The organism is Streptomyces sp. NPDC031132 (assembly GCF_055570595.1).
This window is the reverse complement of sequence record NZ_JBVIGX010000024.1, coordinates 1-56,599: the sequence shown is the minus strand read 5'-3', so window position 1 is coordinate 56,599 and position 56,599 is coordinate 1. Positions and strand designations below refer to the sequence as shown.

At 71.7% G+C, this 56,599-nt stretch carries 51 protein-coding genes (1 of these 51 cut by a window edge); 32 read left to right on the top strand and 19 right to left on the bottom strand.

Annotated features, from left to right (window positions below; all coding sequences use genetic code 11):
- The 6 genes from ACZ49B_RS28110 to ACZ49B_RS28085 all read left to right on the top strand — a co-directional run.
- A protein-coding gene (locus ACZ49B_RS28110; protein ID WP_468311202.1) for an arginase family protein crosses the window boundary here: on the top strand, positions 1-400 show its 3' end. Its footprint begins 500 nt before the window's first position; 400 of the gene's 900 nt are visible here — the last part of the coding sequence; its start codon lies beyond the left edge, outside the window; its stop codon occupies positions 398-400.
- A 107-nt stretch (positions 401-507) separates the two neighbouring features.
- Complete coding sequence (locus tag ACZ49B_RS28105; protein WP_468311200.1) at positions 508-2,475, top strand: DUF5107 domain-containing protein; 1,968 nt, start codon at positions 508-510, stop codon at positions 2,473-2,475.
- Between the two features lie 264 nt (positions 2,476-2,739).
- The gene (locus ACZ49B_RS28100) at positions 2,740-3,057 is read left to right on the top strand and encodes a hypothetical protein (RefSeq protein WP_468311198.1); all 318 of its coding nucleotides are present in this window, start codon (positions 2,740-2,742) and stop codon (positions 3,055-3,057) included.
- A gap of 40 nt (positions 3,058-3,097) precedes the next feature.
- Complete coding sequence (locus ACZ49B_RS28095) at positions 3,098-3,298, top strand: hypothetical protein (RefSeq protein ID WP_468311196.1); 201 nt, start codon at positions 3,098-3,100, stop codon at positions 3,296-3,298.
- 225 nt (positions 3,299-3,523) lie between these two features.
- Entirely contained in the window at positions 3,524-4,564 is a 1,041-nt protein-coding gene (locus ACZ49B_RS28090) for an Rv2578c family radical SAM protein (RefSeq protein ID WP_468311194.1), read from the top strand.
- Between the two features lie 112 nt (positions 4,565-4,676).
- Entirely contained in the window at positions 4,677-6,278 is a 1,602-nt protein-coding gene (locus ACZ49B_RS28085) for an alpha/beta hydrolase (RefSeq protein WP_468311192.1), read from the top strand.
- 76 nt (positions 6,279-6,354) lie between these two features.
- Here ACZ49B_RS28085 and ACZ49B_RS28080 read toward each other — a convergent pair whose 3' ends face one another.
- Together ACZ49B_RS28080 and ACZ49B_RS28075 are read right to left on the bottom strand one after the other, a co-directional pair.
- Positions 6,355-6,771, bottom strand: coding sequence for a RidA family protein (locus tag ACZ49B_RS28080; RefSeq protein ID WP_468311190.1), 417 nt, complete (start codon positions 6,769-6,771; stop codon positions 6,355-6,357).
- 13 nt (positions 6,772-6,784) lie between these two features.
- Positions 6,785-7,324: an adenylosuccinate lyase gene (locus ACZ49B_RS28075; protein ID WP_468311283.1), complete on the bottom strand. Its 540-nt coding sequence runs from the start codon at positions 7,322-7,324 to the stop codon at positions 6,785-6,787.
- Between the two features lie 425 nt (positions 7,325-7,749).
- Here ACZ49B_RS28075 and ACZ49B_RS28070 point away from each other — a divergent pair, with 425 nt between their 5' ends.
- The 11 genes from ACZ49B_RS28070 to ACZ49B_RS28020 all read left to right on the top strand — a co-directional run bounded on the left by ACZ49B_RS28070 (position 7,750) and on the right by ACZ49B_RS28020 (position 21,018).
- The gene (locus ACZ49B_RS28070) at positions 7,750-9,552 is read left to right on the top strand and encodes a 3-hydroxyacyl-CoA dehydrogenase family protein (RefSeq protein WP_468311189.1); all 1,803 of its coding nucleotides are present in this window, start codon (positions 7,750-7,752) and stop codon (positions 9,550-9,552) included.
- A 175-nt stretch (positions 9,553-9,727) separates the two neighbouring features.
- The gene (locus tag ACZ49B_RS28065) at positions 9,728-10,549 is read left to right on the top strand and encodes a TetR family transcriptional regulator (RefSeq protein ID WP_468311187.1); all 822 of its coding nucleotides are present in this window, start codon (positions 9,728-9,730) and stop codon (positions 10,547-10,549) included.
- A 416-nt stretch (positions 10,550-10,965) separates the two neighbouring features.
- Positions 10,966-12,303 (top strand): crotonyl-CoA carboxylase/reductase, encoded by a 1,338-nt coding sequence (gene ccrA, locus ACZ49B_RS28060; protein WP_468311185.1) that lies wholly within the window; start codon positions 10,966-10,968, stop codon positions 12,301-12,303.
- 49 nt (positions 12,304-12,352) lie between these two features.
- Complete coding sequence (locus ACZ49B_RS28055) at positions 12,353-14,404, top strand: protein meaA (RefSeq protein WP_468311183.1); 2,052 nt, start codon at positions 12,353-12,355, stop codon at positions 14,402-14,404.
- Positions 14,401-15,375, top strand: a complete 975-nt coding sequence (locus ACZ49B_RS28050; RefSeq protein WP_030292956.1) for an HpcH/HpaI aldolase/citrate lyase family protein — start codon at positions 14,401-14,403, stop codon at positions 15,373-15,375. Before ACZ49B_RS28055 ends, ACZ49B_RS28050 begins: the two co-directional genes overlap by 4 nt.
- A 5-nt stretch (positions 15,376-15,380) precedes the next feature.
- The gene (locus ACZ49B_RS28045) at positions 15,381-15,893 is read left to right on the top strand and encodes a MaoC family dehydratase (protein WP_030155134.1); all 513 of its coding nucleotides are present in this window, start codon (positions 15,381-15,383) and stop codon (positions 15,891-15,893) included.
- Between the two features lie 2 nt (positions 15,894-15,895).
- Positions 15,896-17,101: an acyl-CoA dehydrogenase family protein gene (locus tag ACZ49B_RS28040; protein WP_030868030.1), complete on the top strand. Its 1,206-nt coding sequence runs from the start codon at positions 15,896-15,898 to the stop codon at positions 17,099-17,101.
- Between the two features lie 186 nt (positions 17,102-17,287).
- On the top strand, positions 17,288-17,944 hold the full coding sequence (locus tag ACZ49B_RS28035; protein ID WP_030292960.1) for a phosphatidylserine decarboxylase: 657 nt from the start codon (positions 17,288-17,290) through the stop codon (positions 17,942-17,944).
- Between the two features lie 73 nt (positions 17,945-18,017).
- Complete coding sequence (gene pssA / locus ACZ49B_RS28030) at positions 18,018-18,803, top strand: CDP-diacylglycerol--serine O-phosphatidyltransferase (RefSeq protein ID WP_468311281.1); 786 nt, start codon at positions 18,018-18,020, stop codon at positions 18,801-18,803.
- Between the two features lie 184 nt (positions 18,804-18,987).
- Positions 18,988-20,469, top strand: coding sequence for an AlkA N-terminal domain-containing protein (locus tag ACZ49B_RS28025; protein ID WP_468311180.1), 1,482 nt, complete (start codon positions 18,988-18,990; stop codon positions 20,467-20,469).
- A 15-nt stretch (positions 20,470-20,484) separates the two neighbouring features.
- A complete protein-coding gene (locus ACZ49B_RS28020) occupies positions 20,485-21,018 on the top strand; it encodes a methylated-DNA--[protein]-cysteine S-methyltransferase (RefSeq protein ID WP_468311178.1) in 534 nt (177 codons plus the stop codon).
- Positions 21,019-21,049: 31 nt separating this feature from the next.
- Here ACZ49B_RS28020 and ACZ49B_RS28015 read toward each other — a convergent pair whose 3' ends face one another.
- Together ACZ49B_RS28015 and ACZ49B_RS28010 are read right to left on the bottom strand one after the other, a co-directional pair.
- Entirely contained in the window at positions 21,050-21,478 is a 429-nt protein-coding gene (locus ACZ49B_RS28015; protein WP_468311176.1) for a hypothetical protein, read from the bottom strand.
- A 35-nt stretch (positions 21,479-21,513) separates the two neighbouring features.
- The gene (locus ACZ49B_RS28010; RefSeq protein WP_468311174.1) at positions 21,514-22,014 is read right to left on the bottom strand and encodes an NUDIX domain-containing protein; all 501 of its coding nucleotides are present in this window, start codon (positions 22,012-22,014) and stop codon (positions 21,514-21,516) included.
- Positions 22,015-22,359: 345 nt separating this feature from the next.
- Between ACZ49B_RS28010 and ACZ49B_RS28005 the strand changes: the two genes are divergently transcribed.
- Positions 22,360-23,508, top strand: a complete 1,149-nt coding sequence (locus ACZ49B_RS28005) for a glycerate kinase (RefSeq protein ID WP_468311172.1) — start codon at positions 22,360-22,362, stop codon at positions 23,506-23,508.
- A 197-nt stretch (positions 23,509-23,705) separates the two neighbouring features.
- Here the strand turns inward: ACZ49B_RS28005 and ACZ49B_RS28000 are convergent, their stop codons facing one another.
- Positions 23,706-24,608, bottom strand: a complete 903-nt coding sequence (locus ACZ49B_RS28000) for a GntR family transcriptional regulator (RefSeq protein ID WP_468311170.1) — start codon at positions 24,606-24,608, stop codon at positions 23,706-23,708.
- Positions 24,609-24,746: 138 nt separating this feature from the next.
- Here ACZ49B_RS28000 and ACZ49B_RS27995 point away from each other — a divergent pair, with 138 nt between their 5' ends.
- On the top strand, positions 24,747-25,898 hold the full coding sequence (locus ACZ49B_RS27995; RefSeq protein ID WP_468311168.1) for an FAD-dependent monooxygenase: 1,152 nt from the start codon (positions 24,747-24,749) through the stop codon (positions 25,896-25,898).
- A 64-nt stretch (positions 25,899-25,962) separates the two neighbouring features.
- On the top strand, positions 25,963-26,466 hold the full coding sequence (locus ACZ49B_RS27990; protein ID WP_468311166.1) for a GNAT family N-acetyltransferase: 504 nt from the start codon (positions 25,963-25,965) through the stop codon (positions 26,464-26,466).
- On the opposite strand, the gene ACZ49B_RS27985 is transcribed toward ACZ49B_RS27990, so the two are convergent.
- On the bottom strand, positions 26,421-27,032 hold the full coding sequence (locus ACZ49B_RS27985; RefSeq protein ID WP_468311164.1) for a cysteine hydrolase family protein: 612 nt from the start codon (positions 27,030-27,032) through the stop codon (positions 26,421-26,423). The genes ACZ49B_RS27990 and ACZ49B_RS27985 overlap by 46 nt on opposite strands.
- Before the next feature lie 82 nt (positions 27,033-27,114).
- Between ACZ49B_RS27985 and ACZ49B_RS27980 the strand changes: the two genes are divergently transcribed.
- A complete protein-coding gene (locus ACZ49B_RS27980) occupies positions 27,115-28,092 on the top strand; it encodes a GlxA family transcriptional regulator (RefSeq protein WP_468311162.1) in 978 nt (325 codons plus the stop codon).
- Positions 28,093-28,110: 18 nt separating this feature from the next.
- Positions 28,111-30,909 (top strand): SpoIIE family protein phosphatase, encoded by a 2,799-nt coding sequence (locus ACZ49B_RS27975; protein WP_468311160.1) that lies wholly within the window; start codon positions 28,111-28,113, stop codon positions 30,907-30,909.
- A 43-nt stretch (positions 30,910-30,952) separates the two neighbouring features.
- Here the strand turns inward: ACZ49B_RS27975 and ACZ49B_RS27970 are convergent, their stop codons facing one another.
- Positions 30,953-33,019: a SpoIIE family protein phosphatase gene (locus tag ACZ49B_RS27970; RefSeq protein WP_468311159.1), complete on the bottom strand. Its 2,067-nt coding sequence runs from the start codon at positions 33,017-33,019 to the stop codon at positions 30,953-30,955.
- Positions 33,020-33,233: 214 nt separating this feature from the next.
- Between ACZ49B_RS27970 and ACZ49B_RS27965 the strand changes: the two genes are divergently transcribed.
- From ACZ49B_RS27965 to ACZ49B_RS27955, 3 genes are read left to right on the top strand one after another with little or no spacing between them, the layout of a single operon-like run.
- A complete protein-coding gene (locus ACZ49B_RS27965) occupies positions 33,234-33,581 on the top strand; it encodes a hypothetical protein (protein ID WP_468311157.1) in 348 nt (115 codons plus the stop codon).
- 60 nt (positions 33,582-33,641) lie between these two features.
- Positions 33,642-35,336, top strand: a complete 1,695-nt coding sequence (locus ACZ49B_RS27960; RefSeq protein ID WP_468311155.1) for a serine-threonine protein kinase — start codon at positions 33,642-33,644, stop codon at positions 35,334-35,336.
- Positions 35,333-35,734: a hypothetical protein gene (locus ACZ49B_RS27955; protein ID WP_468311153.1), complete on the top strand. Its 402-nt coding sequence runs from the start codon at positions 35,333-35,335 to the stop codon at positions 35,732-35,734. Before ACZ49B_RS27960 ends, ACZ49B_RS27955 begins: the two co-directional genes overlap by 4 nt.
- A 12-nt stretch (positions 35,735-35,746) precedes the next feature.
- Here ACZ49B_RS27955 and recQ read toward each other — a convergent pair whose 3' ends face one another.
- From recQ to ACZ49B_RS27930, 5 genes are all read right to left on the bottom strand, one after another.
- Positions 35,747-37,741 carry a DNA helicase RecQ gene (recQ, locus tag ACZ49B_RS27950; RefSeq protein WP_468311151.1) on the bottom strand — a complete coding sequence of 665 codons (1,995 nt, stop codon included), beginning with the start codon at positions 37,739-37,741 and terminating at the stop codon, positions 35,747-35,749.
- 56 nt (positions 37,742-37,797) lie between these two features.
- On the bottom strand, positions 37,798-38,310 hold the full coding sequence (locus ACZ49B_RS27945; protein ID WP_468311149.1) for an O-acetyl-ADP-ribose deacetylase: 513 nt from the start codon (positions 38,308-38,310) through the stop codon (positions 37,798-37,800).
- Positions 38,310-39,731: a phytoene desaturase family protein gene (locus ACZ49B_RS27940; protein ID WP_468311147.1), complete on the bottom strand. Its 1,422-nt coding sequence runs from the start codon at positions 39,729-39,731 to the stop codon at positions 38,310-38,312. The genes ACZ49B_RS27945 and ACZ49B_RS27940 overlap by 1 nt, the downstream gene beginning before the upstream one ends.
- A gap of 87 nt (positions 39,732-39,818) precedes the next feature.
- Complete coding sequence (locus tag ACZ49B_RS27935; protein ID WP_468311145.1) at positions 39,819-40,643, bottom strand: inositol monophosphatase family protein; 825 nt, start codon at positions 40,641-40,643, stop codon at positions 39,819-39,821.
- Positions 40,644-40,745: 102 nt separating this feature from the next.
- Positions 40,746-42,245 carry an NCS1 family nucleobase:cation symporter-1 gene (locus ACZ49B_RS27930; protein WP_468311143.1) on the bottom strand — a complete coding sequence of 500 codons (1,500 nt, stop codon included), beginning with the start codon at positions 42,243-42,245 and terminating at the stop codon, positions 40,746-40,748.
- Positions 42,246-42,565: 320 nt separating this feature from the next.
- On the opposite strand from ACZ49B_RS27930, the gene ACZ49B_RS27925 reads away from it, so the two are divergent.
- Positions 42,566-43,321 carry an SDR family oxidoreductase gene (locus tag ACZ49B_RS27925; RefSeq protein WP_468311141.1) on the top strand — a complete coding sequence of 252 codons (756 nt, stop codon included), beginning with the start codon at positions 42,566-42,568 and terminating at the stop codon, positions 43,319-43,321.
- A 103-nt stretch (positions 43,322-43,424) separates the two neighbouring features.
- Here the strand turns inward: ACZ49B_RS27925 and ACZ49B_RS27920 are convergent, their stop codons facing one another.
- From ACZ49B_RS27920 to ACZ49B_RS27895, 6 genes are all read right to left on the bottom strand, one after another.
- Complete coding sequence (locus tag ACZ49B_RS27920) at positions 43,425-44,321, bottom strand: branched-chain amino acid aminotransferase (protein ID WP_468311139.1); 897 nt, start codon at positions 44,319-44,321, stop codon at positions 43,425-43,427.
- Positions 44,318-45,601: an ATP-grasp domain-containing protein gene (locus ACZ49B_RS27915; protein WP_468311137.1), complete on the bottom strand. Its 1,284-nt coding sequence runs from the start codon at positions 45,599-45,601 to the stop codon at positions 44,318-44,320. The genes ACZ49B_RS27920 and ACZ49B_RS27915 overlap by 4 nt, the downstream gene beginning before the upstream one ends.
- Positions 45,598-46,569: a DMT family transporter gene (locus ACZ49B_RS27910; RefSeq protein ID WP_468311135.1), complete on the bottom strand. Its 972-nt coding sequence runs from the start codon at positions 46,567-46,569 to the stop codon at positions 45,598-45,600. The genes ACZ49B_RS27915 and ACZ49B_RS27910 overlap by 4 nt, the downstream gene beginning before the upstream one ends.
- Positions 46,570-46,578: 9 nt before the next feature.
- Positions 46,579-47,883 (bottom strand): DUF6421 family protein, encoded by a 1,305-nt coding sequence (locus ACZ49B_RS27905; protein WP_468311133.1) that lies wholly within the window; start codon positions 47,881-47,883, stop codon positions 46,579-46,581.
- Complete coding sequence (locus ACZ49B_RS27900; RefSeq protein WP_468311131.1) at positions 47,880-48,470, bottom strand: type 2 periplasmic-binding domain-containing protein; 591 nt, start codon at positions 48,468-48,470, stop codon at positions 47,880-47,882. The genes ACZ49B_RS27905 and ACZ49B_RS27900 overlap by 4 nt, the downstream gene beginning before the upstream one ends.
- Before the next feature lie 190 nt (positions 48,471-48,660).
- Positions 48,661-49,608, bottom strand: a complete 948-nt coding sequence (locus ACZ49B_RS27895; protein ID WP_468311129.1) for a DMT family transporter — start codon at positions 49,606-49,608, stop codon at positions 48,661-48,663.
- Positions 49,609-49,726: 118 nt separating this feature from the next.
- Here ACZ49B_RS27895 and ACZ49B_RS27890 point away from each other — a divergent pair, with 118 nt between their 5' ends.
- Positions 49,727-50,560: an AraC family transcriptional regulator gene (locus ACZ49B_RS27890; RefSeq protein ID WP_468311128.1), complete on the top strand. Its 834-nt coding sequence runs from the start codon at positions 49,727-49,729 to the stop codon at positions 50,558-50,560.
- Positions 50,561-50,577: 17 nt separating this feature from the next.
- Here the strand turns inward: ACZ49B_RS27890 and ACZ49B_RS27885 are convergent, their stop codons facing one another.
- On the bottom strand, positions 50,578-51,828 hold the full coding sequence (locus tag ACZ49B_RS27885) for a cation:proton antiporter (RefSeq protein WP_468311126.1): 1,251 nt from the start codon (positions 51,826-51,828) through the stop codon (positions 50,578-50,580).
- Positions 51,829-52,210: 382 nt separating this feature from the next.
- On the opposite strand from ACZ49B_RS27885, the gene ACZ49B_RS27880 reads away from it, so the two are divergent.
- From ACZ49B_RS27880 to ACZ49B_RS27860, 5 genes are all read left to right on the top strand, one after another.
- Complete coding sequence (locus tag ACZ49B_RS27880; protein ID WP_468311279.1) at positions 52,211-53,827, top strand: amino acid adenylation domain-containing protein; 1,617 nt, start codon at positions 52,211-52,213, stop codon at positions 53,825-53,827.
- Positions 53,820-54,089, top strand: a complete 270-nt coding sequence (locus tag ACZ49B_RS27875) for a phosphopantetheine-binding protein (protein WP_468311124.1) — start codon at positions 53,820-53,822, stop codon at positions 54,087-54,089. The genes ACZ49B_RS27880 and ACZ49B_RS27875 overlap by 8 nt, the downstream gene beginning before the upstream one ends.
- 5 nt (positions 54,090-54,094) lie before the next feature.
- Positions 54,095-55,048, top strand: a complete 954-nt coding sequence (locus ACZ49B_RS27870; RefSeq protein WP_468311122.1) for a chlorinating enzyme — start codon at positions 54,095-54,097, stop codon at positions 55,046-55,048.
- A 70-nt stretch (positions 55,049-55,118) separates the two neighbouring features.
- Positions 55,119-55,832 (top strand): thioesterase II family protein, encoded by a 714-nt coding sequence (locus ACZ49B_RS27865; protein ID WP_468311120.1) that lies wholly within the window; start codon positions 55,119-55,121, stop codon positions 55,830-55,832.
- Positions 55,832-56,470: a 4'-phosphopantetheinyl transferase gene (locus ACZ49B_RS27860; RefSeq protein ID WP_468311118.1), complete on the top strand. Its 639-nt coding sequence runs from the start codon at positions 55,832-55,834 to the stop codon at positions 56,468-56,470. The genes ACZ49B_RS27865 and ACZ49B_RS27860 overlap by 1 nt, the downstream gene beginning before the upstream one ends.
- Positions 56,471-56,599 lie beyond the last annotated feature (129 nt).

Sequence of the window (56,599 nt, the reverse complement as noted above, 5' to 3'; positions counted from 1 at the left end):
CCTCCGGGACGAGGACGTACGGCTCTTCGGGCTGCGCGACGGTGACGCGGACCTGCCGGAGCTGCGCGCGGCGGGGATCTCCGCGGCCACCGTCGGGGACGTCCGGGCACGCGGCGCCGCCCCGGTGGCGCGCGCCGCGCTGGACGGGCTGCACCCGCCGGACACCGCCGGGTTCTGGGTCCATCTGGACGCCGACGTACTGGACCCGGGCGTGATGCCGGCCGTCGACAGCCCCGACCCCGGCGGACTGCTGCCCGGTGAACTGGCCGAGCTGCTCGCCGTGTTGGTGGGCTCGCCGCGGTGCGTCGGCCTCAACGTCACGATCTACGACCCCGACCTGGACCCGGACCTGCGGGCGGGCGCTCTGCTCGCCGATCTGGTCGTGGGGGCGTTCGCGTAGTCCGGGTCGTTCGCGTAGCGCTCCGGCCAGGGCTTTGCGTAATCCTGACCGGTGGTGATCCGCGGAACCCCTGTGCACCGGCCGCCGTGGCGTGTTCCATTTCCTGCATGGCCACCACCGTCCGCCGCGCCGTACTGACCCTGCCCGCAGCCCCCTTGGGGCCCGAGAACCCGCTGCCCGTCCTGCGCGCCCCCGCCGACGCGCACGCACTCGACGAGCGCTCGCGCGAGGGGCTCCCGCGCGACATGGCCCGGCAGATCGGGTACGAGCCGTTGCGCTCGCTGCTGCCCGTGCGGCTGCTGGACGGGTACCAGCGGCGCAGGCAGGAACGCGAGTTCGAGGCCGTGGTCATCGAGAACGCGCACCTGCGGGTGACCGTGCTGCCCGGCCTCGGGGGCCGGGTCCATTCGCTCGTACACGTGCCCACCGGCCGCGAACTGCTGTACCGCAACCCGGTGTTCCAGCCCGCGAACTTCGCCCTCAACGGCGCCTGGTTCTCGGGCGGCATCGAGTGGAACATCGGCGCGACCGGCCACACCACCCTCTCCTGCGCCCCGCTGCACGCCGCGCTCGTACCGGCGCCCGACGGGGGTGTGATGGTCCGGCTGTGGGAGTGGGAGCGGCTGCGCGACCTGCCGTTCCAGGTGGACCTGTGGCTGCCCGGGGACTCGGAGTTCCTGTACGTCGGCGTCCGGGTCCGCAACCCGCACGAGCGGCCCGCCCCCGTGTACTGGTGGTCCAACATCGCCGTCCCGGAGGGCCCCGGCACACGGGTGCTGGCCCCCGCCGACGAGGCCTGGCACTTCGGGTACGAGCGGGCCCTGCGGCGGATCCCCGTACCGCAGTGGGAGGGCGAGGACCGCACGTACCCGCTGCGCAGCACGTACCCGGCCGACTTCTTCTACGAGGTCCAGGACGGGGCCCGGCCCTGGATCGCCTCGCTGGACGCGGAGGGGCACGGGCTCGTCCAGACGTCCACGGCCCGGCTGCGCGGACGCAAGCTGTTCGTCTGGGGCGCGGGGGAAGGCGGCCGGCGCTGGCAGGAGTGGCTGACCGAGCCCGGCACCGGCGGCTACGCCGAGATCCAGGCCGGCCTCGCCCGGACCCAGCTGGAGCACGTACGGCTCGAGGCGGGAGCGGAGTTCAGCTGGCTGGAGGCGTACGGGCCGCTGGCCGCGGACCCGGCCGCGGTGCACGGACCCGACTGGGCGGCGGCCCGGTCCGCCGCGGAGAAGGCCCTGGCGACGGCCCTCCCCCGCGAGCGGGTCGAGGAGGCGTACGAGGCGTGGCGCGGGTCCGCCGACACCGAACCGGGGGAGCGGCTGGCCGCGGGCTCGGGATGGGGCGCGCTGGAGGTGCTGTGCGGCGGGCACAAGCTGCCCGGCACCCCGTTCGAGGAGGCGGGGCTCGGCGAGGCGCAGGCGCCGTGGCTGGAGCTGTGGCGCACCGGGGTCTTCCCCGCCGCGCGGCGGGTGGCGCCGCCGGGGCCCAGCCTGGTGGCCCCGCACTGGCGGGACATGCTGGAGACTGCCCCGGCGGATCCGCTGACCGAGTACCACTTGGGTGTGGCCCAGTGGCATGCGGGCGATGTGGCCCAGGCGGTGCGCAGCTGGGAGCGCGGCCTGGCGCTGGCGCCGTCGCGGTGGCCGCTGCTGCGCTGCCTGGCGGTGGCGGACGCGCTGGCCGGCGACCCGGCGCGGGCGGCGCAGCGGTTCGCCGAGGCCTTCGAGGACTTGGCCGAGGAGAGCCGGGGCGGCGAGCCGTGGACGGCCGCGGAGTCCGCGCTGGGACGGGAGGCGATGACGGCGCTGCTGGCGGCGGGTCGCCTGCCGGCGGCGCGGTCGGTGTGGGACCGGCTGCGGCCGGCGCTCCGCGAGGAGGGCCGCTTCCGCCTGCTGGCCGCCCGGCTGCTGGCGGCGGAGGGGCATGTGGGCGCGGCTCGCCGGGTGTTCGAGGAGGGCTTCGAACTGCCCGACCTCCGCGAGGGCGACGAGATCCTCTCGGAGGTCTGGACCCGCATGACGGACCGCCCGCTCCCCCCGTCGTACGACTTCCGCATGCGCCCGCCGACGTAGGCCGCCGCGCAGTTTCCGAGAGGTGAGCCAATTCCGGCCGCCTTTCCGACGTTTCGGCTCTGGATATCCGGGGGTCGCATACCTCGCTCACCGGGCGGAAACAAGCGATCAACAATAGGCATTTTGTTCGACCGGTCGAGCAGGGTAAAAACTTCGTCTCCACATGACCGCACCTAGGCGGCGCACTCGGGCATCGGGTAACTTCCCACCGAAAGCCGATGATCGGTCAACCGTATGATCCTGCCTAGCAGAAGAAGACGACTCATGAGTCCAGATGTAATGCGGGGAAGGCTCGCCGAGCTTGTCGCCGAGGTCGAGACACTCAAAGTCTTCGTTGCCGCCGTCGAGCGCGGAGATCACGACGACGAAGTCCGCATCGCCTCGGCTGCCGCCAAGCTCCTTCCCCCCGCCCCGGAGCCCAAGGGCATGTTCAGGCGCAGCAAGCCGGCCCCTCCGGACACGCGCGCCGACCAGGTGAGGAGCCTGCAGCGAAATTCACTCATCCTGCAAGCACTCAACCGCATGAACAAAGAACTGTTTCCTGAAATCCAAGAGCTTCAATTCAAGCTCGCGACTCAGTGACCGGTGTCCACTGACATGCTCGAACGAAAGGGTGCTTCACATGAACTCTCATGAGGCGAAGCAGGTGGCGGAGGAGCTGTTGAAAAATGCACCGGCCGGCGCCGAGGTCACCTTCAACGACGACTTCGACGCCACCCCGCACAGCAACAAGAACCGCCCCGACAAGGGAGAGCACGTCGACGGCTGGAAGGCCGTGAAGCGAGCGGACGGCACCATCAAGGTCGACAAGAAATGGGCGTAGACCTGAGCTCGTCCACGCGTGCGTGACGTCAATGCCGTCCACAGGAGCCTCCGACCTGCTGGACGGCATTGGTTTTCGCCAGGGGAATTTCGGATCACTCCGGTCGGCGAACCGCCGCGGCCGGGGCCTCCACCGGCCCTCGGTGGTGACCGATCGGGTCACGGGCCGCACGATCATGGGAACGTTTGTTCTATTCTCGGGGTGAGAACACCGAGGGAGGCGCTCATGCGCTGGGACAATCTGACCGACGGATCCGGGACCGCGGCGAACGCGGGGGCGCTCTTCGGGGCCGGCTCCGTCGTCACGCGGACCTTCGACACTCCCGAGTTCCGCGGGATCACGTTCCACGAGGTCCGCGCCCGCTCGGTCCTCAACCGGGTGCCCGGGGCCTCGCGGATGCCGTTCGAGTGGACGGTCAACCCGTACCGCGGGTGCAGCCACGCCTGCGTGTACTGCTTCGCCCGCAAGACCCACAGCTACCTCGACCTCGACACCGGCCTCGGCTTCGACTCGCAGATCGTGGTCAAGACCAACGCCCCCGAGGTGCTGCGCCGCGAGCTCGCTTCGAGCCGGTGGACCGGCGCGCACATCGCCATGGGCACCAACGTCGACTGCTACCAGCGCGCCGAGGGACGCTACCGGCTGATGCCCGGGATCATCGGGGCACTGACCGAGCGGGCCAACCCCTTCTCCATCCTGACCAAGGGGACGCTGATCCTGCGCGACCTCCCCCTCCTGCAGCGGGCCGCCGAGGTCGCCGACGTCGGCATCTCCGTCTCCGTCGGCTTCACCGACACCGCCCTGTGGCGGACCGTCGAACCCGGCACGCCCTCCCCCGCCGCCCGGCTGGCCGCCGTACGGGCCCTCACCGACGCCGGGATCGAGTGCGGGGTGCTGATGGCCCCGGTGATCCCCTTCCTCGGGGACTCCCCCGAGCAGCTGCGGGCCACCGTGCGGGCCGTCGCCGAGTCCGGGGCGACGTCCGTGACACCCCTCGTACTCCATCTGCGGCCGGGCGCCCGCGAGTGGTTCACGCAATGGCTGCGGAGCCACCACCCCCACCTGGTCGAACGGTACGAGCGGATGTACGCGGGCGGCTCGTACGCACCCACCTGGTACCAGCGCCAGATCACCCGGCAAGTCCACGAGCTCGCGGCGGAATTCGGCATCGGCCCCTCCCGGCAGGCCGCGGCCCGCAGGATCGCCGTCCCCGAACGCCCGGCCGAGCCCGCTCCCGCCGGCCCCACCCAGCTCAGCCTCCTGTGACCTCGTACGGCCGCCGAAAGCTCATCACATCGGGCCAATCAGCAGCCCAATCCCGCCTTCCAGGCACGGTTTCCGGGACGATTCCGCCCAGAACCCTCGGCTGGGAGGCCCCATGCTGCACCCCGCGAAGAAGCGCGGCCCCTTCAAGAAGCGCGCCGCCGTCCTGCTCTCGATCGCCACCGCGACCGTGGCCGCCGTCGTCACGAGCCCGGCCGGCGCCACACCGACGGCTGCCGCACCGGCCCGCATCGCCGCCGCGCCCACCGCCCTGCGCTGGACCGGCTGTGCGACCCAGCGCTACCCCACGCTGCAGTGCGCCTCCCTCAAGGTCCCGCTGGACCACGACCACCCCGCGGGGCGCCAGATCTCGCTGGCCCTGACCCGGGTCCCGCACACCGCCGCCAAGTCCCAGGGCCCGCTGCTGGTCAACCCGGGCGGCCCCGGCGGCAGCGGCCGGGCCCTGGCCGGGTTCATCGCCTCCGCGCTCCCCAAGGACGTGGCCGCCCAGTACGACGTGATCGGCTTCGACCCGCGGGGCGTCGGCAAGAGCGAGCCCACCCTCGACTGCGGGCCCGGCCACTTCACCCCCGTACGCCCGGACTCCGTCCCGCGCGACCTGCAGACCGAGCAGGCCAACCTGGAGCGGGTGAAGGCCTTCGCCGAGTCCTGCCAGGCCAAGCACGCGGACGTGCTCCCGTACATCGGCACCGTCTCGGCCGCCCGCGACATCGAGGTGCTGCGCACCGCCCTCGGCGCGGCGAAGGTCAGCTACTTCGGCTACTCGTACGGGACCTACCTGGGCGCGGTGTACGCCAAACTCCACCCGGACCGGGTGCACCGCCTCGTCCTGGACTCCGTGGTCGACCCGGGCGGGGTCTGGTACGAGGACAACCTCGCGCAGGACCAGGCCTTCAACGCCCGCCACAAGGCCTTCCTGGCCTGGGTGGCCCAGTACGACGCCACGTACAAGCTCGGCACCGACCCGGCGGGGGTCGAAGAGCGCTGGTACGCGATGCGGGACGCACTGCGTGCGACACCGGCGGGCGCCAAGGTGGGCCCGTCGGAGCTGGAGGACACCTACATGCCGGGCGGCTACTACAACGGCTACTGGCCGATCCTCGCCGAGGCCTTCTCTGCGTACGCGGTGGCCGGGGACCCGAAGCCGCTGGTGGCTGCGTACGAGCGGTTCGGGGCGGTGGAGCCGTCCGCGGGCAACAGCTACAGCGTGTACACGGCGGTGCAGTGCCGTGACTCGGCCTGGCCGAAGGACTGGAACCAGTGGCGCACGGACATGTGGCGCACCCACGCGAAGGCGCCGTTCATGACCTGGAACAACGCCTGGTACAACGCTCCGTGCGCGTTCTGGGAGACGGAGCCCCTGGTGGCGCCGGACGTGACCAACGCCGACCTCCCGCCGGCCCTGCTCCTCCAGGCGACGGATGACGCGGCGACCCCGTTCGAGGGGGCGCTCAGCATGAAGGGGAAGCTGAAGGGCTCGGCACTGGTGGTCGAGGAGGGCGGCGGCAACCACGGGGTCGCGCTCAGCGGCAACAAGTGCCTCGACGAGAAGGTGGCCGCGTACCTGCGGACGGGCGGCGCCTCGGACGCGACCTGCCCCGCCCCGCCGGCCCCGAAGCCGACCGCGGCCACCCGCGCGGTGCCCCCGTCGGCGGGCGGCACGGCCCTGCACGGCCTGCTGGGCTTCCGCGGCTAGGGCCTGACTTTTGGATCAGGCCGCGAGCCGGGCGTGATCGGCAAGACGCCCCCTGTAGGTCGTCTCTTTCGGATCTTCAGGCAGTCGGCAGCACCGCGAAGGCCTCCACCTCCAGCAGGAGTTCGGGCCGGAAGAGGGCGGCGACCTGGACGGCCGAGGAGGCCGGCTGCCGGTCGCCGGGTATCACGGCGTCGCGCGCCTCCCGCACCGCCGGGAGGTGGGCGACGTCCGTGACGAAGTAGGTCAGCTTCACGACGTCGTCGAAGGTCGCCCCGGCCGCGGCCAGGCAGCGCCGCAGGTTCTCGAACACCTGGCGGGCCTGCGCGGAGGCGTCGCCCACGCCGACGATCTCGCCCTCCTCGTCGAAGGCGCACTGGCCGGAGACGGCGATGAACCGCCCGGTGCCCCAGGCGACATGGCTGTAGCCCGTACCGGGGTGGACGCCCTCCGGCGCGGCCAGGCGGGTGATGTGGCTGTCGTCGTATTCGCTCATGCGGGCGATCATGTCAGCCGAGCGCGCGCAGCGCGGCCGTCGCCGCCACGGCGAGGCGCGGATGGGACTGGGCCCGGGTCAGCACCTCGCGGGACCGGGGGTCGGCCAGGGCGCCGAGTCCCTCGACACAGGCCAGGGCCACCCGCCAGTAGGGGTCGTGCGGGGACAGCAGGCGGGCCAGGGTGGCCGTCAGGACGGGCGCCGACTCGGGGGCGCGCAGGGCCGTGAGCAGCCGTACGGGCTGGAGGGCGTAGGCCGTGCGCAGGGTGTTGGTGGCGAGGGCGGCCGCCGCGCGGGCGGTGCGCGGGTCCCCCAGTACGGCGAGCGCCTCGGCGGCCGCCGCGCAGCGCGGCGGGTCCCGGTGGTTGAGAAGCAGCACCAGCGGCTCGAAGGCCCGCCGGTCGCCGGCCAGGCCGAGGCGGTAGGCGGCCAGCTCGCGGGCCCACAGGGGCAGCCCGGCGGAGGTCAGGGAGGCCGCCAGCGCGTCGGGGTCCGCCGCGAGCAGTTCCTCGTACGGAGGGGACTGCCCGGATTCCGTTCGAAGGCGCTCCATCACGTCGTTCACCCGGCCACCCTAGGGCGGTGGGGGGCGTCGCCGCGGCGGGTTTCCGGAGATGGCTGATCGATGATCGATGATCGGTACATTTGGGCGGTACAGGTCACATCTCCGCGCTCTGGCGCGCCAGTTACCGGCGGGTTACGCTCCCTTCAACGTACGAGGCCGGCCTGGTGACGCAGCCGCCCCGTATCAGTCGGTTCGGTACCTCAGTTCGGTACCTCAGGCACATCAGGCATCCCCGGGCACATCACGTACCTCGTGTACCCCGGCCGCCTCGAGTGCTTCTCGTGTACGGCGTGGCCCCGGGACAGGGTCCGCCGCTCCCTTCGCCCCGCCCTTCTGCGGGGCCGGGATCCCTGCCGCGCGTCGTGCGCCGCGCGCCGCCCTCAGTCGTCACCCTCTTCCACTGGAGTCCCGCGATGGACCTTCCGTCCACGTCCAGTCAGTCCACCCTCCAGACCATCGCCGTCGTCGGCCTCGGCACGATGGGCACCGGCATCGCCGAGGTCCTCGCCCGGGCCGGCCGCGAGGTCATCGGCATCGACGTCAGCGACACCGCCACCCGCCGGGCCACCGCTTCCCTCGCGGCCGCCACGGCCCGTTCGGTGACCCGCGAGCGCATCACCGAGCAGGAGCGGGAGGGCGTGCTGGCCCGCTTCCGCACCTTCACCGAGCTGACCGCCGCGGCCGACGCCGACCTCGTGATCGAGGTCGTCCCGGAGGACTACGAGCTCAAGCAGCGCCTCTTCCGTGAGCTCGACGCGATCGTCCGGCCCGACACGATCCTGGCGACCGGCACCAACGCCCTGTCGGTGACCCGGCTCGCCGCCGAGTCGCAGCGTCCCGAGCGCGTCCTCGGCCTGCACTTCTTCAACCCGGCCCCGGCGATGAAGCTCGTCGAGGTCGTCTCCAGCGTCCTCACCGCCCCGCCGGCCGTCGAGGCGGTCACCGCGCTGGCCCGCGAGCTCGGCAAGGAGCCCGTCTCGGTCGGCGACCGCCCCGGCTTCGTCGCGGACGGCCTGCTCTTCGGCTACCTCAACCAGGCCGCGGCCATGTACGAGTCGAAGTACGCCTCCCGCGAGGACATCGACGCGGCGATGCGGCTCGGCTGCGGTCTGCCCATGGGCCCGCTCGCGCTGCTCGACCTGATCGGCGTGGACACCGCCCGGACCGTCCTGGAGGCCATGTACTCCTCCTCCGGCGACCGGCTGCACGCCCCCGCCCCGATCCTGGGCCACCTCGCCGAGGCCGGCCTGACCGGGCAGAAGTCCGGGCGCGGCTTCTACACGTACGAGGAGCCGGGCAGCTCCACGATCGTCCGCGACGCGCAGACCCCGCTGGACGGGGCCCGGCTCGGCGAAGGCCGTCCGGTCAGCTCGGTCGGCGTGGCCGGCTCCGGCACCATGGCGAGCGGTATCGCGCAGGTCTTCGCGCAGGCCGGCTTCGCCGTGGTGCTCGCCGCCCGCAGCCAGGAGAAGGCGGATGCCGCGAAGGCCGCGATCGGCAAGTCCTTGGGCCGTGCGGTGTCCAAGGGCCGGCTGACCGAGGAGGGCGCCGCGCAGACGCTGGCCCTGATCACCCCGGCGGGCTCGCTGGACGCGTTCGCCGACGTGGACCTGGCCGTGGAGGCCGTCGCGGAGGACCTGGCGGTCAAGCAGGAGCTGTTCGCGGCCCTGGACAAGGTCTGCAAGCCGGGCGCGGTGCTGGCCACCACCACCTCCTCGCTGCCGGTGATCGCGGTCGCCCGCGTGACCTCGCGTCCGCAGGACGTGATCGGCATGCACTTCTTCAACCCGGCGCCGGCGATGAAGCTGGTCGAGGTGGTCCGGACCGTCCTGACCTCCGACGACGTCCACGCCACGGTCCGCGAGATCTGCACGAAGGTGCGCAAGCACCCGGTGGACTGCGGGGACCGGGCCGGCTTCATCGTGAACGCGCTGCTCTTCCCGTACTTGAACAACGCCGTCAAGATGGTCGAGCAGCACTACGCCACCCTCGACGACATCGACGCCGCCATGAAGCTGGGCGGCGGCTACCCGATGGGGCCGTTCGAGCTCCTCGACGTGGTCGGCCTGGACGTCTCGCTGGCGATCGAGAAGGTCCTCCACAAGGAGTTCCGCGACCCGGGACTGGCCCCGTCCCCGCTGCTGGAGCACCTGGTGGCGGCGGGCTGCCTGGGCCGGAAGACCGGCCGCGGATTCCGTGAGTACGCCCGCCGGTAAGCAGCGCCCTGGCCAGGTGCCCCAAGAGCCGGATGCGTGGGGAGGGCTGCTCGGGTCTGCCGGACCCTCACGGCAGGCCGTACCTTCCGAGCCCAGTGCGGGCTCTCCCCCGCATCCACCCCCGTCCCACCCCCCTCAGGCGCGCTCCCCTGCGCAAATGAAGTACTTTCGATCCATGTCCCAGCCCGCCAAGACCTCGCCCCGCGCCGCCACGGCCTCCGACAGCCCGGAGACCACGGCCGGCACCAAGGCGGCCGCGCAGCGGCTCAAGATGCGCCGTGAGCTCGCGGCCGCCGCGATGGAGCTGTTCGCGACCAAGGGGTACGAGGCGACGACGGTCGACGAGATCGCCGCGACCGCGGGGGTGGCGCGCCGGACCTTCTTCCGGCACTTCCGCTCCAAGGAAGAGGCGATCTTCCCGGACCACGACGACACCCTGACCAGGGCCGAGGCGGTGCTGGACGTGGCCCCGGCGCACGAGCACCCGCTCGACACGGTGTGCCGCGGGATCAAGGAAGTCATGAAGATGTACGCCGCCTCCCCGGCGGTGTCGGTGGAGCGCTACCGGCTGACGCGCGAGGTGCCGGCGCTGCGGGAGCGGGAGATCGCCTCGGTCGCCCGGTACGAGCGACTGTTCACCCGCTACCTGCTGGCCCACTTCGACGAGACCGACCACCACGACGGCAACGACGACCCGCTGCTGGCCGAGGTGGCCGCGTCCGCGGTCGTCACGGCCCACAACCACGTGCTGCGGCGCTGGCTGCGGGCGGGCGGCCAGGGGGACGTGGAGGCGCAGCTGGACCACGCCTTCTCGATCGTGCGGAAGACCTTCGGCACGGGGATCGGCGCGGGCCGGACCCTGAGCACGGCGCCGGCCCCGGCCGCGCCGGCGGAGGTCCGTACGCAGGGCGAGGTGCTGGTGGCGGTGGCCCGCACGGACGCCCCGCTCGACGAGGTCATGCGGACCATCGAGGAAGCGCTGAGGAACAAGCAGTAGTCACACCCGTCGAGTCACACACATCACAGTGGCCGCCCCCGTTCCGGGGGCGGCCGCTTTTGTTTGTCCGACTTGCCCCTACTCACGGGTAACTCTGATCGATCATCGCTCATCTGCGCAGGTCAATAGGCAAATGAGAGAAAGTTTTGGCACGCGGTGCCTTGCCGGGTGACACGGGGTGCCATACGTTGAATCTCGTCCGGATGTCCCCGCGGTCCACGCCCACTCGGCACGAACCGCGCCCCGGATGCCTGCGTCACCAGGCACCGCACGCCTCACCACGGGCGTCGCCAGCACCACAGCTCCGCCGGACCGACGGCACCCGCAGTACCTCAGCACCACCCACACCACACCCGTACCGCGCACCCCGCGTATCCCTCAGCGCACCCTCATCAGCGCTCGCCGGAGGCAACACCGTGAAGGACATCCTCGACGCGATCCAGTCGCAGGCCGCTACGGCCGCCGACTTCGCGGCCCTGCCGCTCCCCGACTCCTACCGCGCGATCACCGTGCACAAGGACGAGGCGGAGATGTTCGCGGGGCTCACCACCCGTGAGAAGGACCCGCGCAAGTCCCTGCACCTCGACCAGGTCCCGGTGCCGGAGCTCGGCCCGGGCGAGGCCCTGGTGGCCGTCATGGCCTCCTCGGTCAACTACAACTCGGTCTGGACGTCGATCTTCGAGCCGGTGTCGACCTTCAACTTCCTGGAGCGTTACGGCAAGCTCAGCGACCTCAGCAAGCGCCACGACCTCCCGTACCACGTCATCGGCTCCGACCTCGCGGGCGTCGTGCTGCGCACCGGCCCCGGCGTCAACTCCTGGAAGCCGGGCGACGAGGTCGTCGCACACTGCCTCTCGGTCGAGCTGGAGTCCTCCGACGGCCACAACGACACGATGCTCGACCCCGAGCAGCGCATCTGGGGCTTCGAGACGAACTTCGGCGGCCTGGCGGAGATCGCTCTGGTCAAGTCGAACCAGCTGATGCCGAAGCCGGACCACCTCAGCTGGGAGGAGGCCGCCTCCCCCGGCCTGGTCAACTCCACCGCCTACCGCCAGCTGGTCTCCCGCAACGGCGCCGGCATGAAGCAGGGCGACAACGTCCTGATCTGGGGCGCCAGCGGCGGCCTCGGCTCCTACGCCACCCAGTTCGCGCTGGCCGGCGGCGCCAACCCGATCTGCGTGGTCTCCAGCGAGCAGAAGGCTGACATCTGCCGCTCGATGGGCGCGACGTCGATCATCGACCGCAACGCCGAGGGCTACAAGTTCTGGAAGGACGAGCACACCCAGGACCCGAAGGAGTGGAAGCGCTTCGGCAAGCGCATCCGCGAGCTGACCGGCGGCGAGGACATCGACATCGTCTTCGAGCACCCCGGCCGGGAGACCTTCGGCGCGAGCGTCTACGTCACGCGCAAGGGCGGCACCATCACCACCTGCGCCTCGACCTCGGGCTACATGCACGAGTACGACAACCGCTACCTGTGGATGTCGCTCAAGCGGATCATCGGCTCGCACTTCGCCAACTACCGCGAGGCGTGGGAGGCCAACCGCCTGATCGCCAAGGGCAAGATCCACCCCACGCTGTCCAAGGTCTACTCCCTCGAGGACACGGGCCAGGCCGCGTACGACGTCCACCGCAACCTCCACCAGGGCAAGGTCGGCGTCCTGGCGCTGGCCCCCGAGGAGGGCCTGGGCGTGCGCGACCACGAGATGCGCGCGACGCACCTGGAAGCCATCAACCGCTTCCGCAACATCTGATTCGCCCGACCCGTCTGAGATCGTTCAAGGGCCAAAGGGACAGCCTGAGATGACAGAGCGCCAGAAAGACCGTCCGTGGCTCATGCGGACGTACGCCGGCCACTCCACGGCCGAGGCGTCCAACGAGCTGTACCGCCGCAACCTCGCCAAGGGCCAGACCGGCCTGTCGGTCGCGTTCGACCTTCCGACGCAGACCGGCTACGACCCCGACCACATCCTCGCCCGCGGCGAGGTGGGCCGGGTCGGGGTCCCGGTCTCCCATCTGGGCGACATGCGGCGGCTGTTCCAGGACATCCCCCTGGAGCAGATGAACACCTCGATGACGATCAACGCCACCGCCATGTGGCTGCTGGCGCTCTACCAGGTGGCCGCCGAGGAGCAGGGCGCGGACATCGCCCTGCTCCAGGGCACCACCCAGAACGACATCGTCAAGGAGTACCTCTCGCGCGGGACGCACGTCTTCCCGCCCGGGCCCTCGCTCCGCCTGACGACGGACATGATCGCGTACACGGTCAACCACATCCCGAAGTGGAACCCGATCAACATCTGCTCGTACCACCTCCAGGAGGCCGGGGCCACCCCGGTCCAGGAGATCTCGTACGCGATGTCGACCGCGATCGCCGTGCTGGACTCGGTGCGCGACTCGGGCCAGGTCCCGGAGGATCGTTTCGGCGAAGTGGTCGCCCGTATCTCGTTCTTCGTGAACGCGGGCGTCCGCTTCATCGAGGAGATGTGCAAGATGCGCGCCTTCGGCCGCATCTGGGACAAGGTCACCCGGGAGCGCTACGGCATCGAGAACGCGAAGCAGCGTCGCTTCCGTTACGGCGTGCAGGTCAACTCCCTGGGGCTGACCGAGGCGCAGCCGGAGAACAACGTCCAGCGCATCGTGCTGGAGATGCTGGCGGTCACCCTCTCCAAGGACGCCCGCGCCCGCGCGGTGCAGCTGCCGGCCTGGAACGAGGCGCTGGGCCTGCCCCGGCCCTGGGACCAGCAGTGGTCGCTGCGCATCCAGCAGGTCCTGGCGCACGAGAGCGACCTGCTGGAGTACGAGGACATCTTCGCCGGATCCCACGTCATCGAGGCCAAAGTCGACTCCCTGGTCGCCGACTGCCTGGCCGAGATCGACCGGATCCAGGAGATGGGCGGCGCGATGGCCGCCGTCGAGTCCGGGTATCTGAAGGGCGAGCTGGTCTCCTCGCACGCCGAGCGGCGGGCCCGGATCGAGGCCGGCGAGGACAAGATCGTCGGCGTCAACTGCTACGAGCAGACCGAGGAGAACCCGCTCACCGCCGATCTGGACGGCGCCATCATGACGGTCGACCCGGCCGTCGAGGCGCTGACCGTGGAGCGGATCGGGCGCTGGCGCGAGGAGCGCCAGGAGTCCTCGGAGCGGCAGGGGAACGGCGACCCGTTCGTCTTCCCGACGGTGATGCAGGCCCTGGACCGGCTGAAGGAGGCCGCGGCCGGGACCGAGAACCTGATGGAGGCCACGCTGGAGTGCGCCCGCGCCGGTGTCACCACCGGCGAGTGGGCGAACGCGCTGCGCGAGGTGTTCGGCGAGTTCCGCGCCCCGACCGGGGTCTCCTCGGCCCCGGTGGCCGTCACCGCCGAGGAGGGCACGCCGATGGCCCTCGTCCGCGAGAAGGTCGCCCGTACCGCCGAGGACCTGGGCTCCGGCCGGCTGCGCCTGCTGGTCGGCAAGCCCGGCCTGGACGGCCACTCCAACGGCGCCGAGCAGATCGCCGTACGGGCCCGCGACGCCGGGTTCGAGGTGGTCTACCAGGGCATCCGGCTGACGCCCGAGGAGATCTCCTCGGCGGCGCTGGCCGAGGACGTGCACTGCGTGGGACTGTCCATCCTGTCCGGTTCGCACAGCGCGCTCGTGCCGGACGTGCTGGAACGCCTCCGTACGGCGGGGGCGGGTGACATCCCCGTCGTGCTCGGCGGCATCATTCCGAACGCCGATGCCATCGCTCTCAAGGCGGCCGGAGTCGCCGCCGTCTTCACACCCAAGGACTTCGGTATCACGGAGATCATCGGCCGTATCGTCGACGAGATCCGGAAAGCGAACAAGCTCGACCCTCTGGAGGTCCCCGCATGACCACGCCCACGTCTCCCGTGAACCGGCTGCGGCCGCGCCGCTCCTGCCTCGCGGTTCCGGGCTCGAACCCGCGGTTCCTGGAGAAGGCCCAGGGCCTGCCGGCCGACCAGGTCTTCCTCGACCTCGAGGACGCCTGTGCCCCGCTCGCCAAGGAAGGCGCCCGCCACACGATCGTGGACGCGCTGAACAACGGCGACTGGACCGGCAAGACCCGGGTCGTGCGCGTCAACGACTGGACCACGCACTGGACGTACCGCGACGTCATCACGGTCGTGGAGGGCGCGGGCCAGAACCTCGACTGCATCATGCTGCCGAAGGTCCAGGACGCCCAGCAGGTCGTGGCGCTGGACCTGCTGCTGACCCAGATCGAGAAGACCATGGGCTTCGAGGTCGGCAAGATCGGCATCGAGGCGCAGATCGAGAACGCCAAGGGCCTGGTCAACGTCGACGAGATCGCGGCCGCCTCGCCGCGTCTGGAGACCATCATCTTCGGGCCGGCCGACTTCATGGCCTCGATCAACATGAAGTCCCTGGTCGTGGGCATGCAGCCGCCCGGCTACCCGGCGGACGCGTACCACTACATCCTGATGCGGATCCTGATGGCGGCCCGCATGCACAACCTCCAGGCGATCGACGGCCCCTTCCTCCAGATCCGCGACGTGGACGCGTACCGCGAGGTGGCGGGCCGGGCGGCGGCGCTGGGCTTCGACGGCAAGTGGGTGCTGCACCCGGGCCAGGTCGACGCGGCCAACGAGGTCTTCTCCCCCTCCCAGGAGGACTACGACCACTCCGAGCTGATCCTCGACGCGTACGACTGGTGCACCTCCGAGGCCGGCGGCAAGAAGGGCTCGGCCATGCTCGGCGACGAGATGATCGACGAGGCCAGCCGCAAGATGGCCCTGGTCATCGCGGGCAAGGGTCGCGCGGCCGGGATGCAGCGCACCACCAAGTTCGAGATCCCGGAGGCCTGATCCCGATGCAGTTCGGACGCACTTACGAAGAGTTCGAGGTCGGGGCGGTCTACAAGCACTGGCCCGGAAAGACGGTCACGGAGTACGACGACCACCTCTTCTGCCTGCTGACCATGAACCACCACCCGCTCCACATGGACAGCAATTACGCGGAGAACACGACCGACTTCGGCAAGAACGTGGTCGTGGGCAACTACATCTACTCGCTGCTGCTGGGCATGTCCGTGCCGGACGTCTCCGGGAAGGCCATCGCCAACCTGGAGATCGAGTCCCTGCGGCACGTGGCACCGACCTTCCACGGCGACACCATCTACGGCGAGACCACGGTCCTCGACAAGACCCCGTCGAAGTCGAAGAACGACCGCGGCATCGTCTACGTGGAGACCAAGGGCTACAAGCAGGACGGCACCCTCGTCTGCGTCTTCCGGCGCAAGGTGATGGTCCCGACCGAGACGTACATCAAGGAGCGCGGCGGCGAGCAGCCCGGCCGCCCGCAGCTGAAGGAACAGGGGAAGTAGCCATGGCCCGACTCGCCCAGACCGCCGGGCTCACCGACGTCCAGCGGGAGATCCTCAAGACCGTCCGGGAGTTCGTCGACAAGGAGATCATCCCGGTCGCGACCGAGCTCGAACACCGTGACGAATACCCGCAGCAGATCGTCGACGGCCTCAAGGAGCTCGGCCTCTTCGGGCTGATGATCCCCGAGGAGTACGGCGGCCTGGGTGAGTCGCTGCTCACCTACGCACTGTGCGTGGAGGAGATAGCGCGGGGCTGGATGTCCGTCTCGGGCATCATCAACACCCACTTCATCGTGGCGTACATGCTCAAGCAGCACGGCACGCAGGAGCAGAAGGACCACTTCCTGCCCCGCATGGCGCTGGGCGAGGTGCGCGGCGCGTTCTCGATGTCCGAGCCGGGGCTGGGCTCCGACGTGTCGGCCATCACCTCCAAGGCGGTCAAGGACGGCGACGAGTACGTCCTGAACGGCCAGAAGATGTGGCTGACGAACGGCGGCAGCTCCACGCTGGTGGCGGTCCTCGTGCGAAGTGACGAAGGCCACCCCGAGGGCACGGCCCCGCACAAGTCGATGACGACCTTCCTCGTCGAGAAGGAGCCCGGCTTCGGTGAGGTCCGTCCGGGCCTGACCATCCCGGGCAAGATCGACAAGATGGGCTACAAGGGCGTCGACACGACCGAGCTCATCATGGACGGACTGCGCATTCCGGCCAATCGGGTCCTCGGAGGCCAGACCGGCCGAGGGTTTTACCAAATGATGGACGGGGTCGAGGTCGGCCGCGTCAACGTGGCGGCGCGTGGCTGCGGCGTCGCTCAGCGTGCGTTCGAGCTGGGTGTCTCGTATGCCCAGCAACGTCACACTTTCGGCAAGGCGATCGCCGAGCACCAGGCCATCCAGTTCAAGCTGGCCGAGATGGCTACCAAGGTCGAGGCCGCCCATGCCATGATGGTGAATGCAGCACGCAAAAAGGACTCCGGGGAACGAAACGACCTCGAAGCAGGGATGGCGAAGTACCTCGCCTCCGAATACTGCAAGGAGGTGGTGGAGGACGCCTTCCGTATCCATGGCGGTTACGGATTCTCGAAGGAGTACGAGATCGAGCGCCTCTACCGGGAGGCACCGATGCTGCTGATCGGTGAAGGGACGGCCGAGATCCAGAAAATGATCATCGGTCGGCGCCTTCTCGAGGAGTACCGACTCCAGGGCTGAAAGTCCCTTTTGCGGCGGATCCTCCACGGGTTCGTCGCAAAAGAATCACTGGCAGTCACTGGCCTGCGGCCATCGACTCGGCTTCTGGCTTGCCCAGTTGTTGCGTGCAACCGATAGCATTCCAGTAAAGCCGCCGTCCCGTCCCCCTGTTTGCGGCGCGGCAATCACCCGCTACGAAGGTCATCCATGCCCCACAGCCAAACCTCTGCACCTCGCGTCGGCATCCTCGGTGGACGTCTCGCACGCGGAGCATCGCCGTGGCTTCTGCCGACCGTCGCCACCGCTGCGCTCAGCCTCACCCGGGCCCGCAAGTCCGGGCGCTGGGCGGCAGTGGCCGTGCCCACCACCGCTCTCGCGGCGGGCATGCTGTGGTTCTTCCGCGACCCCGAGCGCGAGATCGCTCAGGGCCGTGTCATCTCGCCCGCCGACGGTGTGGTGCAGAGCATCATGCCGTGGAAGGACGGACGGACCCGGGTCGCGATCTTCATGAGCCCGCTGAACGTCCACGTCAACCGCGCGCCCCTCGCGGGCACGGTGACGTCCGTGGAGCACGTCCCCGGCGGGTTCGTCCCGGCGTTCAACAAGGAGAGCGAGAACAACGAGCGCGTTGTCTGGCACTTCGACACCGAGCTCGGCGACATCGAGATGGTGCAGATCGCCGGCGCCGTCGCACGCCGCATCGTCCCGTACCTGCCGGCCGGTACCAAGGTGGAGCAGGGCGAACGCATCGGTCTGATCCGCTTCGGCTCCCGCGTCGACATCTACCTCCCCGAGGGTGTCGAGGTCGCGGTCGAGGTCGGTCAGGCCACCACCGCGGGGGTGACCCGAATTGACCGTGACTGACCCTGAGACTCCCACCACACCGTCGGGTGGGTGGGTACCCGAGGCCGCGGAGGAGGAGTCCGCCGAGGACGACATGCCGCTCTCGCTGCGGCTGTCGATAGCGGACACCCTCACCCTCGGCAACGCGACGTGCGGATTCATGGCGGTGTACTTCACCACCACCGGGATCCTCATCCCGCACCTCACCGGCAGCGGCGAGTCGGGCATGGCCCGCAACAGCGCCGCGACGGCAGTGATACTGATGCTGCTCGCCGCGGTCTTCGACCTCTTCGACGGCATCGTGGCCCGCAAGCTGCGCAGCTCGCCGATGGGCGCCGAGCTGGACAACCTGTCCGACCTGATCAGCTTCGGCCTGGCTCCCGCGTACTTCGTGCTCGTGTACGGCATGGTCGCCGACGACGCGGTGCAGAAGATGTCGGCGCTGGCCGCGATCGTGGTGCTGCTGGCCGTGGTGCTCAGACTCGCGAGATTCAGCTGCGTGACGATGAAGGACGGCATGTTCCAGGGCATGCCGAGCCCCTTCGGCGCGCTGACGGTCGTCTCGATCGTGCTGCTGGAGCTGCCGTTCGTCCCGACGCTGCTGGCGATCATCGGGGTGGCCTGGCTGATGGTGAGCCGGGTCGAGTACCCGAAGCCGCGGGGCGTCCTCGCGGTGGCGATGCTGAGCTGGATCATCGGGGCCATGGGCCTGCTGGCGGCCTGGGCGTTCGACGCCCCGGGTGGTCAGCTGCTGCTCCAGGCGGGCTGCGCCCTGCAGATCGCGATGGCTGCGACCATCCCGCTGTTCGCGACGACGCGTCGCGCGAACACGTTCCGTCACAACCGCCGCGAGGCGCGTGCGGCGTCGCAACTGCCGTAACGCGGACCGCCGCTTTTATCGGAAGGGCCCCCGGGGTGCACACCCCGGGGGCCCTTCCGCATCCCCGGGGCCCCGCGGGCCGCCCGTGACACTGCGCGGGGGCCGCCCCCCACCCGCGGGTGCGGCTACGCTTGATGTCGGAAAATCGCCAGCCCCGCAGGGGCTGGGCCAGGATCCTGGAGCCATGTACACCGACACCGAGCGCTGCGTCAGGGCCGTGCAGTCGAAGGACGCCCGCTTCGACGGGTGGTTCTTCACCGCCGTGCGGACCACCGGGATCTACTGCCGTCCCAGCTGCCCCGCGGTGCCGCCCAAGGTCGAGAACATGACCTTCCTGCCCAGCGCCGCCGCCTGCCAGCAGGCCGGGTTCCGGGCCTGCAAGCGGTGCCGGCCCGACACGTCCCCCGGCTCCCCCGAGTGGAACGCCCGCGCCGACGCCGTCGCCCGGGCCATGCGGCTCATCCAGGACGGCGTCGTGGACCGCGAGGGCGTGCCCGGGCTGGCGGCCCGGCTGGGGTACTCCACCCGCCAGGTCGAGCGCCAGCTGGGCGCCGAGCTCGGCGCCGGGCCCCTCGCCCTCGCCCGGGCGCAGCGCGCCCAGACCGCCCGGCTGCTCATCGAGACCTCCGAGCTGCCCATGGGCGACGTGGCCTTCGCCGCCGGGTTCTCCTCCATCCGGACCTTCAACGAGACAGTCCGCGAGGTCTTCGCCCTCGCCCCCGGCGAGCTGCGCCTGCGGGCCGAGAAGGCGAACCGGCACGTCCCCCGGGTGCCCGGGACCATCAGCCTGCGCCTGCCTTTCCGGGCACCGCTCAACCCCGACAACCTCTTCGGCCACCTCGCCGCGACCGCCGTTCCCGGCGTCGAGGAGTGGCGCTCCGGCGCGTACCGCCGGACGCTGCGGCTCCCGTACGGCACCGGGGTCGTCGCGCTGACCCCGCAGCCCGATCACATCGGCTGCCAGCTCGCCCTCACCGACCTGCGCGACCTCACCATCGCCATCAGCCGCTGCCGCTGGATGCTCGACCTCGACGCCGACCCCGAGGCCGTCGACGAGCAGCTGTGCTCCGACCCGCTGCTGGCCCCGCTCGTCGACAAGGCCCCCGGGCGCCGGGTGCCCCGTACCGTCGACGCGGCGGAGTTCGCCGTACGGGCGGTGCTCGGCCAGCAGGTGTCCACGGCGGCGGCCCGTACGCACGCCGCCCGGCTGGTCACCTCGTACGGGGAACCGGTGGTCGACCCCGATCCCGCGGGCGGGCTGACCCACCTCTTCCCCTCGCCGCAGGCGCTGGCCGCCCTGGACCCGGAGTCCCTGGCCCTGCCGGCCAGCCGGCGCGCCACCCTCACCACCCTCGTCGGCGCGCTGGCCGACGGTTCCCTCCCGCTCGGCATCGACAGCGACTGGGAGGCGGCCCGCGCGCAGCTGAACGCGATGCCCGGGTTCGGCCCGTGGACCACCGAGGTGATCGCGATGCGCGCGCTGGGCGATCCCGACGCCTTCCTGCCGTCCGACCTCGGGGTCCGGCGGGCCGCGAAGGAGCTCGGGCTGCCGTCCACGCCCGTGGCGCTCACCGCCCGGGCGGCCGGCTGGCGGCCCTGGCGCGCGTACGCCGTGCAGTACCTGTGGGCCACCGACGCCCACCCCATCAACCACCTGCCCGTCTGAGGAGTGCATCCCGTCATGAGCACCACGAACACCACGAACATCATGAGCAGCATGAGCACCAAGCAGCACACCGTCGTCGAGAGCCCCTACGGCCCGCTCACCCTGGTCGCCATGGACGGCGTCCTCAGCGGCCTGTACATGACCGGGCAGCGGCACCGGCCCGCCGACGAGTCCTTCGGGGAGCGGGTCGCCCCGACCGAGGAGCCGTTTCCGGAGGTGGCGCGGCAGCTGACCGCGTACTTCTCCGGTGAGCTCACCGCGTTCGACGTGCCCGTCCGGCTCGAGGGCACCGCGTTCCAGCGCAGCGTGTGGGACCAGCTCGTACGGATCCCGTACGGCGAGACCTGGTCGTACGGGGAGCTCGCGGCCAAGCTCGGCAAGCCGAACGCCTCGCGGGCGGTGGGCCTGGCCAACGGGAAGAACCCGGTCAGCATCATCGTGCCGTGCCACCGGGTGATCGGTGCCTCGGGCAGCATGACCGGCTACGGCGGTGGCGTCGAGCGCAAGGTGCAGCTCCTGGCCTTCGAGGCCGGGGCGACGACGTTGTAAATCAGACCGGCGTGGATCAGACCGGCGTGGATCAGACCAGCGCGAGCGGGACCAGCAGGGCGAACGCGGCGCCCGCTTCCACCGCGTAGCCGTAGAGCGAGGGGTGCTGGACGGGGGCGGCGAGCAGGACCACGCTCTGCTGGGCGGTGGCCGCCGCCACCCACTCGGCGTCGGCGCCGAGGTTGCCCTGGTACCAGCCCTCGCAGGCGCCGGGGCCGGTCACGGCGAGGAGGTCGTCCTCGCGGCGGTAGAAGGCCTGCCAGCCGGCGGCGGGGACGGACCAGCCCTCGAAATCGGTGAACTGGGCCCAGCCGCCCTCGCGTATCGCGGTGTCGAACAGCCACACCGGCGTCCCCTCGGCGGTGACCTCGCCGCCCTCCTGCTGTTCGGTGGTGAAGTGGACCATGGGCAGGGCGTCGGGCCCGTCGGCGGTGCTGGGCCAGGCGTACATCGTGATCATCAGATGATTCTGTCCTGCTCGAAGTAAGCCCGGTGTCACGAGGAGACCGGGCGGCTGCCGTTCTCCAGCTCCGCGGCGCCCTCGCCGGACTCGAGGACCCGGTAGGCCTCTTGGGTGCGTCGGCCGAGCGATCCGAGGAGGTAAGTGGTGAGTTCGGCGGGCTCGACCAGCCGCCAGGAGAGCAGTTCCTCCTCTTGGAGCTTGATCGAGGCGAGCTGCGCCTCGTCCAGCACGCCGCCGTCGTAGAGGTACGCGACCAGCGGCGGGCGGCCCTCGCCGAGCGTCCAGTCGACGGCGAGCAGCCGGCCGAGCGGCAGGTCGAGGCCGATCTCCTCGGCGCTCTCGCGACGGGCGGCCGTACGCGGGGACTCGCCGAGGTCCGACTCGATGGTGCCGCCCGGCAGGGCCCAGCCCTCACGGTAGTTGGGCTCGACGAGCAGCACCCGTCCCTCGGCGTCCCGGTAGAGGGCGGCGGCGCCGGCCAGCACCCGGGGCAGGCTCGCGATGTACGTGGCGTAGTCATCCGTGGTGGTCACGCCGCAACCCTACCGAGCCGCCCCACCCACCGGGATCACGCCTCGGGGGTGGGTGGGGCGGGGGGCGTCGCGGTCGCGACGGGGGGCGTCGGCCGGTCGACGCGGACGCGGGTGGAGGGGACGGGCCCTGTTCCACGAAGGGCGGCGCGACCAGGTCGTCCGAACCCTCCGAACGGGCGTCTCCCGGTGAATCCGCGCTCATATGGCCACACTATGCAGGTGTATATCCGCATTTAGGGGCATGGTGCGCCGTACGTGACCCAGGCCACCCATGGGCATAGGAGGATCCTCCGGATAGGCTCATGGGGGCGCGACTGCACTGTTCGATAGCAAGGGATTAGCAAGGTGACGGACGGAGCAGTAACTGAGACCGCGCGCGTGCTCATCGCCGCGGACAAATTCAAGGGCTCGCTCACGGCCGTTCAGGTCGCGGAGCGGGTGACGGCGGGCCTCCGCAAGGCCGTACCGGGCGTGGAGATCGAGACCCTCCCCGTCGCGGACGGCGGCGACGGCACGGTCGCGGCCGCCGTGGCGGCCGGGTTCGAACGCCGGGAGGTACGGGTCACCGGACCGCTCGGCGAGCAGGTCACGGCCGCTTTCGCGCTGCGCGACGGCACCGCTGTGGTCGAGATGGCGGAGGCCTCCGGGCTCCAGCTGCTGCCGGCGGGTGTGTTCGCCCCGCTGACGGCGACCACGTACGGCTCGGGCGAGCTGCTGAAGGCCGCCCTGGACGCGGGGGCGCGCTCGATCGTGTTCGGTGTGGGCGGCAGCGCCACCACCGACGGCGGTGCCGGGATGCTGGCCGCGCTGGGTGCGGTGTTCCTGGACGCGAACGGTGAACCGGTCGGTCCGGGAGGCGGCGCGCTCGCGGAGCTGGCCTCCGCCGACCTGTCCGGGATCGACCCTCGCTTCGCCGAGGTCGACCTCGTCCTGGCGAGCGACGTGGACAACCCGCTGACGGGCCCGAAGGGCGCGCCCGCGGTCTACGGCCCCCAGAAGGGGGCGTCGCCGCAGGACGTGGCGACGCTGGACGCGGCGCTGGCGCACTTCGCGGTGGTGCTGGAGAAGTCGATCGGCGAGAAGGCCGGCCGGCTGGCCGCCGCCCCGGGTGCGGGCGGCGCGGGCGGCATCGGGTACGGGGCATTGCTGATCGGCGCGTCGTTCCGGCCCGGCATCGAGCTGATGCTGGAGGTACTGGGGTTCGCTCCGGCGCTGGAGCGGGCGACGCTGGTGATCACCGGTGAGGGCTCGCTGGACGAGCAGACGCTGCACGGCAAGGCCCCGGCCGGTGTCGCGGCGGCGGCGCGGGCGGCGGGCAAGCCGGTCGTGGCGGTGTGCGGGCGGCTGCTGCTGGGCCAGGAGGCCCTGGAGGCGGCGGGCATCCGCAAGGCGTACCCGCTGACGGACCTGGAGCCCGACCCGGCCAAGTCCATCCCGAACGCGGGTCCGCTGCTGGAGCGGGTCGCGGCCCACATCGCCGCCGACGTTCTCTGACCTCCGGTCGGCCACGCGAGGCCCGGCGCCCCCCGAGTGGGGCGCCGGGCCTCGGCGTTTTCGGCCTGCGCCGGTGCAGGGGTGCCGGGGGTGCCGGTGCGGCTCCGCTGCCGGGCTCCGCCCCGGACCCCGCGCCTCAAACGCCGGCGGGGCCGGATTTGACCCCGATCCGGGGCGAATGTGCCTCACCGTGGGGCTCAGGTGTCGCTGCCGATGTCGATCGACAGGCCGTTCAGGAAAGTGGTCAGGCCGAAGTCGAAGAGGGACTCCGGGGAGAGGGCGGCGGAGGTGCGGGCTGCCGTGAAGGACGGGAAGGTGCCGTCCTGGAGGAGGGCTGCCATCCGGGTTTCCTGGGCCTGCATCCACTGGTCGCCGGTCACCCCGCTCGAGGCGGTCGCCGCCGATTCGGATTCCAGGTCCACGGCCTGGCCCCGGACGTATCCGAACAGGGACACCGCGGCGTGCATCCGCGCATCGGCGTCCAGGCCCAGGCCCTCCAGTGCGGCCAGGGCCCATTCGATGTGCCGGACCCCGTTCGGGATCAGCAGCGGGCGGTTCAGGTTCATGGCCGCGGCCAGCCACGGGTGGGCCCCGTACAGCCGCCACTGCGCGGCCGCCGACAGCTCCAGCCGGGCCCGCCAGCCCGTCGGGGGCCGCTCCGGCAGCGGGGCCTCCCCGAAGGCCGCGTCGGCCATCAGCGCCACCAGCTGCTCCCGGTTCCGTACGTGCCGGTACAGGGACATCGCCGAGACGCCGAGCTCCGCCCCGAGCCTGCGCATGGTCAGCGCCGCCAGGCCCTCCGCGTCCGCGATCTCCATCGCCGTGCGCACGATCCGGGTCCGGGCCGCGCCCGGGTCCTCCCGGCCGCCCGTCGGGCCCGCCGGCTCGGCCGCGACCACCGTGCCCACGCCCGGCACGGCCCGTACGAGGCCCTCCTGCGCGAGCAGCGCCAGCACCTTGCTCGCCGTGGCCATCGCCACCCCCCAGCGCTGGGTGATCGCCCGCGTCGACGGCACCCGGTCCCCCGGCCGCAGCTCCCCCGTCTCGATCCGCCGCCGCAGTTCGGCCGCGATCCGCGCGTACGGCGCCTGTCGTGTCATGTCCGGCCTCCCCGACCCTGCCTGGTGCACTAGTACATGCCGAGTGTAGTGCACTAGGTTGCTTTGCCCACTTGGGGCCTTACAGCCGGGGTTTTGCGTCTGTACGTTGTACGCATCGGAACGAGAAGGGAACCCGAAATGACCCACGCGAAGACCGTCCTGATCTCCGGCGCCAGCGTCGCCGGCCCCGCCCTCGCCTACTGGCTGCACCGGCACGGGTTCACCCCCACGGTCGTCGAGCGCGCCGCGCAGCTCCGCGACGGCGGCTACGCCGTCGACTTCCGCGGCGAGGCACTCGACGTGCTCGACCGGATGGGCCTGCTGGACGAGATCCGGGCGCTCGACACCGGGATGGGCGACGCCGCGATGATGGACGCCGACGGCAGGCAGTACGCCACCCTCCCCGCCGCGGTCTTCGCCGGCGACCTCGAGGTCCTCAAGGGCGACCTGACCCGGCTCCTCCACGAGGCCACCCGCGCCGACGTCGAGTACGTCTTCGGCGACTCGGTCGCGACCCTGGAACAGGACGCCGACGGCGTGTCCGTCACCTTCGAACACGGCGCGCCCCGTCGCTTCGACCTGGTCGTCGGCGCCGACGGGCTGCACTCCACCACCCGCGCGCTGGCCTTCGGCCCCGAGGAGCGGTTCGTCCGCCACCTCGGCATCTACACGGCGGTCTTCAACCTGGAGAACTACCTCGGTCTGCGGAGCACCGGGCAGCTGTACGCCGCTCCGGGCAAGGCCGCCAACGTCTTCTCGGCCCGCGCCGACACCGAGGCCCGGGCGGCCTTCCACTTCGCCGCGCCCGACGGGCTGGAGTACGACCGCCGCGACCGGGCGCAGCAGAAGCGGATCGTGGCCGAGCGCTTCGCGGGCGAGGGCTGGGAGGTGCCGCGGCTGGTGAAGGAGATGGACGCGGCGGCGGAGTTCTTCTTCGACGCCAACGCCCAGGTGGAGATGGACACGTGGGCCGCCGGCCGGGTCGTGCTGCTCGGCGATGCGGGGTACTGCGCCGGGCCGACCTCGGGCCGCGGCACCTCGCAGGCGCTGATCGGCGCGTACGTCCTGGCGGGCGAGCTGGCCGGGGCCGGCGGCGACCACCGGGCGGCCTTCGCCGCGTACGAGGACCGGATGCGCCCGTACGTCGCCGAGCACCAGGCGCTGGGCCGGGAGGGCGCCGAGCGGTTCTTCCTGCCCGCCCCGACCCAGGAGGTGCTGGACATGCTCGCCGCCGACGCCCCGCAGCACGGCCGTACGCAGCCGGTCCGCCTGGGCGACTACGGCGTGTGAGTGCCGGGAACCCGCGTGCGGGGCGGGTGGCCGGGGTGGTAGTCGGTGGGGAATGGATCAGCTGGTGAGTGAGCGGCTCGTGTTGGTGGCTCTGGATGCGGCACGGGCCCGGTGGGTGTCGGCCGGGGTGCCGGAACGTGGGTGCCGGTGGGCGCAGGGGTATCCCGCCGAGGGGGACCGGGCCGGGGCCCGGCGGTATCTGCGGGTGCTGGCAGAGAGCGGGGATCCCGCCCCGTTCGGTGCGTACGAGATCCGGCTGCGCGGCGACGGGCTGATCATCGGCGGCGCCGGGTTCCACGGCCCCGCCGATGCGGCCGGAGTGGTGACCGTCGGGTACGGGCTGGTCCCGGGTGCCCGCGGTCGCGGCTACGCCGCCGAGGCCCTGCGGACGCTGCTGGAGCACGCCCGCGCCCACGGGGCCGCCGGGGCGGCGGGCGATGCCGACCGGGACAACACCGCCTCGCACCGGGTCATGGCCGCGGCCGGGATGCGGCTCGTCGCCGAAGACGAGCGGCTGCGGTACTACGCCGTGCGCTGGGCCGGCGTCCCGGAGGCGGCGAGCAGCTGAGCCGTGGTCGCCACGCGGGCGAAGCCGCCGCCCTGGAGGTTGACGGCGGTGGCGGTCGCCAGTTGGTCGGCCGTCAGCCGGAGTCCGTCCGGGCCCTCGAGGTCGAAGGTGTGGGTGGCGTCGAGCGGGACGAGCACGTCGTAGCCCAGGTTCCCGGCCATCCGCGCGGTGGTCTCGACGCACATGTTGGTCTGGATCCCGGAGACCACGAGCTGGCCGATGCCCTGGGCGGTGAGCCATGCGGCCAGGTCCGGGGTGCCGTAGAAGGAGGAGTTCACCGTCTTGGTGACCAGCAGGGACTCCTGCCCCGCCCGGTCGGCCACGAAGTCCTTGAAGGCGTGGCCGGGCTCGTCGGCGGCCAGGACCGAGCCGGCGGTCCGCGAGGCGTGCTGGACGAGCACCACCGGGCGGCCGGACTCCTGCCAGGCGTCCATCAGGGCGGCGATGTTGCCCTCGGCGGCCGGGTTGTTGCGCGGGCCCCAGTAGGAGGCGTCGTCGAAGCCCTTCTGTACGTCGATGACCAGCAGGGCGGCGTTCGGGGCGAGTGCGATCTCGTGGTTCGTCATGGCTTCATGATCTTCCGCCGGACGGCCCCGGCGACAGCGGCAACCGGGACCCGAACTGATGGGATCCTGCCAGAATGGCAGCATGCATCGTGTCGCCGTCGTCGTCCAGCCCGGGATCCGCAGCTTCGACCTCGCCGTCATCACCGAGGTGTGGGGCCCCGACCGCAGCCACCTCGGCGTCCCCCGCTTCGAGATGCGCCGGTGCGCCGTCGGCACCGAGCCCATCGCACTGCCCGGCGGGCTCACCCTGACCCCGGACCGGCGGCTCGACTGGCTCTCCGAGGCCGATCTCGTCGTCGTGCCGGCACTGGCCGAACCCGAGGCCCCGACGCCCGAGCCGGTCCTCGCCGCCCTGCGGGACGCGCACGCCCGGGGCGTGCCGGTCGCCGCCCTGTGCGCGGGGGCGTTCATCCTCGCGGAGGCGGGCCTGCTGGCGGGCCGCCGAGCCGTGACGCACTGGTGGCTGGCTCCGCAGCTCGCCGCGCGCCATCCCTCCGTACTGGTCGAGGACACCCCGCTGTACGTGGAGGACGGCGGCCTGTGGACCTCCGCCGGGGTGGCCTCCGGGATCGACCTCTGCCTGCACCTCGTACGGGAGGCCCACGGCGCGGAGGCCGCCGCCGCCATCGCCCGGTCCATGGTGACGGGCCCGTTCCGCACCGGCGGCCACGCCCAGTACCTGGACCGGCCCACCCCGGCGGCGGACCGGACCGCCGAGGCCCTGGCGGCCGTACGGGAGCGGGCCCTGCGCCATCTGCACGAGCCGCTGTCCGTGGCCACGCTGGCCGGCTGGGCGGGGATGTCGCCGCGCTCCTTCGCCCGCCATTTCGTCGCCGCCACCGGCACCACCCCGCACCGCTGGCTCCTCGGCCACCGCCTGGACGAGGCCCGCAAGCTCCTGGAGCGCACGGACCATCCGGTTCCGGAAGTGGCCCGGCGGGCGGGCTTCGCCAGCGAGGTCACGTTCCGCCAGCACTTCACCTCGTACGTGGGCCTCAGCCCCCGTGCGTACCGCACTGCGGCGACCGCCACACCTGTAGCTCCGCCCAAATCCCGGTGACAGTGTTAGAAATGGCTCATGACCGGACGTTTGGGTCGACCCAGGGGATCCCCGCCCCGGCAGCCGACCGGGCGGGACCCGGGGCTGCCGCCGCGCCTCTCCCTGGGTGCCCGCAGTGTCGCCGGTCAGGTCTTCGCGCTCCAGGCCTTCATCGTGGTGCTTCTGATCGCCGCCGCCGCGCTGGCCCTCGTGTTCCAGGAGCGGTACGACACCGAGCGCGATGCGCGCCACCGCTCCCTCGCGGCCGCGGAGGCCTTCGCGCACGCCCCGGGCCTCCCCGAGGCCCTGACGAGCGCGGACCCGACGGCCGAGCTGCAGCCCCTGGCGGATGCCGCCCGGCGGGCCGCGGGCGTCGACTTCATCGCCGTGATGACACGCGACGGGGTCCGCTACACCGACTCCCGGCCCGAGCTGATCGGCAAACGGGCCACCGGTGACCTCTCGCGGGCCGTCGGCGGGCATTCCTTCACCGAGATGTTCAAGGGTTCGCCGAGCGACGCGGTCCGCGCCGTGGTCCCCGTACGGGACGCGAGCGGGGCGGTCGTCGGCCTGGTCGGCACCGGCATCGAGGTCGCCAACGTCGCCGAGGTGGTCGAGGGCCAGCTGCCGCTGCTGCTCGGCGCCGCGGCCGGCGCCCTGCTGCTCGGCACGGGCGGCGCCGCCCTGGTCAGCCGGCGGCTGCGGCGCCAGACCCGGGGCCTGGGCGAGCTCGAGATGGCCCGGATGAACGAACACCACGAGGCGGTCCTGCACGCCGTGCGCGAGGGCGTCCTGATCATCGGCGCCGACCAGCGGCTGCTGCTCGCCAACGACGAGGCCCGGCGGCTGCTGAACCTGCCGCCCGACGCCGAGCGGCGCCATGTGGGCGAGCTGGGCCTCGACCCGCGCACCACCTCGCTGCTCGTGTCCGGGCGGGTCGCGACGGACGAGGTGCACCTGGCGGGCGACCGGCTCCTCGCCGTCAACGTCCGCCCGACCAAGCCGTACGGAGGGCACCCGTCCGGCAGCGTCATGACCCTGCGCGACACCACCGAGCTCGCCGCGCTCTCCGGCCGCGCCGAGGTGGCCCGGGAGCGGCTCCAACTGCTGTACGACGCGGGGGTGCGGATCGGGACCACGCTGGACGTGGTGCGGACCGCCGAGGAGCTGTCGGAGGTGGCCGTGCCCCGGTTCGCCGACTTCGTCACGGTGGAGCTGCTGGAGCCGGTGCTGAAGGGCGAGGAGCCCTCGCCGGCCGCCGGCGCGTACTCGGAGATGCGCAGGGCGGCGATGAGCGGGGTGCGCACCGACCAACCCCTGCAGCCGGTCGGCGACGTCATCCGCTTCGAGGTGCCCACCGCTCCGATGGCGGCGGCCCTGGACGCCGGACACGCGGTGCTCGCGGCCGATCTGAACGAGGCGATGGGCTGGCGGGCGCAGGACGAGGCCGGCACCCGCCAGGCGCTCGGGTACGGGCTGCACTCGCTGATCTCGGTGCCGCTCCAGGCCCGCGGCGTGGTTCTCGGGATGGCCAACTTCTGGCGGGCCGCCGACACCCCGGAGCCCTTCGACGAGGAGGACCTGTCGTTCGCGGAGGAGCTGGGGGCGCGGGCGGCCGTCTCCATCGACAACGCCCGCCGCTTCACCCGGGAGCACGCGACGGCCGTGGCCCTCCAGCGGAGCCTGCTGCCCCGGGTGCTGCCGGACCAGAGCGCGGTGGAGGTGGCCTTCCGGTACCTGCCCGCGAAGGCGGGGGTGGGCGGGGACTGGTTCGACGTGATCCCGCTCGCCGGCGCCCGCGTGGCGCTGATCGTCGGCGACGTCGTCGGGCACGGGGTGCACGCGGCGGCCACGATGGGCCGGCTGCGGACGGCCGTGCACAACTTCTCCACCCTGGACATGCCGCCCGACGAGCTGCTGGGGCACCTGGACGAGCTGATCCACCGGATCGACCAGAACGAGTCCGGGGCCGCCGAGGAGGCCGGGGACGGCGCGGGCGAGTCGGCCGGCGTCACGGGTGCCACCTGCCTGTACGCGGTCTACGACCCGGTCTCCGGGCTCTGCACGATGGCGAGCGCCGGACACCCCGGACCGGCCCTGGTCCGGCCCGACGGGGGTGTGGAGTTCCCGGAGCTGCCCGCCGGGCTGCCGCTCGGCGTGGGCGGCATGCCCTTCGAGACCACCGATCTGCTGCTGCCGGAGTCGAGCCGGCTCGTGCTGTTCACGGACGGCCTGCTGGAGGACCGCGACCGGGACTTCGACACCGGCCTCGACCTGCTGGCCCAGACGCTCTCCCTGCCCGGGCGCAGCCCCGAGCAGGCCTGTGCGGACGTGCTGGCCGCGCTGCTGTTCCCGTCCCCGAGCGACGACATCGCCCTGCTGATCGCCGACACGCGGCGGCTGGAGGCGGACCGGATCGCGGAGTGGGACGTGCCCGCCGACCCGGCCGCGGTTTCCCGGGTGCGCAACGCGGGCTCGGCGCAGCTGGCCGCCTGGGGACTGGGGGACATCGCGTTCACGGCCGAGCTCATCCTCAGCGAGCTGATCACCAACGCCATCCGGTACGGGACCGCGCCCATCCGGGTGCGGCTGCTGCGCGACCGCAACCTCATCTGCGAGGTCTCCGACGGCAGCAGCACCTCGCCGCACCTGCGGTACGCGGCCACCACCGACGAGGGCGGCCGCGGGCTGTTCCTGGTCGCGCAGTACGCCGAGCGGTGGGGCACCCGGTACACCGAGCGCGGCAAGGTCATCTGGGCCGAGCTGCCGCTGACCGGCGGTCCGGAGCCCTCGTCGCCGGTGATGGACCTGGAGTCGCTGGAGGACCTGGCCTGGTGACGGGCGCGCCGGCGCTCCGGCTCCGGCCGAACCGGCGGGCCGGTCAGCGGGTCCGGGAGGCCGTCGTACGGGCGAGCAGGACCGCCACGTCGTCCTGCGGGGCCCCCGGCAGCAGACGCGCCAGGATTCCGTCGCACAGCCGGTCCAGCGGCTGCCCGGCGTCGCGCAGCGCCCGTCCCAGCTGGGCCATGCCCTGGTCGAGGTCGCGGTCGCGGGCCTCGATGAGGCCGTCGGTGTACAGGACGAGCAGGCTCCCGGGTGGCAGGGCGACCTCCTCGGTGCGGAACTCCTGCCCGCCCGTGCCGAGCGGGGTTCCGGGCGGGCCGTCGAGGAAGGTGACCTCCCCGCCCGCCGTGACCACGGCGGGCGGCGGGTGGCCGGCGCGGGCGATGGTGCAGCCGCCGGTGGCCGGGTCGTGGACGGCGTAGACGCAGGTCGCCATCTCGTCCTCGCCGAGGTCGGCGACCGCGGCGTCGAGCGAGCGCAGCAGCCGGGTCGGGGAGACGTCTTGGCGGGCGAGGGTGCGCACGGCCGTGCGCAGCTGCCCCATGACGGCGGCCGCGTGGATCCCGTGGCCCATGACGTCCCCGATGACCAGCCCGGTGCGGCCGCCGGGCAGCTGGATGACGTCGAACCAGTCGCCGCCGACGTCGTGGTCGCTGGCGGGCAGGTAGCGGCCGGTGAGTTCGAGTCCGGTGACCTCGGGCAGGGCGCTGTTGGTGAGGCTGCGCTGGAGGGTCAGGGCGGCCCGCCGCTGGTTGGTGTACATGCGGGCGTTGTCGATGTTGAGCGCCCCGCGGGCGACCACCTCGTCGAGGAGCACGCAGTCCTGCTCGTCGAAGGGCTCGCGTCCGCGCACCCGTGTCACGGTGACCGCGCCGAGCACCGTGCCGCGGGCGACGAGCGGGATCAGCCGGGCGGAGCCGAGGGTGGCGAGGTAGTCGCGCAGTTCCGTGGCGCGCGGGTCGGGGAGCAGCGCGTGCACGTCGGACACGTACAGGTTCATGGGCCGTCCCTCGGCGATGACCTGCTCGTAGACCGACTCCGCCGGGATCTGGAAGGTCTGGCCGGGCGCCAGCCGGGCGGTGGGGGCGTCCGGGTCGGGGAACTCGACCGCCATGCGGCGGAGCATGCCCTGGTGGGTGGCTGCGGCGTCGTCGGGCGCGAGGACGGCCTCCAGCAGCTGTACGTCGGCCGAGTCGGCCAGCTGGGGTACGAGGACCTGCACGATCTCCCGGGCGGTCTGGTCCAGGTCGAGGGTGGTGCCGATGCGCGTGCCGGCCTCGGCGAGGACGGCGAAGCGGCGGCGGGCCCGCTCGGCGTCGACCTGGGCCTGCTGGCTGTCGGTGATGTCGATGAGGGAGGCGATCACGCCGAGCGGGCGGCCGGAGCCGTCGAGGAGCGGGGCGTAGGAGCAGGACCAGGTGTGGTCGTGCCCGGGGTCGGCCGGGGTGCGGCCGGTGCGGCGGACGTCGACGACGGCGGTGCCCCGGTCCAGGACGTGCTGCATCGTCGCTTCGAGTGCGACGGCGTTGACGCCGGGCACGACCTCGGTCAGCCGTTTGCCGAGGTGACCGGCGGCGGAGACGCCGTTCATCCGGGCCAGTGCGTCGTTGACGCGCAGGAAGCGCAGGTCGGGGCCGAGGGTGGCGAGGCCGATGGGCGACTGGGTGAAGAGGCTCTGGAGGGCTGCGAGGGAGTCCCGCATGCGCAGGACCTCGGACGTCTCCACGGCGATCAGCATGGCCCCCGTACGGCCCTGCGGGTCGATGGCGGGGACGATCCACATCTCCATCGTGACGCGGTGCCCGTCGCGGTGGCGTACGGGGAGGGTGCCGACCACCGTCTCACCCGCCTGGACGCGCCGGGTCAGGTCGTCGGCGAGCACTTGGTTGGTCTCGGGGACGAGCACGGAGGTGCCGGGGAGGCCGATGATGTCCTCGGGGCGGTGGCCGAGCAGGTCCTGGGCGGCGAGCGACCACTCCACGATGAGTCCGTCGGCGTCCTCCCGCCACAGGGCGATCGGCAGCAGCTCGCGGAGCACACCGGCGTACCCGACAGCTGCGGCCGGCTGATCCGGGACCTCGCTCGTCGACTGGTATGTGTCCACCGCACCGACCTCACCCCGGGGGGTCTGATTCCTACCGATTCACCCTATCCGAGCGATCGGCGCAGGGCGCTGCGTCGGCCGGAAGAGCCGGCGAGGACGAAGGTGACCCGGAAGAGGACGGCGGAGAGGACGGGGCGGCCCGCCGGCCGCCGAGCCCGGGGCGGCCGCGGCGGCGAGGGCGGACGCGGCCGTCGCCCATGGCTCCGGCCGGGCCTTGGATCAGGCGTGGCGCACACGCCTGTACGCGCGCCTGCTGGTGCTGCTGCGCCGCATCACCGAGGCCTGGCGGGGATTCGAGACGGTCTCCGAGTTCGTCGACTGCCTGTGCAAGGCCCTGCTGTGCGTACTCAAGGGCTGGCAGGCGATCGCCGTACTGGAGGGCGCCCGCGCCGAGCTCGTCTGCAAGGAGGAGACGCGCAAGAAGGCGTGCGAGCGCAAGCAGAAGGAGACGGTCGAGGAGGTGATGGCGGAGTACGCGCGCCTGTGCCCCCCGTGCCCTGCGCACCCCGACGAGGCCGAGGAGGAGTACCCGGACGAGGACCGCCCCGCCGACGCGGCCTAGCCTCCGTCAATTCACCCATGTGTACGACGAGTTGGGGAGACGGATGGAATAATGCGCGGCATGGGGGGAGTGTGGCAGCCGAGGTGGGACGTCGCCTTCGACGCCGACGGCCAAGTGGACCGGCAGGAGGCAGCCCACCTCGCCGCCGAGCTCCCGCACACCGGCGTCACGGACCTGGTCGTCTTCGCCCACGACTGGCAGAACGACCGGCAGACGGCGTCTCTTCTGGACGACCGCTTCTTCTCCTGCTTCGGCGAAGTCCGCCCGAGCGGGGACGGCGTGCGGCTGGGATACGTGGGCATCCGCTGGCCCGCCATGCGCTTCACGGGAGAGTCGATCCCCGATTTCACGACGCCGCAGGTGGATCTGACCGCGCCCTGGCGTCCCGTGCTCGACGACTGGTGTCGTGCGGCGCTCGGCTCCTTGTTCCCCGGCCGGGAGCCCGAGGTGCACCGTTTGGCCGAGCTGCTGGACCTGCACCCTCGATCCGATGACGCCCTCGACGAGTTCGCCGGACTCGTCGCGCGCCTGGTCGGCGGCCTCTACGAGCCCGGCCGCCGGGAGAGCGCGTACTGGGGCGATCTCACCGGCGAGGACCTGTCGTTCTCGGGGGCGCCGCTTGCGGGCCGGGCGTCCGAGGTCTGCGCCCGGCTCGCGGCGGCCCTGCGACGGATGGGCGTCACGCAGGAGTACGGTGCGCCGGAATACGGCGCGGAGCCCGGCGACGACCTGTGGACCGGCGCCTGGGAACTGCTGCGCCGTTTCGTGTACGCGGCCCTGCAGCGCCGGGCCGGAGTCGTCGGCGCGCTGGGCCTCGGCCCCCTGCTGGGCGTACTCGCCCGTACCGCTCCGGGCGTCCGGATCCACCTGGTCGGGCACGGCGCGGCAAGCAGGCTGGCTGCCTTCGCCCTGCGCGGACTGCCGTCCGGGGTCTCCCGCGTGAAGTCGCTGACCCTGCTTCAGGGAGCCATGTCCCGCCACACGTTCACCGACCGCGTCCCCCACGCCGCGGACGGTGTCCGCGGCGCCCTGGTGGGCCTGAGGAACCGGGTCGACGGCCCGGTGGTCGTGTCGTACTCGCACCACGACAGCGACCTGGGCGTGCTCTACCCGATGGCGGCCGGACCGCACGCCGGGGAAGCCGCCGGGTACCGCGGGGTGGCCGGGGAGGCCGCCGTCGACGTCACCCTTGAGGAGACGCGTACGGAGCCGTTGCCGGTCCGCGGCATCGTGAACGTCGACGTGTCCCGGGTGGTCCGGCGCGGCTCCGCCGCCTCGGGGGCGCACAGCGATGTCTGGCACCGGGACGTCGTCGCTCTTGCGGCACGTGCGGCCGTCCGACGCCGGCCGAGGACGGACGGCGAGTGGGTCGGCGTGCCGGTAGGCGGGCGCACGGTCGCGGTGTCGGCCGGGCTGCCGCACTGGCTGCTGTCCGCGGCGGTCCTCGGTGCGACGGCAGTGGCGCTGTCCAGCCTCTACTCGCTGCTCACGTATGCGGCGGACCTCCCGGGCTGGGCCCGGACGGCCGTCGTGACGGTCCTCGCCGCACTCGTGCTGGTGCTGACCCTCCACCGGTGGTACGGCCGCCTGCTCGGCCTGGTGCACGCACTCTGGCTGTGGCTCGTGGGCGGCCAGCCACTCGCAGCGCAGGACAGGGCCACCGCGGTGGCGCAGATCAATGACGAACTGGTCGCACTTTTCCTGGCGCTGGGACCACCGCCGGACAGCGATCCGGCACGGGAGGGGCGGAGATGAGCGGCACCGAGGACGAGCTGCTCGCGCTGGAGATCGCGGCCAAGTGGAAGGGCGTACCGAACCGCCAGATGGAGCTGTTGCTCCAGGCGCTCGAGCCGCAGCAGGCGCGCGCCCACGAGGAGCGGATGCTGCGGCTGCGACTGCAGCACGCGCGGTTCGGCATGTCCGCCGGGTTCCTCCTCGCCCTGGGCATGCTCTCCGGGGCGGTGGTCGTGGGCATTCACGACCAGCCCTGGCTCGCCTCCCTCCTCGCCGGCCCGAGCCTGCTCGCCCTGGTTAAGGTCTTCGCCCTCACCAAGTCCGACCCGACCGACATGCGGGCGGTGCTGCGTTCCTCCCCGAGCCCCTCCCCGAGCCCCTCTCCGAGTCCGCCGCCCGTCGACCCCGGCGCCCTGTGATCGGCTGCGTGACTACTCCCAGTCGTCCCAGGGCGGGTCCGTCTCGTCGAAGTCGAAGGGCGGTTCCTCGTCGGCATGCGGGGCCGCAGGCTCCGGCGGCGCCTCCCGGGGCGGGGGCGGGGACGACGGGGCCGCAGTGGCACCGGTCTCGGCCAGGGTGTCGAGGATCCCCTCGGCGTACTTGGCGAGCTTCGCCTCGCCGACGCCGCTGATCGTGCCCAGCTCCTCGGCCGTGGCGGGCAGCCGGGTCGCGATCTCCCGCAGCGTCGCGTCGTGGAAGACCACGTACGCCGGCACGCCCTGCTCCTTCGCGGTCGCGGCACGCCAGGCGCGCAGGGCCTCGAAGACCGGCACGGCCGCCGCCGGCAGGTCGACCGGGACCCGCCCTGCCTTCCCGGACCCGGAGCCCGAGCCGGACGACTTGCGCGAGGGCGCGGCCGGCGCCGCCTCCTTGCGCATCGGCACGCTGCGGCGGCCGCCCAGCACCTCGCCGCTGGCGTCCGTGAGCACCAGCGTCCCGTAGTCGCCCTCGACCGCCAGCAGCCCCGAGGCCAGCAGCTGGCGTACGACCCCGCGCCATTCCGCGGTGCTCAGGTCCGCCCCGACCCCGAAGACCGACAGGGCGTCGTGGTCGAACTGGATGACCTTGGCCGTCTTCTTGCCCTGGAGGATGTCGATGATCTGGCCGGCGCCGAACTTCTGGCGGCGCTCCTTGGCCAGCCGCCACACCGTGGACAGCAGCTTCTGCGCCGCGACCGTGCCGTCCCAGGACTCGGCCGGCGTCAGGCAGGTGTCGCAGTTGCCGCACGGCCCGGCGGCCGCCTGCCCGAAGTACGCCAGCAGCCGCACCCGGCGGCACTCGACCGTCTCGCACAGCGCGAGCATCGCGTCGAGGTGGGCGGCCAGGGAGCGGCGGTGCGTCTCGTCGCCCTCGGAGCCCTCGATCATCTTGCGCTGCTGCACCACGTCCTGGAGGCCGTACGCGAGCCAGGCCGTGGCCGGCTCGCCGTCGCGGCCGGCACGGCCGGTCTCCTGGTAGTAGCCCTCGACCGACTTGGGCAGGTCCAGGTGCGCCACGAAGCGCACGTCCGGCTTGTCGATGCCCATGCCGAACGCGATCGTGGCCACCACCACGACCCCGTCCTCCCGCAGGAAGCGCGCCTGGTTCGCCGCGCGGGTACGGGCGTCCATGCCCGCGTGGTACGCGACCGCGTCGATGCCGTTCTCCACCAGGAACGCGGCCGTCTTCTCCACGGAGGCGCGCGAGAGGCAGTAGACGACTCCGGCGTCGCCCTCGTGCTCGGTGCGGATCAGCTCCAGCAGCTGGCGCGTCGGGGTGTTCTTGGGGGCGATCCGGTACTGGATGTTCGGCCGGTCGAAGCTGGCGACGAAGTGCCGGGCGTCCCCCTCCGCCAAGCCCAGCCGCGCCGCGATCTCGGCGTGCGTGGCCTCGGTCGCCGTCGCGGTCAGCGCGATCCGCGGCACCTTGGGCCAGCGCTCGTGCAGCATGGACAGCGCGAGGTAGTCGGGCCGGAAGTCGTGGCCCCACTGGGCGACGCAGTGCGCCTCGTCGATCGCGAAGAGCGACACCGTGCCCCGGTCGAGCAGCCGCTGCGTGCCCTCGGTGCGCAGCCGCTCCGGCGCCAGGTAGAGGAGGTCCAGCTCGCCGGCGAGGAAGGCCTGCTCGACGGCCTGCCGCTCGTACGGGTCCTGGGTCGAGTTGAGGAACCCGGCCCGCACCCCGAGGGCGGTCAGGGCGTCGACCTGGTCCTGCATGAGCGCGATCAGCGGCGAGATCACCACGCCCGTACCGTCTCTGACCAGCGCCGGGATCTGGTAGCAGAGCGATTTGCCGCCGCCGGTCGGCATCAGCACCAGCGCGTCGCCACCACCGGCCACGTGCTCGATGATCTGCTGCTGCTCACCGCGGAAGGAGTCGTATCCGAAGACGCGGTGCAGCACCTGCAGTGCATCGGGGGTCTCGGTGGGCGCGTCGACAAGGCTCATCCCAGAAGCCTAGCGACCTCCACCGACACGACCGGACGTTTGCGCCGGAAGCCCGCCTATCCCAGGGCCGTCTCGAAAGCTGCGTACGCCTTCTCGTCGAAGAGGACGAAGCGGACCTCCTCCACGGGCGGCGCCGCGGCTGCGCGGGCCGTTTCGACCGCGATGCGGGCGCCGTCGTCCATCGGCCAGCCGAAGATGCCGGTGGAGATGGCCGGGAAGGCCACCGTACGGGCGCCCAGCTCGGCCGCGACGCGCAGGGACTCGCGGTAGCAGGAGGCCAGCAGCTCCGAGCGGTCCTCGTCGCGGGACCAGACCGGGCCCACCGTGTGGATCACCCAGTCGGCCGGGAGTCGGCCCGCCGTCGTGGCCACGGCCCGGCCCGTCGGGAGGCCCTTGCCGTACCGGGAGGCGCGCAGCGCCCGGCAGGCGTCCAGGATCTCGGGGCCGCCGCGCCGGTGGATGGCGCCGTCCACTCCCCCGCCGCCGAGCAGGGAGGAGTTCGCCGCGTTGACGATCGCGTCGGCGTGCTCGGCGGTGATGTCGCCCTGGACGAGGGTGATCCGCACCATCAGGAGGAGGCCTTTCGCAGGTGGCGCCAGACCGCCTTGGCCGCGTTGTGCCCGGACATGCCGTGCACGCCGGGGCCGGGCGGGGTCGCCGAGGAGCAGAGGAACACGGCCGGGTGGGCCGTCGTGTACGGGGACAGGGACAGCTTGGGCCGCAGCAGCAGCTGGATCCCGGAGGCGGCGCCGCAGGCGATGTCGCCGCCGATGTAGTTGGGGTTGCGTGCGGCCAGTTCCGGCGGGCCTGCGGTGGCGCGGGCCAGCACCAGGTCGCGGAAGCCCGGGGCGAAGCGCTCGAGCTGGCGCTCGACGGCGTCGGTGAGGTTGCCGCCCCAGCCCGCGGGGACGTGCCCGTACGCCCAGAACACGTGCTTGCCCTCGGGCGCCCGGCCGGGGTCGGCCAGGCTGGGCTGGGCGGTGATCAGGAAGGGGTTGCGGGGGGCGCGCCCGCCCGTGGCCAGCTGGAGGGCGGCGTCGATGTCGCGGGCGCGCGGGCCGATCTGGACGGTGCCGGCCCGGCGCGGTGCCTCGGCGGTCCAGGGCACGGGGCCGGACAGGGCGTAGTCGATCTTGAACGCGCCGGCGCCGTACCTGTAGCCGTCGTACACGCGCCCCAGCCGGGCGATCCGGGCGAGCGCGGTCGGCGAGGTGTCGAAGACGTACGCCCGGGCCGGCGGCAGGTCGTCGAGGCGCTTGACCTCGAAGCCGGTGTGGACCGTGCCGCCGAGGTCGCGCAGGTATCCGGCGAGGGCGTCCGAGATCGACTGCGAGCCGCCGCGCGGCATCGGCCAGCCGTTGGCGTGCGCTGCCAGGGCGAAGACCAGGCCGACGGCGCTCGTGGCGATCCCGCCGAGCGGGGCCATGACGTGCGCGACGAGCCCGGCGAACAGGGCCCGCGCCCGCTCCTCCTGGAAGCGGTTCAGCAGCCAGGTGGAGGGCGGCAGCCCGGCGAGCCCGAAGCGGGCCAGGGTGACGGGGTCCCGGGGCAGGGCGGTCGACGGCAGGGACATGAAGTCCCGGGCGAGGGTGTCCCACCTGCCGAGGAACGGCTGCACCAGCCGCCGGTACGTGCCCGCGTCGCGCGGCCCGAGGGAGGCGGCCGTCTCGGAGACGGAGCGGGAGAGGACGGCGGCCGTGCCGTCGTCGAAGGGGTGCGCCATGGGCAGCGGGGGGTGCAGCCACTCCAGCCCGTACCGCTTCAGCGGCATGGTGGCGAACACCGGCGAGCCGATGCCGAGCGGGTGCACGGCCGAGCAGGGGTCGTGCCGGAAGCCCGGGAGCGTGAGCTCCTCGGTGCGGGCCCCGCCGCCGACCGTCTCCGCGGCCTCGAACACGGCCACCGAGAAGCCGCGCCGGGCCAGCTCGACGGCGGCCGTCAGCCCGTTGGGCCCCGCCCCCACCACGACCGCATCGAGAATCGACGGCACCTTGAGACTCCTTCGTCCGGCGGCGGCTGCGCCTCCAGGATATTCGGCCCGTCCACAAGGGCCCCGGCCCGGCCCGGTCGGACGGTCCTACGCGCCGCGGAGCAGGTCGCGGATACGGGCGGCCGTGGCCTCGTCGCGCCCCACGGCGAACGGCAGCTCGTTGTCCCGGTCCACCCGGAAGGGGACTCCGGCGACGGTGCTCTGCGCGCCGCCCGCCTCGGCGACCAGCAGCAGACCGGCCGCGTGGTCCCACGCCGAGGGCCAGGTGAAGGCGAGGCCGTCCATCTCGCCGCGGGCCACCTTCAGGTACTCCAGGCCGGCGGAGCCGCAGGGCCTGGCGGCCACCCCGGGCACGTCGAGGCGGGCCAGGGTGCGCTTGTCCTCGTCGGAGGTGTACAGCGGGTGGGCCATGGCGACGCGCAGCGCGGCGCCCGGCTCCGGCGAACCGCTGTGGATCCGCTCGCCGTTGACGTACGCGCCCTGCCCGCGCACGGCGGTCGCCAGCTCGTCCAGGGCCGGGGCGAAGGTCCAGGAGGCGAGGATCTCCCCGCGGTGGGCCAGGGCCACCAGGGTGCAGAAGGCCGGGTCGCCGGCGACGAACTGCCGGGTGCCGTCGACGGGGTCGACGATCCAGACCGGCGCGTCGGCGCGCAGCGCCCCGTACACGGTCGGGTCGGCGTGCACGGCCTCCTCGCCGACCACGGCGGAGCCGGGCAGCAGGTGCGTCAGCGAGGCCGTGAGGTGCTCCTCGGCCTTGCGGTCGGCGACGGTCACCAGGTCGTGCGGACCGCTCTTCTGGTCCACCTCGTGCTCGGCGAGCTGCCGGAATCTCGGCATGATCTCGACCGCCGCCGCCTTGCGGACCGCTTCTTCCACTGCGGACAGGTCTTGGGCCAGGAACTCTTCGATCATGTCCCCATCACACCACGCCCGGCTGACAAACCCCACCGACAATCGGCGTCCGCCGACTGGACTCCAGGTGGACTCCGGGCGCCGCGGGCAAGGGCCGGGGCGTCAGTGTTCGGGGTGTTCCCGGGGCATGAGGGCCGTGTACAGGAGGAGGGACGAGGCCATGCCCACCGCCCAGCCGTAGTCCGCGAGCGGCTTCAGGAGGGGGATCAGGCCTTCCTCGGGGAAGGGGCCCTTGCCGGGGGCCGAGTGGGAGCCGCCGATGGCCAGCACCCCGCCGACCGCGAAGGCGGCCAGCGCCCGGAAGTTCCAGCCGCCCGTGTACCAGTACGGCCCGCCCTGCCGGTACAGGTCGGGCAGCGCGAGCCGGGTGCGCCGCACGATCCAGTAGTCCGCGATGAGGATGCCGGCGACCGTCCCGAGCAGGCCGCCGACCAGACCGAGCCAGGTGAAGATGTACAGCTCGGGGGTGGAGGTCAGCTTCCACGGCATGATCAGTACGCCGACCACGCCCGTGATCAGCGCACCCCTGCGGAAGTTGATCAGGCGGGGCGCCAGGTTGGCCAGGTCGTACGCCGGCGAGACGACGTTGGCCGCGATGTTCACCGAGATCGTCGCCACGAGCACCGTGACCAGGGCGTAGAGCAGCCCGAACACGCTGTCGGCCTTGGCGACCAGCTCCACCGGGTCCCAGATCGGGGTCCCGTACACCGCCTCCGATCCGGAGGTGACGAACACCGACAGCAGGGCGAAGAGGGTCATCGTCGTCGGCAGCCCCAGCGTCTGTCCGAGGATCTGGGAGCGCTGGCCGGCGCCGAAGCGCGTGAAGTCCGGGATGTTGAGCGAGAGCGTGGACCAGAAGGCGATCATGCCCATCAGCGCCGGGAAGAAGACCGGCCAGAAGTCCTCGCCCCAGCCCAGCTTGGACGGCTGGTCGAGCAGCTCGCCGAAGCCGCCCGCCTTCACCCCGATCCACACCAGCAGCGCGAGCGCACCGACGATGACGAAGGGCGCGGCCCAGTTCTCGAAGCGCCGCAGGGTCTCCATCCCCCGGTAGATGATGGCGAGTTCGAGGGCCCAGAAGAGGACGAAGCACAGCCACAGCGGCCAGGGCTGGCCGGCGATCTTCCCCGCGTCCGCCCAGCCCCCGAAGATCTCGCCGAGCAGGACGAAGATCCCGGACCCGCCGATCCAGGTCTGGATCCCGAACCAGGCGCAGGCCACGGCGGCCCGGATCAGCGCGGCCAGATTGGCTCCGCGCACCCCGAACGAGGCCCGGGCCAGCACCGGGAACGGGATGCCGTACTTGGGGCCGGCGTGCCCGGTGAGCAGCATCGGCACCAGCACGATCAGGTTGGCCAGCGCGATGGTGAAGACGGCCTGTTTCCAGTCCATCCCCAGGGCCACCAGCCCGGAGGCGAGCAGCCACGAGGGGATGTTGTGCGCCATGCCGACCCACAGGGCCGTGAAGTTGTACGTCGTCCAGCGCCTGGCCTCGACGGGTACCGGCAGCAGGTCCGGGTTGGCGAAACGGCCGTCGGAGGGGACCTCGCCGGGAGCGAGCTCGACGCGGTCCTCGGTGTCGCCGATCATGTGGTCCGGCATGTGCGCACGCCCCTTCAGGTCGGGTGGGGATCTGGGTCAGGTTCTGAGCGCCGGGATCGTGTGCTTCCCGTGGGCGTCGATGACGGCCTCCCTCGCGTCGCGCCGCGCCCCGCGGGCGTGGCGGCTGTGGTGGACGTAGTCATACCCCCGGCAGGTCCGGATGTATTCGGTGGGTTCTCCGCGACGGTTCCGCCTCCTCGGTCGGCGGGCCGTGCGCCCTCGAGTGTGGCCCATGCCGGTCCGCGTGCCGCGGTTTGGCACGCCGCCCGCGTCGACGACGCGCCGCACGACCGGAGCCGGGCACGGCGTAACGTGTCCTTATGGATCTTGGACTGAAGGACCGTGTCTACGTCGTCACCGGAGCCACGCGGGGCCTCGGGCATGCCACCGCACGCGAGTTGGTGGGCGAAGGCGCGAAGGTGGTCGTCACCGGACGGGACGCGGCGCGCGCCGCGCAGGCGGCGGCCTCGCTGGGGCCGAACGCGGTGGCCGTGGAGGCCGACAACTCCGACCCGGCGGTGGCCGGGAAGCTGGTCTCCCATGCCCGGAAGCACTTCGGCCGCTTCGACGGGATGCTCATCAGCGTCGGCGGCCCGGCCGCGGGAACGACGGCGCAGAACACCGACGAGGACTGGGCGGCGGCCATCGAGTCGGTCTTCCTCGGCGCGGTACGGCTCGCGCGGACCGCGGCGGCCGAGCTGGGGGAGGGCGGCGTCATCGGCTTCGTGCTGTCGGCCTCGGTATACGAGCCGATCCCGGGCCTGACCATATCCAACAGCCTGCGCCCGGGGCTGGCGGGCTTCGCGAAGTCCCTGTCGGTGGAGGTGGGTCCGCGCGGCATCCGGGTGGTCGGGCTGCTGCCGGCGCGAATCGACACGGACCGGGTGCGTGAGCTGGACGCGCTGTCCGGCGACGCGGCCGCCGCGCGGGCGGCGAACGAAGCGCAGATCCCGCTGGGGCGCTACGGGAACGCCGAGGAGTTCGGCAAGGCCGCGGCCTTCCTCCTCTCGCCGGCGGCCTCGTACCTGACGGGCGTGATGCTCCCCGTCGACGGCGGCTTCCGCCACGGCTTCTGACAAGGCTTTCCGGCGCCTCCGCAGGGCGCCGCGGCGTCAGGTGCGGTCGTACGCGCGCGCTGCGCGAACGCGGCGCCTGACGGCCCCGGCTCCCTGCCGCCGGTCAGTGGAGGGCGCCGGCCCGGTTCGTCGAGTGGACCAGCTCGGTGTACGCCTCCTTCAGGGCGGTCGTCGTCCTGCCGACCGCGTACGCGTGCGCGTCGATCGACCGGACGGGCTGCACCTCGTAGGCGGTGCCCGTGAGGAAGCACTCGTCGAACCCGCCGAGCTCCTCGGGGCGGACGTAACGCTCGACGACGCGGATACCGAGCTCGCGCGCCAGATCGAGCACGGTCGCCCGGGTGATGCCCGCGAGGAAGCAGTCCGCGGTGGGGGTGTGCAGCTCTTCCCCCGCCACGAGGAAGATGTTGGCCCCCGTGGCTTCCGCGACGAGGCCCCGGTAGTCCAGGAGCAGCGCGTCGTCGAAGCCGGCGGCGTCGGCGGCGTCCCGCGCCAGGGTGCAGATGTTGTACAGGGAAGCCGCCTTGGCCCGGACCGGCGCGGTGTCCGGCGCCGGGCGGCGCCAGCGCGAGGTCCCCAGCCGGATGCCGCTGTTCTTGGCGTCGGCCGAAAAGACGTGCGGCCATTCCCACGTGGCGATCGCGACATGGACGGAGGCGCCCGCACCGGCCACGCTGATCTGCTCGCTGCCCCGCCATGCCACCGGTCGGACGTAGCCCTCGCCGATGCCCTGCCGGTCGACGAGCTCGAGCGTCGCCCGGTCCAGCTCGGCGACGGAGAAGGGGAGGTCGAAGCCCAGTTCACGCGCCGAGTCGTGCAGCCGCTGCGAGTGCTCGGTCAGTTTGAAGACGTGCCCGTCGTAGACGCGTTCGCCTTCGAAGACGCCGCCCCCGTAGTGGAGACCGTGGCTGAGCACGTGCAGGCGGGCGTCGCGCCAGGGGACGAACCGGCCGTCCAGCCAGATGTGGCCGTCACGGTCGTCGAGAGCCGGAGTGGTCACTGCGCGCCCTCCACCGGTGCGTATTCGATGCGGACGATCTGCTCGATGGTGCGGTGGAACTCCTCGGCGTCCTCGGTGGACGGGTGGTGGGAGAGGACGAACGCCGGATAGCCGGTGAACTCGGGGTAGGGCCGTACGACGTCACCCGGATGCAGCATCTGGACGATGTGGTCCACGCGGGGGTCCTCGGCCAGTGCGTCCAGGCCGTGGACGGCGGTGATCCGTCCGGAGCCGCCGCAGGGCACGATGTAGTTGGCGGCGGCACCGGTCGCCCGAGCCGGCTGCGCCGGCGGGCCGGGCAGGGAGGCGGGGCCGAGCCCGGCGGCGACGCGCAGGGCGTCCGCGGCGAGATCGGCTCCGGTGACGTGGCCGGCGATGTAGTGGGAGACGCCGGAGCCGCCGATGCGGGCGCCGAGTTCCAGCAGGTAGGGACGCTCGCCGCCGCGCAGCCGCAGTTCGGTGTGGGTCGGGCCGTCGGTCACCCCGAGGGCGGAGTGGGCGGCGACGACCTCGCGTACCACGGCCTCCTGGACGTGCGGGGGGAGCGGGGCCGGGGCCCGGTAGACGCCCTCTTCGAAGTGCGGGCCGGCCGGTTCGCCCTTGTAGCCGATGGACAGCACCTGGACCTCGCCGCGGTGCGCGAGGGACTCCACGGCGAATTCAGGGCCGTCCAGGTACTCCTCGACGACGAGGCCCGCGACGTGGTTCAGATGGTGCCGGCAGATCTCCCACACCTCGTCGACCACGGCGGCGAGCTGCTGCGGGCTGTCGGCCTTGGTCACGCCGAGGCTGGAGAAGCCGTTGGCCGGCTTGACCACGACCGGGAACGTGAGGCGTGCGGCGTCGGTCCACGCGGCCGGGTCGTCCACGGTGACGAAGCCGGGTACGTTCAGGCCCGCTTCGGCCAGCCGGCGGCGCATGATGCGCTTGTCCTGTACGGCCCGGGCCGTCTCGCGGCCCAGACCCGGAAGGCCGAGGGCCTCGGCCACGTCGGCGACGAAGGGCACCGCGGGGTCGTAGAGCGTCGTGATGCCGTCGAACGGGGCGCTCTCGTGGCGCTGCTTCAGGACGCCGAGGGCCTTGGCCGGATCGGCCTCCACGTCCAGGGGGAGCAGCTCCACCACGGCGGGCGGCAGACGGTCCGGGGACACGGACTCGTCGGGGCGCGGGACCAGGACGATGTCGATGCCGGCCCGTTGCGCGCCCTCGAAGATCCAGGGCAGCGACGTGCGCTGGTAGACCAGGACGACGGTGGGGCGTGGGGGGTGTGGCTCTGTCACGATGTGCTTCTTTCGGTCTGGGTCGGGCTCGAGGGCTGCTCTTCCTCCGTGGCCGGCGGGCGGACCGGGGCGACGGTCATCCACACGCCCGCCGAGCAGAGTGCGAGGAAGAGGATCGAGGCGGGCCCGGGAGCGTCGGCCTCACCCCAGGCCCACTCCCCCAGGCGCACCAGGAACGGCACCACCAGTGCGACGGAGGAGGTGAACAGGGGGCCCTTGCGCAGGATCAGTTCATGGGAGATGACGAAGACGGGCGCCGTCAGCACCGCGCCGAGCACGGCGACTCCGGCCCACTGGGCGGCGCTGATGTCGCCCAGCGAGACCCATACGGCCGCTGCCAGCCCGAGCATGACCGTACCCGCGCCGGTGACCGCCGGAAGGGCGGCCAGCGGCGGGACGTCGGACATGTGCTTGCGGTAGACGTAGCCGTACAGGGCGTACGCGAAGGTGCCGGCGAGGGCGAAGAGGACCCCGGTGACGAGCACTCCGGTCCCGGCGTCGTCACGCGCCGGGCCGTCTTCGAGCGCGTAGCCGAGGGCCGCCGCGACGGCGAGCAGGGTGCCCAGGACCCGGCGGGTGCCTGCCTGTTCCCGGAACGCGACGATGCCGATCAGGAAGGTGATGCAGGGGAGGAGGGACACCACGAGGCCCACCCGGGAGGCGCCCATCCGGTCGATGCCCAGCAGGGTTCCCGTGTAGTAGGCGAAGAAGCCCAGGAACGCGAGCAGCGCGACGGCCCCGCGGCGGCCGCCGGTGACCCGGATCGCCGCCCACGTCCGGGGCCGCAGCGCGGAGATCGCACTGATGACGACGAAGCTCGCCGCGGTGCGGCCGGCCGCCACCGCGAGCGGCGGGGTGTCGCTGACCAGCTTTCCGGAGACCACCCATCCCGTCGCCAGCAGCAGCACCATCAGACAGGACAGGGCAGGGGTGCCGAGGCCGCCCCTCCCGCGAGGCTCACCGCTCATGACGCAGACTCACCACTCCGCGTCCGCGAACCGCAGCGGCGGCAGCCCGGCCAGCGTCCGCTTGGCCCGCAGCAGGACGCTCTGGTCCTCGGTGAAGCGGAACCGCTGCTTCGCCTCACCCGCGGGCAGGTACGCGCGGACGAGTTCCCTGGCCGCGGCCCGGTACTCGTCGTCGGTGCGTACGTGGTCCTCGAGCCGCTCGACGGTGGAGACGTACTCGCGCAGGGCGTGGAGGGTCTTGTCCCAGTCCAGGTGGAGCAGGCCGCCGGCCTCGGGCGACCCGGTCAGCGCGTCGTGGGCGCGCAGCCAGGAGTAGAGGAAGACGCCGGTGCCCGAATCGAAGTTGCGCGTCGCGTCGTCGGCCTGCGGGTAGCGGAAGACCCGCTCCAGCAGGATCATGGCGATCTGTTCCCCCGCGAAGGGGACCCCGCCGTCCGCGCAGGCGAGGACGGTCTTGGCGTCGACCTTGGTCTCCTCCAGGAGCCCGACGAACCAGTTCATCTTCAGGGTGATGTGCTGGTCGAACGGCCAGCGGCCCTGGTAGTGCATGGAGTCGTGCAGGTATCCCCAGATCGCACGGGCTTCGAAGCAGACTTCCGGGGCCAGGCCGGACGAGGCCCGCGGTACGGACTCGGCGGTGAGGACCGCCTCGGCTCCCGGCAGGGCGTAGGTCTCGTGGATCTTCCGCATCTTGTTGTAGAAGAACATCGCGTACGGCTGGTCTTCGACCTTGTCGGGCGCGGCCACGTTCTCGGGGAAGAACACGATGCAGTTGCCGTGCGCGAACCCGTGGCTGCCCGCGATGAGCACCAGGGACTGGCAGTTGTTCTTGGGGTGTGGGAAGGACGTGGCCAGCTGCGCCAGCGCGTCGGGTTCCTTGCGCAGTGCGAAGAAGCAGTCGAGGCGCTTGCCGACGGGCGGAACGCTGTTGGTGGTCTGCGCGGGAGCCAGGAAGAACACGTGCTCACCGTCCTCGGGCGGCTCGAGCGCGTCCCGGGAGCGGGCGAAGTCGGGCGCGGTGTCCAGGCCCGCGCCGATCCAGCCGTCCACGTCCGCCACGAGGGCCTCGGCCTGGCGGGCCCGCCCGTTACGGCCGTACCAGGCGGCGGCCTCGTCGCGGATCCCGGCGAGCAGCTCGCGATCGGCTGCCTGAGGGGCCGTCACCGTACCGTCGTCGGCCTGGCGGAGGCGGAACCGGTTGACCTTGGGGATGAGGGATCCGGTGAGGTCCTTCGCCTCGGCGCGCGAGGCGGCACCGATCGGGGCACTGGTCGCGGCGCCGATCGGGGCACTGTCCGGGGTTCTGGTCGTCACAGCACCGCTCCCGCCGAGTTCGGCCGGCCGTCCGCTGCGAGCACTTGGTGGATGGTGAAGACCATGGGTACCGGGCCGAAGTCCCTGAGAACGCGCATGCCGTGCCGCTCGGCTGCGACGATCGTGGTGATGCAGCCCTCGCTCAGGCCGGCGGCGCAGTCGATGGCGGCCTGGGAATTGCTGAGCACCAGCCGGGACTCGGCCTGCGGCGGGACCAGTCCCACCGGGGCGGGGTGCGTGGAGACGGTCAGCGGGGCGTCGGCTCCCATGCTGGCCAGGACCATGTTGTGCGTCGGCATGATGAAGCTGTCGACCATGTGCAGCCGGTGCAGGTTCCCGAAGGTCAGGGTGTGCAGGGCCGGATAGACGGCGCAGGCCGCGAGGGCGTGCTCCCCGTCGTCGGGCACCGCTTCGAGGGCTTCCTCGAGCGACGCGTGGAGTTCGACCTCCCCCGCGACCCCCCGGCGGCGCAGCCATTCATGGGCGGCGGCTTCGAGGTTCGTCCCGTGCGGGCCGAGGGTGTGGACGTAGCGGATGCCGTCCGTGCCTAAGCCCGTGCGGTGGCGGGGCTCGGTGGCTGTACTCACGTTTCCTCCCGGAAGCATCCCGGGCGATCCCCCGGGACTCGATCACTCGTCCCAGTGATCAAACATCCAGGCGCTGTCGCGCACAAAGCAATTGTCGTGCGCCTCACGCATACCAAGATCCCAAAAGGTGGGATTTTCGGACTTTTCGATCAAGGGTGTCACATGCTCACGCCCGCATCGGACCGGCGGGTCAGCTCCGCGTGGTCATGGGCCTCGACTGCTCGCTCGAGTGGTCGGCGCCCTCGGCTGCGGGGGCCGGCCGCTCGGCGACGGCGGCCCTGCGCCCGGGCAGCCTCCCCTGGGTCACGGCGAGTGCGGCGCCGCCGAGGAGGACCAGTGCACCCGTCCCCTGCAGCCAGCCGAAGGTCTCACCGAGGAGGAGCGTGGCGCACAGGGTGTTCACGACGGGCACGGTGAACATCATCAGAGAGGCGTTCGCGGGCCCGACGGAGCCCACGCCCCGGTAGTAGAGCAGGTTGGCGACGGCCGCCGCACCGACGGCCAGGTACACGGTGTTCAGCCAGACGCCGGAGGGGAGTTCGCTCCACTGGACTTCCGCGAGGTCGGGGGCGGCGAACACGGCCAGCAGCACGGCACCCGCGCAGGTCGCGTACGTGGTGGCGCGCAGCGGTTCGACTCCGGCGAGGACGCGGGATCCCACCAGGGTGTACCCGGCCCAGCACACGGCGCTGACCAGGAACAGGAGATCGCCCCAGAGGCGGGACGAACCGCCGTGGGTGCCGCCGCCCGCGCCCACGAAGAAGATCACCGCGCCGGTGAGCCCCAGGGCAAGGCCCGTCACCCGCGCCCACGCGGCCCGCTCCTTGCCCGTCACGAGCAGGAACGCACTGGTCAACACCGGGCTCATGACCGGAATGAGGATGCCGGCGTCCAGCGACGGGGCGAGGGAAAGGCCCCAGAAGAAGAAGCCGTTGTAGGCGAAGACGCCCACCACGCCCGCAGCCGCCGCGCGCCACTTGGCACGGCCCGGGACGGGGGTCTTGCGGTCGGCGAACATCCACATGGCCAGGAGGAGCGCGATGGCACCACCACCGAAGCGAAGCAGCGCACCCACCGAGTGCGGAACGTGCTCCACGACCGATTTGGAGCTCGAGAAGGCACTCCCCCAGAGCACCATGGTCACCAACAGTTGCAGATATGGGCTATTGAAGCTCTTCTTTGTCTCCACGCCCCGGACTCTGCCAGGGGGTCGCCCCAGCTGACTTGAACGCTCGTGCGCAGGTCACAATGGGCGTATGGGAACGGAGAACGGCTGGGTCGAGTATTGGCGGGACGGCAGTCGCCCGCTGGAGGCCATGCAGGCGCACTTCTTTGACCACGTCTACTCCCTGCACAGTCACGATGCGTATTCCTTCGGCGTCACGGACGCCGGTGCGCAGAGCTTCCGCTGCCGCGGGGCGGACCACACGAGTGGCGCCGGCATGGTGATGGCCTTCAACCCCGACGAGGTCCACGACGGCCGCGCCGCAGTGGAGTTGGGCTACCAGTACCGCATCGTGCACATCGGTCCGTCGGTCGTCAGCGGGATCCTCGCCGACGCCTCCGACGGGCGTGGCGGCGCGATGCCCCTCTTCATGAAGCCGGTGTTGACCGATCCCGTGCTCACGGGGGCCCTGGCGCGCCTGCACGCCGCCCTGGTCGGCCGCGCAAGTCACCTGACGAGGGAGGAACTGCTGACCGCGGCCGTCCTGGCGATGGCGGAACGCGGTGCGACCCAGGCCCCCCGGCGCAGGACGCTGACCGGTCAGGCGCAGCGTCAGGCCGCCCGCCGGGCCCGCGCCCTGCTCGGCGAAGCGCTGCTCGAGCCGATCTCGGCCGACGACCTGGCCAGGGCGGCGGGCTGTAGTCGCTTCGCCCTGTACCGAGCCTTCCGTCAGGAGTACGGGATGCCCCCCAGCGACTACCAGCGCATGCTGAGGCTCCGCCGGGCGCGGGACCTGCTGACGGGCGGCGTGCCGCCGGCGGATGCGGCGGCGTCCGCCGGGTTCTCGGACCAGGCGCATTTCAATCGCTGGTTCAAGCGCACGTACGGTGTCACCCCCGGAGTCTTCCAACGCGCGGTGCTCTGACGCGGTGTGGCATGGCGTCAGGAGCCGATGGCGGCGGTCTCCGCGGGTGCGGCCGATGCCGGGGCGGGCTCCTTCACGGGATGCGGGGGAAGCTGCGGATCGGGCCGGATCCCGGTGAACCGCAGCATGGGTGTGGTCATGAGGGTGGTCGCCAGCGCCACGACGGTCAGCAGGCCGAGCATCTTCTCGTTGATGATGTGGGCTTCGTAACCGATCTGGAGCACGACCAGTTCCGTCAGGCCGCGCGCATTGAGCAGAACGCCCAGGGTGAGGGCCTCTCCCCTGGGCAATCCGGTGAGCCAGGCGCACAGGCTCGGCCCGAAGACCTTTCCGGCCGTGGCAGCTGCCAGCAGGGTGAGCAGGGCGACGCCCGCGCTGCCGTCGAGGTGGAGGGAGCCCAGGTCGACGGTGAGGCCGAACCCCAGGAAGAAGAACGGGAGCAGAACGGTCTTGGCCGTGGCGGCCAGCGGCGCGGCTGCGGCCACGGCCCGCTTGTGGTGGAGCGGCCAGACGAGTCCGACCAGCAGGGCTCCGATGAGCTGGTGAATGCCCAGCGAGGCGGTGAGCGTGGCGGAGACACCGATGAACACGACGAGGGCCAAGGTGATGGCCGGCGCGGTTCCCGGTGCGCTGCCGCGGTCCGGCCATTTGGCCAGGAGCCGGCGCAGCGGGCCGAGGAACACGGCGGCGACGGCCAGCGCCGCGAGTGCGCTGCCGAGCACTGCCGTCGGTGCGGTTCCGTGCGCCAGGGCCAGGATCACCGACAGCGCCAGCCAGCTGCCGCCGTCGCCCACGGCTGCGGCGAACAGGCTGAGCTGACCGGGCCGGGTCCGCGACAGCCCGAGATCGTGGAGGATGCGCGCGAGGACCGGAAAGGCCGTGATGCTCAGCGCGCAGCCGATGAACAGGACGAAGGCCAGGGGGCGTACGCCGTCGGCCATGTACTGGTCCATGAGGGGCAGCGCCGCCAGCGCGCCGACCGCGAAGGGGACGAGCAAGGACGCCTGGCTGATCATCACGGCCCGGCGTGCCGCACCACGGAGCGGCATGGACGCGAGCTCTTGCCCCACCCCGAACATGAACAGCACGAGACCCAGCTGAGCGAGCCCGTTGAACAGCGGGAGGACGGCGGCCGGAAACACCCACCCGGCCGCATCGGGCGCCAGCTTCATAAGGAAAGACGGGCCGAGAAGAATGCCGGCCGCTATCTCTCCCGTGACTCTCGGCTGGCCCAGCTTGCTCGCCAGCCATCCCATCAAGTGAGACACGGAGAGAACCACCGCAACGCCCAGAAAGAAGTGTCCCGCCGTGTCCAGCAAGGGGGCGTCGGAGGATTCGACACCACCCCGGAATGGCTTATTCCTAACCCAGACGACCACCGCCACAACCAGGCCGAGGGGTAAGAGGATGGTGGCCAGGAGAGCGGTATACGCCTTCCAGCGCGCACCCTCCTGAGCAGGTGTCGGCCGATGCATTTTGGCCAACTCCCTTCTTGAGCTGCGGTTTTTCGAATGGTCCGACGTGAGCCAACCCCACCCGCCCGCACCCCGTCCACCTCCCGTGGCATAGATCACAACCCCCTTGTCAGACCTTGATCAACTATGCCAATGTCCCGATTCGTGACAGGTGCTGGAGATCAATCCATCTCACATGTTGAGAAGCACTTGCAGCGGAGCAATGGGAGTATTTTTGTCTCACGTGGATTTCTTAGGTCCAGTCGATGACGGTCTCATAGACTTATTTCGTAGGTCGATCGCCATCGACCCGGAACGCACTGCCCTGTCGTGCGAGGAGCAGCGTTTCTCTTACCGCCGGTTAGACGAGTGGTCGGACACAATCGGCTGGTTACTCCAGCAGAACGGCGTGCGCCACGGCGACCGCGTCGCCCTCCGGATGCCCCCCGGCGCCGAGGCGGTGGCCTCGATGCTCGGCATCATGAAGGCCGGAGCCGCGTACGTTCCGCTGGACGTACGGCACCCTCCGGCCAGAAAGAGCTTCATCCTCGCCGACAGTGGTGCGACCGTGCTCGTGGGCGACCCCGGGGACGGCGTCCCCGATGGCGCGATCTCCGCGGTCGTCACGACGGAGGAGATCGCCGGCCTGGTCCGGCATCCCGTGCAACGGCCGGCGGGGCGCGGGCCCGGTGCGCAGGACACCGCTTACGTCATCTACACGTCCGGGACGACCGGAAAGCCCAAGGGCGTGCCGGTGCGTCACGGTCACGCCGTGGCCCTGTTCGAAGCCGCGCCGGCCGTCTTCGACTTCAACGCACAAGACCGGTGGCTGCTCTTCCACTCGATCGCCTTCGACTTCTCGGTCTGGGAGATCTGGGGAGCGTTCACCACGGGCGCCGAGCTGGTCGTCCTGCCGCACTGGGCGGCGCGATCCCCCGAGAAGTACCTCGGCGTGATGGCCGACCAGGCCATCACCGTCCTGAACCAGACGCCCACGGCCTTTGCCACGCTCGCCGACGTGTCCCTGCGTTCCGGCGTGGACCTTCCCCATCTGCGGTACGTCATCTTCGGTGGGGAGAAGCTTGCCCCGGCCACGCTGGTTCCGTGGGCCAAGCGCCACGGTCTGAGCAGCCCCCGCCTGGTGAACGGTTACGGGATCACGGAGACCACCGTCTTCACCACCTTCCACGAGGTCGGCGAGGACGACCTGGTCACGGACGCGTCGGTGATCGGCACCGCGTTGCCCGGCTTCACGATGCGCGTGGTCGACGAAGAGGGCCGTGACGTCCCCGACAGCACCACGGGTGAACTGTGGCTGGCCGGACCCCAGGTGACGGAGGGATACCTCAATCGCCCGGACCTCACCGGTGCGAAGTACCCCCTGGCCACGGACCCGGACACCGGCGCCGCGACGCGGTACTACCGTTCCGGGGACCTGGTGAGCCGGCTTCCCGACGGGAACCTCCTCTACGAGGGCCGAGCGGACCTCCAGGTCAAGCTCCGCGGCTACCGCATCGAACTGAGCGACATCGAAGCCGCCGTGCGCCGCCACGAGAACGTACTCGACGCAGTCGTCCAGGTACGGCAGTTCAAGGCCGGCGACCAGCGACTGGTCTGCGCGTACGTGCCGCGGGACGAAACGGCCCCCCTGACGACGGCCGAACTCCGGGGCCACATCAAGGGGCTCCTGCCGTCGTACATGCACCCCGCTCGATACCTGCGACTGACGGAGCTCCCCAGCACCGTCAACGGAAAAGTGGACCGGGCTGCTGTCGCCCGGTCCTGGAATGAAATGGATGTCACAGATGAGTGAGACGACGCACGGTGGGACGGCCCTGGACGAGGCTGTCCGGCTCATCCTGCAGTGGTCCGCCGAGCTGCTCGAGGAGCCGGCGACCTCGGAGGACAACTTCCTCGACCTGGGCGGCCACTCCGCTCTCGCCCTCGAGCTGAACGACCGCATCAAGGAGCGCTTCCACGTCGAAGCCGACATGCAGCTCCTCTTCGAGCGCAGCCTCGCCGAGGTGGCCGCCTCCGTAGTACAGACCGCCGAAGCCTCCGCAAAGATCGGATGACCACGATGACCACGACCGACAAGACCCCCTTCTCCCTGACCGAGGCCGAACTCGCACAGTTCGAGCGGGACGGTTTCATCGGCCCCATCAAGATCTACGAGGTGGAGGAGATGGAGGAGCGTTGGAAGACCATTCAGCGAGAGCTGCGTGACCGCTCCCACGCGATCTACCCCGAGGGTGCCGGCAAGGCGAGCAGCATCTCCAACTACGACCGGCACCTGGACATCGACCTGCTGTCCGAGCACATCATGAAGCAGGAGATCGTCGACCGCGTCGCGTCCATCCTGGGGCCGAACGTACTCTGCTGGCGCAGCGAGTTCTTCCCGAAGTTCCAGGGGGACGAGGGCACGGACTGGCACCAGGCGGCGAACTTCGCGCACGCCAGCGGTACCCCGCAGATCGTGTGGCCCTCGGAGGACGGCGAGCCGGCCTTCGGCGGAACCATCACCGTGTGGACCGCCTTCACGCACTCCACCAAGGAGAACGGCTGCCTGCAGCTGATGCCCGGCACCCACACGCACATGAACTACGACGAGTCGAAGGGCATGGACTACAACGCCGAGGCGTTCAACGAGTCGGAGAAGGACGGCATCAAGCGCGGCTTCTTCGGCTACGACTACCGGCAGCTCCAGAAGGACCCCGACTGGAAGCCGGACGAGTCCAAGGCCTTCCCCCTCGTGATGAAGCCGGGCGAGTGCGTCATCTTCTGGTCGACGCTGATGCACGCATCGCTCCCGCACACCGGGACCAAGAAGGACTACCGCATGGGCTACGCGGCGCGCTTCGTTCCCACCCAGGTGCAGATCTACCCCGGCACCGACGAGGTCAGCGAGTACGGCGGCGGCATCGTCCTCGACAACTACGGCGCGGTGCTGGTGGCCGGTGAGGACGAGTACGGGCACAACCGCAGGGCCAAGGAGAGCCAGCGCGGCTTCCAGTTCGTTCCCCACCAGGGCTGACCTGCTCGTGAGGGGGCGGGGCCCCGCCCCGCCCCCTCGGAACCGAAGCATCCGCGGAAGGCACAGACACATGACGGCGTATCCACTCATCCTGCTCCACCATGCGGGTGGTTCGGCCAGGTCCTTCGATCCCCTGGTCAAGGCACTGCCCCCGGAGATCGAGCCGATTCCGGTCGACCTGCCGGGGCGTGGCCGCAGGTGGCGGGAGGCCGCGGCCACCTCCACCGACGAAGCGGTCGACTCGCTGCTGGACTCCGTCATGTCCATCGAGGGCGAGTTCGCGATCTTCGGACACAGCCTGGGGGCCTACGTCGGACTGGCCCTGGCCGCCAGGGTGGAGGAGACGACGGGGCGCAGCCGCTGCTCGACACTGTTCGCCTCGGCGAACTCGGGGCCGCAGGGAGCCGCGCTTCCCTTCCAGGGGTCGCCGCTGCTGACGACCGACGAGGAGATCTTCGAGATCACGGAGAAGTCCGGCGGGGGCCTCTCCCCGCAGATCCTCGAGCACCCTCAGCTGCGCAGGCGGACCGCCGACCTCCTGAGGGCCGACTTCGCGGTGTCCGAATCGTTCCTCTCCAAGCAGAGGCGGACCGTCACGGAGGCCGCCATCGTCGTGTGCTCCGGCACCGAGGACATCTTCAGCGGCGCCCAGCTCGACCAATGGCGGCTGAACTCGACACAGCACACCGAGTTCCACCGCTTCCCCGGCGGCCACTTCTACCTCGATCAGAACGTGGACGCACTGGTACGGGTCATCGCAGGCCGGCTCATCCCGTCGGAGTGATGACCGTACGCGACCTGCGCTCCCGGCTGCTTGCGCTGGCACGGGAGGCGGGTCTGCCGGGGTCCGGTGTGGGCGTCCACAAGATTGCCGACACCGGACCACCGGAGCACGTACCGGCCCTCGAACGCGGGTTCCGCGTCTCACCGCGTCGGCGTCGCGAATACCTCGCCGGCCGCGCTGCGGCGGGAGACGCGCTGGCCGCTCTAGGGGTGGACGGGTACACGGTCGCCAGGACTCCTCGCGGAGTTCCGCTCTGGCCGCCGGGCGTCGTGGGCAGCATCTCCCACTCGGCGCACTGGGCGGTGGCGATCGCCGTACCCGCGGATGTGGCAACTCACTGCGGGATCGACGTCGAGGAACCCGCCGGGCGGTCCGACCCCTCGGTTCTGGAGCTCCACAGCGCACGCGAAGCGGTGTACAAGGCGCTGTCCCCGGGCACCGGGCTCCCCTTCCGCCCCGAGCAGTGGCCCCTGACCAGGCCGGCGGTGGGCGGCCGCTGGACGGTGGGACGGCTCCCGGACGGCTTCGGACCACTTCCGGAGCCACTCGGCGGGCGCATGCCCCGGCTGGTCGACTCCTCCTCGTGTGACATCCACCTCGCGCTCGCCGTCTGCCACAGCGGCGGCGTCGGGCCCTAACGGTTCGGGCCGGGGGGGGGGGGGGTGGGGGGGGGGGGGGGGGGGGGGGGGGGGGGGGGTGGGGGGGGGGGGGGGGGGGGGGGGGAGAGGGGAGGGGGGGGGGGGGGAGGGGGGAGGGGGCCCCCGGCG

Coding starts and splice junctions, on each gene's coding strand:
- ACZ49B_RS28020 (WP_468311178.1), top strand. CDS start 20,485: ATGAGCACCACGAACACCACGAACATCATGAGCAGCATGAGCACCAAG.
- ACZ49B_RS27925 (WP_468311141.1), top strand. CDS start 42,566: ATGGATCTTGGACTGAAGGACCGTGTCTACGTCGTCACCGGAGCCACG.
- ACZ49B_RS27930 (WP_468311143.1), bottom strand. CDS start 42,245: ATGCCGGACCACATGATCGGCGACACCGAGGACCGCGTCGAGCTCGCT.
- ACZ49B_RS28055 (WP_468311183.1), top strand. CDS start 12,353: ATGACAGAGCGCCAGAAAGACCGTCCGTGGCTCATGCGGACGTACGCC.
- ACZ49B_RS27995 (WP_468311168.1), top strand. CDS start 24,747: ATGACCCACGCGAAGACCGTCCTGATCTCCGGCGCCAGCGTCGCCGGC.
- ACZ49B_RS28075 (WP_468311283.1), bottom strand. CDS start 7,324: ATGGAGCGCCTTCGAACGGAATCCGGGCAGTCCCCTCCGTACGAGGAA.
- ACZ49B_RS27890 (WP_468311128.1), top strand. CDS start 49,727: ATGGGAACGGAGAACGGCTGGGTCGAGTATTGGCGGGACGGCAGTCGC.
- ACZ49B_RS28095 (WP_468311196.1), top strand. CDS start 3,098: ATGAACTCTCATGAGGCGAAGCAGGTGGCGGAGGAGCTGTTGAAAAAT.
- ACZ49B_RS28050 (WP_030292956.1), top strand. CDS start 14,401: ATGACCACGCCCACGTCTCCCGTGAACCGGCTGCGGCCGCGCCGCTCC.
- ACZ49B_RS27935 (WP_468311145.1), bottom strand. CDS start 40,643: ATGATCGAAGAGTTCCTGGCCCAAGACCTGTCCGCAGTGGAAGAAGCG.
- pssA (WP_468311281.1), top strand. CDS start 18,018: ATGCCGCTCTCGCTGCGGCTGTCGATAGCGGACACCCTCACCCTCGGC.
- ACZ49B_RS27865 (WP_468311120.1), top strand. CDS start 55,119: ATGACGGCGTATCCACTCATCCTGCTCCACCATGCGGGTGGTTCGGCC.
- ACZ49B_RS27910 (WP_468311135.1), bottom strand. CDS start 46,569: ATGAGCGGTGAGCCTCGCGGGAGGGGCGGCCTCGGCACCCCTGCCCTG.
- ACZ49B_RS27870 (WP_468311122.1), top strand. CDS start 54,095: ATGACCACGACCGACAAGACCCCCTTCTCCCTGACCGAGGCCGAACTC.
- ACZ49B_RS27875 (WP_468311124.1), top strand. CDS start 53,820: ATGAGTGAGACGACGCACGGTGGGACGGCCCTGGACGAGGCTGTCCGG.
- ACZ49B_RS27985 (WP_468311164.1), bottom strand. CDS start 27,032: ATGACGAACCACGAGATCGCACTCGCCCCGAACGCCGCCCTGCTGGTC.
- ACZ49B_RS28070 (WP_468311189.1), top strand. CDS start 7,750: ATGGACCTTCCGTCCACGTCCAGTCAGTCCACCCTCCAGACCATCGCC.
- ACZ49B_RS28045 (WP_030155134.1), top strand. CDS start 15,381: ATGCAGTTCGGACGCACTTACGAAGAGTTCGAGGTCGGGGCGGTCTAC.
- ACZ49B_RS28080 (WP_468311190.1), bottom strand. CDS start 6,771: ATGAGCGAATACGACGACAGCCACATCACCCGCCTGGCCGCGCCGGAG.
- ACZ49B_RS27895 (WP_468311129.1), bottom strand. CDS start 49,608: ATGGTGCTCTGGGGGAGTGCCTTCTCGAGCTCCAAATCGGTCGTGGAG.
- ACZ49B_RS28000 (WP_468311170.1), bottom strand. CDS start 24,608: ATGACACGACAGGCGCCGTACGCGCGGATCGCGGCCGAACTGCGGCGG.
- ACZ49B_RS28025 (WP_468311180.1), top strand. CDS start 18,988: ATGTACACCGACACCGAGCGCTGCGTCAGGGCCGTGCAGTCGAAGGAC.
- ACZ49B_RS27975 (WP_468311160.1), top strand. CDS start 28,111: ATGACCGGACGTTTGGGTCGACCCAGGGGATCCCCGCCCCGGCAGCCG.
- ACZ49B_RS28015 (WP_468311176.1), bottom strand. CDS start 21,478: ATGATCACGATGTACGCCTGGCCCAGCACCGCCGACGGGCCCGACGCC.
- ACZ49B_RS27880 (WP_468311279.1), top strand. CDS start 52,211: ATGTTGAGAAGCACTTGCAGCGGAGCAATGGGAGTATTTTTGTCTCAC.
- ACZ49B_RS27945 (WP_468311149.1), bottom strand. CDS start 38,310: ATGGTGCGGATCACCCTCGTCCAGGGCGACATCACCGCCGAGCACGCC.
- recQ (WP_468311151.1), bottom strand. CDS start 37,741: ATGAGCCTTGTCGACGCGCCCACCGAGACCCCCGATGCACTGCAGGTG.
- ACZ49B_RS27955 (WP_468311153.1), top strand. CDS start 35,333: ATGAGCGGCACCGAGGACGAGCTGCTCGCGCTGGAGATCGCGGCCAAG.
- ACZ49B_RS27860 (WP_468311118.1), top strand. CDS start 55,832: ATGACCGTACGCGACCTGCGCTCCCGGCTGCTTGCGCTGGCACGGGAG.
- ACZ49B_RS28040 (WP_030868030.1), top strand. CDS start 15,896: ATGGCCCGACTCGCCCAGACCGCCGGGCTCACCGACGTCCAGCGGGAG.
- ACZ49B_RS28065 (WP_468311187.1), top strand. CDS start 9,728: ATGTCCCAGCCCGCCAAGACCTCGCCCCGCGCCGCCACGGCCTCCGAC.
- ACZ49B_RS27960 (WP_468311155.1), top strand. CDS start 33,642: ATGGGGGGAGTGTGGCAGCCGAGGTGGGACGTCGCCTTCGACGCCGAC.
- ACZ49B_RS28035 (WP_030292960.1), top strand. CDS start 17,288: ATGCCCCACAGCCAAACCTCTGCACCTCGCGTCGGCATCCTCGGTGGA.
- ACZ49B_RS28085 (WP_468311192.1), top strand. CDS start 4,677: ATGCTGCACCCCGCGAAGAAGCGCGGCCCCTTCAAGAAGCGCGCCGCC.
- ACZ49B_RS28100 (WP_468311198.1), top strand. CDS start 2,740: ATGAGTCCAGATGTAATGCGGGGAAGGCTCGCCGAGCTTGTCGCCGAG.
- ACZ49B_RS28105 (WP_468311200.1), top strand. CDS start 508: ATGGCCACCACCGTCCGCCGCGCCGTACTGACCCTGCCCGCAGCCCCC.
- ACZ49B_RS27980 (WP_468311162.1), top strand. CDS start 27,115: ATGCATCGTGTCGCCGTCGTCGTCCAGCCCGGGATCCGCAGCTTCGAC.
- ACZ49B_RS28090 (WP_468311194.1), top strand. CDS start 3,524: ATGCGCTGGGACAATCTGACCGACGGATCCGGGACCGCGGCGAACGCG.